The following is a 57671-nucleotide window of genomic DNA, read 5'->3' as shown; positions in this document are numbered from 1 at the left end:
TTCGGTAATGAGAGGCCAAGCTTCTCCTAATCCCGCGCCAACCGATACGAGAAATATATTCCATACGAGAGAACCGATCGTAGTGAAAATCAAAAATAAAACGAAATTCATGTTGGACATTCCAGCAGGAATGGAAATTAAGCTTCGCAATAACGGAATAACTCGGCAAAATAACACAGTCCATATGCCGTAACGGTCAAACCAATTGTCTGCTTTATGTATATCCTCTTTTGAAATTTTCAATATGTATCCCCAACGGTCAACAATTTTTTCCAACCTCTCAACATCCAGCAACAGACCGATGCCGTATAAAATGATTGCACCGACAACGGAGCCGCAAGTTGCCGCCAAAATAACTCCTGGAACTGTCAAGTTCGAATAAGTGGTCATAAAACCGCCAAAAGGAAGGACAATTTCGGACGGAATCGGTGGAAAAATGTTTTCTAGCGCAATAATTAAAAAAATCCCGAGGTAGCCATATTGCTCCATAAATTCTGTAATCCAGTTTTCCATTCAAGTTCCTCCTAATAAAGAACAAATTCTCTATATATTATACTAAAGAAATTGTCCAAAAAATAATCAAAAATAAAATCCAGCCAATTGACTGGATGTCCCTAAAGAAGTATATAAAGCTGATAAAGTGCAATTAAAACGGTGGACACAATGAAAATGTTTTTGGCTACTATTTGTTTTTTCTGTTTGTCGATGATTTTCAATTCTTTTTTATTTACTTTCGAATAATTGGCTGCAATCCATTGTTTTACTTCCCATTTGTTTTGACAAGTCGCCAAATACGTTTCTCCATTTTTTCCAGTTGCATGAATAATAAAACGGCAAGTTTTTTTTGTACTCAAATAGTATTCCCAGCCTTTTCAAAAAAAGATTTAGATTACTGTTATTTTATCAGTTTCCAACTAACTTTCAACCTTATTTTATGATTATTTTCCATTTCAAAAATTATGAAAAATGAAAGGGGATTCATTATTTTCTGTCGTGCATGAAGTTCAACAAGAACTTTCATACTAAAAGTAACATCATCTGGAGGTAGTTTTATGAATTCACTGATTATTTACGCCCATCCAAATCCAAACAGTTTTAATTACGCGATCTTGCAGACTACTGTACAAAAACTTCAGCAAAAGCAGCATGAAATTAGAATTCGGGATTTATATGAAATGAACTTTAACCCTGTCTTAAAAGAGGATTACTTTACAAAACAAAATCCAGCCGTATCCAAAGCGATACAAGAAGAGCAAATGCATTTTTCGTGGGCGAAACAATTAATTTTTATTTATCCGACATGGTGGAACGGCATGCCCGCTATTTTAAAAGGATATATCGAAAAAATATTCACGAATGGCTTCGCTTTTACGTTTACGGATGAAGGGGCAAAAGGGCTTTTGCAAAATAAAAGAGCGATTATTTTTCAAACAACATCTCATCCGGAAAAATATTTAAAGCAATATCAGTTAATTGCATCAATGGAGACAATCGTTGATGTCGGTATTTTAAATTTTTGCGGGATTGAAACAATCACTCATAAGTTTTTTTATTCAGTTCCTTATGTTGATGAAAATACGAAAAAGGCGATGCTAAAGGAAGTAGAAGATATAGTTGAAATGATTTAATTTTTTCGAAATATTCACTTTTTGATAAGGATCATGCATAATAGAAATGATGCACCAAAACTAGAAAGGGAGTGGAGTTGGTTGGTCAAAAGCTTGCAAGATACGGTGACTTTACATAATGGTGTTAAAATGCCGTGGTTTGGTTTAGGCGTATATAAAGTCAACGAAGGGGAAGAAGTAATTCAAGCTGTAAAATCAGCAATTAAAGCCGGCTACCGCAGCATAGATACGGCGGCATATTATAAAAATGAAGAGGGAGTCGGAATTGCGATAAAAGAATCGGGAATACCGAGAGAAGAACTATTTATCACAACAAAAGTTTGGAATGACGATCAAGGCTACGACTCTACATTAAAAGCATTTGATGACAGCTTAAATCGATTAGGATTAGACTATTTGGATCTATATTTAATCCACTGGCCAGTTTCAGGAAAATATAAAGAAACATGGAAGGCATTAGAACGGTTGTATAAAGACGGAAGAGTTCGGGCGATTGGAGTCTGCAACTTCCATGTTCACCATTTAGAGGATTTATTGCAAAGTGCGGAGATTAAACCGATGGTTAATCAGGTGGAATTTCATCCAAGATTAACACAGGAGGAACTTAGAAAATATTGCAAAGAGCAAAACATTCAATTTGAAGCTTGGTCCCCGCTTATGAGAGGCGGGCTTCTCGATAATGAAACTTTAGCCGAGATTGCTGAAAAATACAATAAAACGATCGCACAGGTGATTCTCCGTTGGGATCTTCAACATGAGGTCGTGACAATTCCAAAATCGACAAAAGAGCATCGAATTATTGAAAATGCTTCTATTTTCGATTTTGAACTATCTCAAGAAGATATGGAAAAAATCGATTCCCTCAATAAAAATGAGCGGATAGGTCCTGATCCTGATACTTTTTAAAAGGTAAGAAATAAGAAATCGGTAATACTACAAGCCTTTCCTATATGCTGTTCAGCAGCTTTTGAAAGGTGAAAAAATGCTTCAGCTTCAATGGAAATACATTTGTGAGCGTGATGAAGAAATATGTTTGGAAATCTTTCCGGATAAATTGATTATTTTGCGATAGTGATTTGCAAATCATTCATCATTTTGCTGGAGCCAAGCGTATGAAGACGATTTATTGCAGTATGAACAAAATTTCTAAATATTGGAGCTACGGATATTCTGTCCGCTTTTCCTGTTAAGATTGACAAAATTTGATTATTCAAAAAGCCGCTTTTGAAATAAAAGCGGCTTTAACTTTCTTGTGCAAGTTTTTGTTTTTCTCCGACAGACAATTGTTCCATATTGCCAAGCAGGCATTTACAGCTTCCATGTTTGTCATGAAAAGACAGGTTTTCCTTATTCTGATTTTGTCCAATTTTCCAGCGCTTCTCGAAAAACGCTTTTTTCCTGTGAACCGACGATACGATCGGCTTCTTTTCCGTTTACATAATGGACAAGCGTTGGAGTTGCATCAATTTTATACTCGTCCCAGCCCTCTTCAAACTCAAGAAGGTTGTATTGGTAGATATCCACATTTAATTCTTTTGCCAAAGGCATTAAGATCGGTGTTGTGTTTTTACAGTGCGGGCAGGTAGAACTGAAAAAATAGACAATGACATCTTCTTGATTATTTAATTTTGTTTCTAGCTCATCCGGAAGTATGATGTTTTGATAATTTGGATCATCCAGCAGCTTGACGGTTTCAGGATGCAGGCTCGACTTTTTGTACGGATTTCCTTCCGCTTTTTGCTTATTTTGCAAATTTGTTACAATTGCCAGTGCCGCGAACAGTACAATAATGATTCCGCCGAATATAAGCAGTTTTTTCATATAATTTGGCGAGAAGACCCCGTAATTTTAAAAATTTTGGGGAAAGTATCGCCGTTATTCACTCCTTTCGTTCCTTTGCACTAAAAAATGTAAACCGATTTTCATAAATGACGGGAATGACGGCAGCCGCAAAAAATAAATGTTTATCTTTCTAAGACCTCATGAACTTGCCGGATTGCGATTAAGTCTTAATATGGGTAAAAAAACATAATTGAAAGCTATAAATCCAAAGGTTTTGTTTGCTGGTCTATAGAATTTGCATCATTCGCCTCTTGAAAAATCTGAAAATAACGGAAACGTTATCCTTTCTGCCGTAAAATGAAAAAGCTTGTGAGGAAAATAATTGAAAAGCCAATTAAAGCCAAGAAAGGAATTGTAACGAATCCAAACCAATTAATGTAGTCGCTTGTACAAGGAACTCTTCCGCATGCGAGGCTATGTTCCCCTAAAAAAGGAATTTTTTGTATAGAATAATGGTAAATGGAAATCATGCCTCCCATAATGGACAAAGTTAAGGAATAGCTTGCAATTTTGTAATCCTTTTTTACTACAGCTATTCCAAGTATAACAACGAGCGGGTACATAAATATCCTTTGAAACCAGCACAATTTACATGGTTCGAAATGCATGATCTCAGAAAAATACAGGCTTCCTAAGGTAGAAATTAAAGAAGCGATCCAGCCTATTAACAGCAAATTGTCTTTTCTCTTATCATCCATCCAACTAACCTCTCTGTTTTCTTTCTAAAGGCATTATAATACATTTCCCCTGAATTAAAAATGATTTTGCGATGAAATCAATAAAACATCAGCTAAGAATTATTATCATTCATAAATTTTTACATATTGTTCAAACTATAAACGAAAGGAGTGAGACTATGGATAAAATTCGCGATATCATGTCTTCTAATGTCATTTCCGTTTCATCAAATCAAACTGTTCAGGAAGCTGCTCAGTTAATGAGACAGCATAATGTTGGTGCGATCCCTGTTGCAGATAATGGACAATTAAAAGGAATTATTACAGACCGTGATATTACGCTTCGCTCAACAGCTCAGGGCAAAAACGAAAGCACAACCGTTGCAGAAGTTATGTCGACAAACCCTGTATGCTGTAGTCCAGACGCGAGTCTGCAAGAAGCTGCCCAAATCATGGCACAAAATCAAATTCGCCGGTTGCCTGTAGTGGAAAATAATCAAGTTGTCGGGATGGTCGCATTAGGTGATTTAGCAACAAATAAGACTTCTGATGAAGCGGCAGGAGAAGCATTAACAAATATTTCTGAAAAAGATCTTCAATAACTCCTCTTGCAATCCCGGGATGGGAGTGCCTTGCTGAAAAAAGAGCGTCCGTTTGGCGCTCTTTTTTCCGTGCGACGGGCAGTCGTACTTTGTGTAGGGATTCTACACTGAATGAGTCGTTAAAGGCTGGAGCACGATACCTATGGTAAACACGGCTCTGAATAACCTGGAAGACTCATTTTTTTCTCGAAGGTGAAAGTCCTTCCACTGGAGTGCTGATACAACCAGTGAAGACTAATCTAGGGCATCATCGTGAGGTGGTGTCTGAAGGAGATGCGGAAAGTCGAGAGACCCGTAGTCGGTTAGGCAGACCCAAATGCATAAGCGTGAAGCACAGCGGCAGGGTAAGTTGACGACCATGCGGAAATAATGGGAAGTCCTCTACTGAGAGTAGTGGTCTCTGTTCGATAAATCAGCTGAATAGAGATGGCTTATCAAGTGATGGTGCTGGGTATGCTTATAAGGAAGGTACGATGACCCCGTGAGGTCTCCATTCTACCTTAGGGACATCCATCTATAAGGGCAATCCGAAATGATGAATGTGAATGGAGAAGTCAGACGTTCCCATAGTACGGAAGTAGTATTTGGACCAAACCAAGTATGAACGGAAGGGGAACGACCTTGTGGCTCTACATCTGTAAAGGTGTGTAATGCGAACAGGAAACGATACTGCGGTAAAAACGAACTGAATGTACACAATGAAAGGTGTGGAATATGCAATGAACCGTGCGTTAACTTTAAAATGGCATAGTATTTATGGACAAATTCTCTTTGACAGGAAATTAAAAGCAGCCTGGGATAAGGTAGAAGCGAACGGTGGGTCTGGCGGTATCGATGGTGAAACGATAGACAGCTATCGATATAACTTAGATGAGAATCTAAACTCACTTTTACAAAAGTTAAGAAGAAAAGAATATAAACCTTCCCCAGTAAGAAGACATTACATTCCAAAGAAGAACGGCAAACTTAGACCTTTAGGAATCCCTAACATTGAAGACCGAATTGTCCAACAAGCTCTAGTAGATGTGCTACAACCGAAATTCGAAAATGGCTTTTTCCATAAATGGTCATGTGGTTATAGACCAAATCTAGGCGCGAAGCGCGTCCTACAAATAATCATGGCTAATATCGAACAAGGATATAACTACATTTATGATGCAGATATCAAAGGCTTCTTCGACAATATTCCGCATAAGAACTTAATGAGAGTGTTAAACAAATACATTGCGGATGGAACGGTATTAGACATGATTTGGAAATGGTTAAAAGCTGGATACATGGAGGAAGGAAAATACCATGCAACAGCTTCAGGAACACCCCAAGGGGGTGTCATTTCTCCACTACTTGCCAATATCTATCTAAATGAGCTTGATTGGATGTGGGCTGAGCACAATTTTCGATTTGTCAGATACGCAGACGATTTCCTGGTGTTTGCTAAAACAGAGGAAGACATCAAGAAAGCTGCAGAAGTCACGAAAGAGAAACTAGCGGAACTCGGTCTTGAACTCTCATCGGAGAAAACGAAATTTGTAGATTTCAATAATGACGATTTTGACTTCATAGGGTTTACATTTGAACATTGGCGAAAACGCAAAAAGGATGGTAAACCATACTATATCGCTAAACCAAAAGATGCAACTTGGAAAGATTTTCGTCAGAAAATAAAAGCAAAGACAAGGAAAACACTCACACTCAGCAAAGAGAAATGGCTTGGGCAGGTTAATCCAATCATTCGAGGCAAGGTAAACTATTTTCTGACGATCTATGAAGCAATTAAGGCAAATGCACAATTTGGATTTAAAAGTTCTTGCTTCTTTCAAGCATTTGGAAAAGAGTTATTAGCGATAGATGGTTACATACGAAAAAGGTTAAGAGTTGCCATGATACACAGTCATCCAAATCAAAGAAAAGGACATCTTATGAAAACAAAATGGAATAATGAATTCTTTGCGAGGATAGGTTTAATACCAGCATATTGGTATTACTATCATAAAATTTATGGATTTACTTTAGAAAATTACATTCAACGTATGAAAGAAAAACAACGAAAAGAACTCGAAAGACGTAAACAAAGAGCGAAAGAAGAGGGTCAAGAGTTTTACACTCCTGACCGTGTCCGTAAAATGCAATATGCGCAAAGGTTAGCGACGTATTAATTGTAACACATTGGTAAGCCGTATGCCTTAATAGGGCACGTACGGTTTGATGAGGGGGTAGCCTTGAAAGAGGTTACCCTACTCTATGTTCAGTGGCAAAGAGCTTTGTCGCTCGGTTTGTTTTTTTCAAATGATACAAATACATAAATTTATAAATAACTCGAGAAATGGAAAGACGACCATTCGCGAAAAATATGTAAAAGCTGTTTCGAATAGTTCTAAAAATAGGGATGATCATCTCATTTCCATAAAATTTGTGATAAAATATTTCAGGAGAGAAAAAGAAGGGGAACTGGAGGGGTGTTAAGTTATGGCGAAATGGAAAGAAAATTATCAACGATGGATATCGAAAGAAGATTTAGATCAAGAGCTAAAACAGCAATTACTAGAAAAAGCAGACAATGAACTCGAATTAGAGGACTGCTTTTATAAAAGCTTAGAGTTTGGTACAGGAGGAATGCGGGGAGAAATTGGCCCAGGCACAAATCGGATGAACATTTATACAATCCGCAAGGCTTCTGAGGGATTGGCAAGATATATTGAATCTTTTGGAGAAGAAGCCAAAAGACGCGGCGTGGTAATTGCTTACGATTCCCGCCACAAATCGCCGCAATTTGCTATGGAAGCGGCAAAAACTATCGCAACGCATGGTATTCAAACTTATGTATTTGATGAATTAAGGCCAACTCCTGAATTATCTTTTGCTGTCCGTTATTTAAACGCATTTTCAGGTGTTGTAATAACGGCAAGCCATAACCCGCCGGAATATAATGGATTTAAAGTTTACGGAGAGGATGGAGGTCAGATTCCTCCAAAAATAGCTGATGAAATCATCAAAAAAGTGAATGAAGTTGAAAATGAATTAGAAGTTGCTGTTGAAAATGAAGATATTTTAAAACAAAAAGGCTTGATTAAAATCATTGGGGCGGAAATAGACGAAGCATATAATGAAAAGATCAAAACGATTTCACTGAATCCTAATTTGGCAAAAGAAGTAGATGTAAAGGTCGTTTTTACGCCGCTGCATGGTACAGCCAATAAACCGGTTCGACGAGCTCTTCAATCATTAGGCTATCAAAATGTAACCGTCGTCAAAGAGCAGGAACTACCAGATCCAAATTTTTCGACAGTGGCTTCGCCGAATCCTGAGGAGCATGCAGCGTTTGAGCTAGCGATAAGAGAAGGGAAACGCATTGATGCTGATATTTTAATCGGAACTGATCCTGATGCTGACCGTTTAGGAGTTGCTGTCAAAAATGACAAAGGCGAATACATTGTGTTAACAGGAAACCAAACGGGTGCGATTTTGCTCAACTATATCCTTTCTGAGAAAAAGAAAAAAGGATTGCTGCCTGAAAATGGCGTTGTTCTAAAAACGATTGTTACATCGGAAATAGGCCGCGCAATAGCGGAGGAATATGGACTAAAAACAATTGATACGCTTACCGGGTTTAAATTTATCGGGGAAAAAATTAAAGAATTTGAACAAACGAAACAATACAAATTTCAATTCGGTTATGAGGAAAGCTACGGATATTTAATTGGCGATTTTGTCAGAGACAAAGATGCCGTTCAAGCGGCCGTTTTAGCTGTTGAAGTATGTGCATTTTATAAGAAAAAAGGGCTCACACTTTATGACGGATTAATGGAAATTTTCAATCGATACGGGTATTACAGAGAGGAGTTAAAATCGTTAACCTTAAAAGGTAAGGACGGCGCAGAACAGATTAAGCGAATTTTAGAATCTTTCCGCCAAAATCCGCTTGTTGAAATTGCAGGTAAAACGGTTACGATTATCGAGGATTATTTAACAAGTGAACGTACATTGCTTCAATCGAACAAAAAGGAAACAATTGATTTGCCAAAATCAAATGTATTGAAATATTTCCTTGAAGACGGATCTTGGTTCTGTTTGCGGCCTTCGGGAACCGAGCCGAAAGTGAAATTTTATTTTGCTGTTCAGGCCGATTCACTGAATAATAGTGAAAAGGCATTGGAAGAATTAATAAATGCCGTAATGGAAAAAGTAAATGATATTCTGACAGTTAAAAAAGCTTAACTCCATTTCGATTGAGATCCCTTCAGTCTGTCCAATAAGTCTTAAAAATAAGAGCGAGGGAGAAAAACAAGACGTTTTTCCACCCTCGCTTTTTCGTTTACGCTCTTAAAAAAGCGGGCTAAGTCCCGAGTTTTGGCAAAGTTGATAGCCGATTATAGCAGCGGATCAATAGCCATGAAAAAAGGCTCCTGAAAAAACGGGCTTTCGGCAAAAACGATCGCCGCTTTTAGCATTGTAGCAATAACTTAAACGACTAAAACAGAAAGAAAAAGCAACCTCATTTTTCAGAAATAACTTTTCTGAAAAAAGGTTGCTTAAACTATTGAGTCACCTTTCTGGAAACTATTTCAGCGCGATTTCCGGTTCAACCTCTGTTACGTTTTCTAATGCATGGTCAATATAACGAAGTAAAGCATATAGTTTATGCTCAATAATTTGATAATCGTGTTCAAAATTATAAGCGTGTAAAAAATGCTCAATTTTTTTGGAAAGAAAATCGTCGTTTGTGCGCACCATTAAAATAATCAAATTGTCCCATTGCGAACGGTGCGTGTAATATAATGCTTTGTCGTAATCCATTTTATTCATAATAAACATCCCTCCCTAAAAGGAGTTATGTTTATTGTATGAATAAATCTGTTTTTTGTACCGTTGCAAATGTTGGACATAACAACAGCTGTTTCTTTCAAAACAAATGTATAAACGCCTCATTCAAAAAAACGAAAGACCATTAAAGGCTTTTTTCTACTTCACATTAAACAAATGCTTCAATTCGTTTTGATTTATGATTAAATCAGCGAGTGTGTACTGATCCAGCACTTGTAAATAAGCTTGCAAGGCTTGCTGGAAAACATGGCGCAGCCTGCAGGCGGATGTGATCACACATTCGCTGTTTTTTTCATTAAAACATTCGACAAGATGGAAATCTTCTTCAGTTTTTCTGACCACATCGCCAATATTTATTTCAGATGCAGGACGTGCTAAACGGAAACCGCCATTTCGTCCTCGAATCGTTTCAATATACCCGTTTTTCCCAAGCTGGTAAATGACCTTCATTAAATGGTTTTTTGAAATGCCGTACACATCCGCAATTTCTTTAATATTGGATAATTCCTCTCGGTTTTTCGTGCCAATGTAAATGAGCACACGGAGCGAATAGTCAGTATAGTTTGTAAGACGCATTGGCCTCCCTCTCTTTGTCCATACTAGCTCCATTATACACTGATGGATAATTTAGGTTCAAAAATGTGACATCTTTTCAAAAGATGTATTTAAAATATTGCTTTTAAGACGAAGATCAACTACTTTAAAGATATATATAAAATACATCTTTTTTTTAAAAAAACAAAGGAGTGCAAATTTATGTTATCCGAACGTACTATTGAAATTATAAAGTCCACCGTGCCTGTTTTAGCTAAGCAAGGAACAGAAATCACAAGTCATTTTTATAAACGAATGCTTTCCAATCATCCGGAGTTATTAAATATTTTTAATCATACAAACCAACAGAAAGGAAGACAGCAAACAGCGCTAGCAACCACACTTTATGCTGCTGCCGAGCGCATTGATCAATTGGAGACGATTTTGCCAGCTGTGAAGCAAATTGCTCATAAACACAGAAGCTTAGGGGTTAAAAAAGAACACTATCCAATTGTCGGCGAAAATTTATTAGCAGCTATGAAAGAAGTGTTAGGCGATTTAGCAACAGATGAAATTATTTCTGCGTGGGAAGAAGCTTATAACGAAATTGCAAACGTATTTATCGAATTGGAGCAACGAATGTATGCTGACGCTGAAAATATGGAAGGTGGCTGGAAAGACTTTAAGCCGTTTGTTGTTGTAGATAAAGTAAAAGAAAGCTCTGTTATTACATCGTTTTACCTAAAACCGAAAGATAATGCTGTATTGCCATCATTCCTGCCCGGACAATATGTTACCGTAAAAGTAAAAATAGACGGCCATCAATATTTGCTGAATCGTCAATACAGCTTATCAGACGCTCCTGGCAAAGAATATTTTCGAATTTCTGTTAAACGTGAGGCAGAACCGGATCAACCAAAAGGGGTCGTATCGAATTACCTGCACGATGATGTTCAAATTGGCGATGAGCTTAATATTAGCGTGCCTGCTGGCGATTTTACATTGGATGTCACGCAAAACTCGCCGGTTGTTTTCATCAGCGGCGGTGTTGGAGTAACGCCAATTATGAGCATGCTGAATACAATAGCAAAAGAAAATCCTTCTAGACCGGTTCGTTTTGTTCACTCTGCTAAAAATGAAGATGTTCATGCTTTTCGTTTGGAAGTAAAAGAGTTAATGAACAGGTTGCCAAATGGAACATCCTTTATTTGTTATACGGAGCCGTCACGTCAAGAAAGCGCCAATCATACAGGTTATATGACTAAAGACATTCTTAAGCAATTCTTATCTGAAAATGCAGATTATTTTATTTGCGGCCCTGTGACATTTATGAAAGCAGTCATTAATTATTTAAAGGAGCTGGGGGTTGCTTCCGAAAATATTCATTACGAATTTTTTGGCCCAGCTTTACAAATTGCGCAGCCTGAAGGTTCGACCATTTAATGTAGTTTTTCCAAAAAAGTTTTTAATATTTGGTGCCGTGAGAAGGCACCATTTTTTTATAAGATTGTGTATTTTTGAACAGGAATGTCTCCCTTTTTAGCTTTTCGTTTGGTGACAGGCAGTTCAAGATGTGAAATGGAAATAGTGCAATCTGACACAACGTTCAAAATGTTTTTCATCATCTCCCGTTTGTTTTCATAAATTGTTGTAAGGAAAAAGAAGGGGGATGAACAATGAACAAGGAGGATCATAAAGTTCTTCAATATGCAATTGAAGAAATAACAGAAATCGCAAAGGGGTTTGGTCTTGATTTTTATCCGATGAGATATGAAATTTGTCCAGCTGATATTATTTATACATTTGGTGCATATGGAATGCCGACTCGTTTCTCCCATTGGAGCTTTGGAAAGCAATTTTATAAAATGAAGCTCCATTATGATTTAGGTCTTAGTAAAATTTATGAACTGGTGATTAACTCAAATCCTTGTTATGCCTTTTTGCTTGATACTAATTCTCTTATTCAAAATAAACTAATTGTTGCACATGTCCTCGCGCATTGTGATTTTTTTAAAAACAATATTCGCTTTAGTAATACGAAACGGGATATGGTCGAAAGCATGGCGGCAACAGCGGAAAGAATCAAGAAATATGAACTTTTATATGGAAAAAGAGAAGTGGAAAAATTTTTAGACGCGGTTTTATCCATCCAAGAACATATTGATCCGTCTTTAGTTCGGACAAAACTTTCTTGGAGCTTGGATGATGTTGATGAGGAAGAAGAGCATAAGACATACAAAACACCGTATGATGATCTCTGGTCTTTAGGAGAAAAAAAAGAAAAAAGTGAACAGACAATCAAGAAAAAGAAAAAATTCCCTCCCAAACCGGAGAAAGACGTGCTTTTGTTTATCGAAGAGTATAGCCGGGAGCTTGAAGACTGGCAGCGTGATATTTTAACAATGATGAGAGAGGAAATGCTATACTTTTGGCCTCAGCTTGAAACAAAAATAATGAATGAAGGCTGGGCGACGTATTGGCACCAGCGGATCATGAGAGAGCTGGATTTGACCTCTGATGAAGCAATTGAATATGCTAAATTAAATGCAGGTGTCGTACAGCCGTCAAGAACGAGCATTAACCCTTATTATTTAGGTTTAAAAATATTTGAGGATATCGAAGAAAGGTATAACAATCCGACCGAGGAAATGAAAAAGCGGGGAATTCAACCCGGTTCGGGCAGGGAAAAGCTGTTTGAGGTGCGGGAAATTGAATCGGATATTTCATTTCTTCGCAACTATTTAACAAAAGATCTTGTTATGCGGGAAGACATGTACTTATTTCAAAAACAAGGCAAAGACTATAAAATTGTTGATAAAGATTGGGAAAAAGTGCGGGATCAGCTCGTAAGCATGCGGGTGAATGGCGGTTTTCCGTACATTACGGTAATGGATGGGGATTATATGAAAAACGGCGAACTATATTTAAAACATTGGTATGAAGGGATTGAACTTGATATTAAGTACCTTGAAAAGGTGCTTCCATACATTTATCAGCTTTGGGGGAGAGGTGTCCATTTAGAAACGATTATTGAGGATAAACCTGTTTTATTTAATTTTGACGGCCGGAATGTCCATCGAAAATATTTGTAATGATGGGGCAAGATTGTCTTGCCCCACGGAATTTGTTTTTAGGCTTTAGGAAAAACGGTGTCAGCATCATTTTTTAAGATGCTTCTTCTTTTGCTTCCACAGGGGAAGCTTTTTTCTTTTTTAAATTTCCGGCAAAAATAACGCCTGCAACAAGAATAATCGTTAATCCCCATTTTAGAAGCGGGTTTTCTTCAAAGAAGCCTTTTAGAAATTTTTCATCTACGATCATTTTGGCTGCTGTAAAGGCAATAACGGCAGCCCCAATTGTCACGATAATTGGGAACCGTTCAATCCATTTGATGATGAGCGTGCTGCCCCACACAACGATTGGAATGGAAATTAACAATCCGATTATGACTAAAAGGAACGATCCGTGCGCGGCACCGGCAACCGCTAAAACATTATCAAGCCCCATTAAAGCGTCTGCTACAATGATCGTTTTCATAGCGGACCAAAAGCTATTCCCGGTATCGACGTTATGCTCTTTTTTATCGATGAGAAGTTTATAGGCAATCCAAAGGAGAAGAACTCCGCCGACTAATAGCAGTCCAGGGATTTTTAAAAGCCAAACAACCGCAAGCGTCGCAATTGCCCGAATAAAAATCGCTCCAAAAGTCCCCCATATAATGACCTTTTTTTGTTGATGCTTCGGCACATTTCTAGCTGCTAAACCGATTAGAATGGCATTATCACCAGCTAAAACAAGGTCAATGATAACAATCGAAAGTAATGCTGAAAAAAACTCAGGTGAGAATAGTTCCAATATTTATCACTCCTCAAATATTTTATACTCATTTCGATGTTTTTATCCTTTGTTATGCAAGACAATATTTTTCCTGTAATTCCTTCGGAGCCATTTTGATCATTTGCTGTATGATAAAAGTAAATATAACGACATCATCCACAATTCCAATTAAGGACAGGAAATCTGGGATTGCATCGAACGGCAACAGGAAATATCCAATTATGAAAGCGATCGAGAATAGCTTTTTTTTCCTATTCACCTCCTTCGATAAGAAAAATTCAAATATAAAAGGGAAAAATGAACGAAAGTTATAAATGAACCGAATTCTTTTCCATATTTTTCTCATCGTTTTCCCCTCCACTAGGTTTATTTTTTAAAATTTGTATTGTGTCATGATCCAGACTATCGATTCCTTCTTCAAACACTAATGTTGTTTTAAAACGGTATGTTAAACTGTCTGTTGTTGCGGGAAGATGCTTTGGTAAAACAAATTCAAAAGGAATTTTTGCGCAATCAGCTGGATCGATTATGTCAGGAGCGAATAACGTAATGGAGGCGATTGATTGCTGATCAGCCTGATTGTTTATTTTCATAAGATCACATTGCAGCTGCTTAATCTTTTGAGGTATAGTGCCTCCTTTAATGTAGAGCGTGCCTGTTACTTTTTCTCCTGGCGAATACGTTTCTTTATCCAGTACGAGATCGACTGTTGCAGAGCCTATTCCGATTTTGGACATATATTTTCTAAGCAGCAACTCAAATCAACCTCCCAAAAATTGTTTTAAGATGCAAAAAGACCTTTGCCATTTTTATGGCAAAGGTCTCGCTAACAACATTCCAGTTGTTCAATAAAGCCGGTGGATAGCTCCACGAAATGACGACTTTATTGTTAAGCTACTCCCCTTTGGGAATTTTTATTCTTATTCCGTTTTTCTAATTTGATTATATTGGTCAATTTGCATTTTGTCTAGTATTTTTTTACTGAAGTAAATGTGTTTTGTAAAATGTCGGAACAAATAACAATTTTTAAAAATAATAAGGAATTTCAATAGTTCAAATGGAAAATCCGCGATATAATAAGGATAACATGATGATTTTGAGTATAGAATAGATAGGAGAATGATGTATTGAAAATGAAAAAGTATCTTCCGCTTATCATCATTGGTATTGCCATTCTTATACTAATCCCGTTTAGCATCCCGATATTGCTTGCGCTGCTTACAGCTCTTGTACTTGAAAAGCCTATCAGCATTCTCCAAAATCGATTTAAAATAAAAAGACCTTATGCAGTTTTGCTCATTTTTGTTGTTTTTTTACTCTTATTATGTATTCTAGGTTTTGGTTTGATAAACTTTATATATACAAACTTTGTGAGTTTTATAGCAAATATCCCTTTATATGTTAGAAAATTCAATCATGATTTTATTAATCCTCTTCTTGATACGTGGGAAAATTATTCCGCTTCCCTTCCAGAAGGTGTCATGACGTCTATTGAAATTTCCATTAATAATTCTGTCAATGCAGTTGACGGTCTTGTGAAGCAATTGATGGAATCGCTCATATTATTTGTTTCCGGCATTCCTGGCTTTTTCATTGAAGCGCTGATTTATTTGATTGCTCTTTATTTAATCAGTTTAGATCTGCCGAAAATATGGGCTTCGCTCGAGACCATGCTGACAGAAAAAACGAGAAATAAAATAAAATATGTTGTGAATGATCTTTACAAAGCAGGCTTCGGCTTTATTAAAGCGCAAGTTATCTTAAGTTTGCTGACATTTATACAAGCTTATATTGGGTTGGTGCTGCTTCGTGTAGATTATAGCTTGATTTTGGCAATCATTATCGTGGTTGTTGACATCCTTCCAATATTGGGAACAGGATCGGTGCTGGTTCCTTGGGCTATTTATGCATTTAGCCAGGGGCAAACCAATCTCGGAATAGGATTAGTTGTCTTATTTCTTGTGATCACTGTCGTCAGACGTGCAGTCGAACCGAAAATTATGTCGACCAACATGGGAATAAGCCCTCTTGCCGCCTTGATCAGCATGTTCATTGGACTAAAGATGCTCGGTATATTAGGTTTATTTTTAGGTCCTGTTGTTGTGATTTTGTTTGAAACATTGCGAAGAGCAAATATTATAAAGCTTAACATAAAAATTTAAAAAGGTTTTCCTTAAATTTGAGCGGAAAATTTGGATTAGAAGCAATAGGAGGATTGAAAAAAATTGCTTAGAATATGTAAATACATGATATTCTAAATATTGGAACGAATGTTGCAAAATTGGATGCGGGAGGCAAGCATTTTGTTTAAATCAAAACTTCATTTTTGGACGTTAGAAATACTTTTGATCATTTTGATCTTATATTTCAGCACAAAAATATCTTTTCTTTTTGAGCCCATTGTGATCTTTATAACTACTTTGTTTTTTCCTATAATTATTTCCGGTTTTCTTTACTTTTTGTTTGCTCCGATTATTGGCTTTCTTGAAAAGCGAAAATTTCCAAGAGTGCTGGCCATTTTGATTTTGTATATCGTGTTTATCGGAGGAATTTCGATCGCCATCGGATTGGTAGGTCCTACGATTGTTAAGCAGTTTAATGATTTAATTCGAAACATTCCTTTTTATATAACAAAAACGAGAGAAATCATTGAAAACCTCTATCAAACAAGCTGGTTCCAATGGGTATTGACGCAAGATTATTTTTCCATTGAAAAAATTGAGAGCACCATTACGCAATATGCATCGAGAATTACAAATAATATTACGAATGGCGTTCAGTCCGTTTTCAGCGTTATCACAAATATAACACTCATTATTGTCACGGTGCCGTTCATTTTATTTTATATGATCAAGGACGGACATAAGCTGCCGCACCAGGTCGTAAAGTTTTTTCCGAGCGATTTCCGCGATGAAGTTATGATTATCTTAAAGGAAACAGGCGAAACCTTATCTACCTATATTCAAGGACAAATGCTTGTTTCCATGTTTGTCGGGCTCTTTACGTTTATCGGATACTTAATTATTGATCTGCCATATGCTTTGCTGCTTGCAATAACTGTGGCAATCACCAATATTATTCCGTATTTAGGTCCGTTTATTGGAGCTGCTCCAGCCGTTATTGTCGGCTTGCTTGATTCGCCTTTTAAAGCACTTCTTGCGATTATTGTCGTGACAATTGTTCAGCAAATTGATGGGAATGTGATTTCTCCGTTTATTATTGGCAAGAAGCTTGATACACATCCGTTGACCATTATTATATTGTTGCTTGTTGCAGGAAATATCGCGGGAATTTTGGGGATGATTTTGGCTGTTCCAACATATGCTGTAACCAAAACGATTGTGATTAACTTATATAAATTAATTAAACTGAGGAAAGGGATTAAAAAGACGTAATTCAAAATATAAGCCGCTTGAAAAAGCTCAAGCGGCGTTTTTGGTTTTAAATGATGATTTAGGAGATTTACAGAGTCGGGATGACAGGATTCGAACCTGCGACCCCCAGCACCCCATGCTGGTGCTCTACCAAGCTGAGCTACATCCCGCTGGACAATCTGTATTATAAAGAAAAAATCAAACCATGACAATATGATTCAAATAAGTTTTTAAAATATAGCGCCTAGTTGGAAGCCGAGAAAGGCAAACAAAAGACCGAACGCATAGCTTGAAAGAAAATAGCACATGGACACTGTTTTTTGTTTTTCTGTTAACAGCTGTTTATTTTCAAGCTGAAACGTAGAAAAGGTGGTAAAGGCTCCTAAACATCCCGTTCCAAATAACAGTAGATATGCTTCTGAAATATTCATGCCGATCAAAAGGCCGAGCAGGAAAGATCCGCTGACATTGATAATAAATGTTGCGACAGGGAACTTCATATTGCTTTTCTTTTTAATCCAATTGGTGACGATCAAGCGGGCATTAGCTCCTAAAAAACCTCCGATTCCTACAACGATAAAGTTGAAAAGCATTACTCTTCACTCCTATTCATGACGGGCCGTTCGTGCGCTGTGCTGGGAAAGCATTTTTCGGCCAAGATGATAACCAGATGAAACAAATAAATAACCGCCTATTAAGCTTGACAATGTATACATAATGGCTGTTTCCCATTTATCGGCAATCATCAATTGAATGTTCTCAAAACTAAAAGTTGAAAATGTAGTGAATGACCCGATTAAGCCAGTACCGATCGCTGCGGCAAAATGGGGAGGAAATCCTTTTATTTTAAATACATATTCAGTCAACCATCCTAAAAGAAAACTTCCAGCCAAATTGGCTAAAAGTGTCGCTGCTGGGAAAGATCCGGTCCAAAAGCTGGAAGTCCATAGGCCGACACTGTATCGAAGGCAGGCACCTGCTATCCCGCCCAAACCGACTAATAAATAAATCATTATATTCACCTCGCAATGGTGGAAAACAACATAGTTCTTTTTAGCCAATATGATTTTCTTAATCTTCGTGAAAACTATATTTCTTTTTAGGGCATCGCCTTTGTAATTGCTTCTATAATGAACGCAATACAAGCTAAAAAGATGGTCAGTAAAGTTGAACATAACAATATGTTTCTGATGACGACAGCAGCTTTGTCGCATCTGCTGAAAGTTTGAAAAGCAAAATATACAAAGATGCCTAATAGAATCGAGGCAAACCAACTTATAAAGCCTGTTTTTGTAGCCAATTTTTGCCAATCAAACATCCAAAAATATAGAATAGCGAAATGAATTGTTACTAACAAAATTGACATTATGATCAAGGTTGATTTTAACATAGATCCCCTCCGTACATATTATACCATGGCATGGAAAAATGGGATGCTTAGGTTCCCAAAAGGATAAGCTCTTTTAAAAGAAAGTAGTTGCTTATCGAACAATTCTTTCATAGCATTCCTTTTGGTTTGGCAGCAGATAAAAAAACGGGCAGTCTCTGCTGCCCGTTATCATGAGAACGTAAATTTTTACAACTCATCAAAGCCGTTATCAATCGTGTTGACTTTTGTATATTGTCTCGATTTTTGTTCAAAGAAGTCTGATTTTCCTAAGTCCACTTCTTCGTAAGCCCGTATCCATTTCAAAGGATTTGTCCGATAGCCTTCAAAAGGACGTTCGAATCCCAGCTGATTGGCACGGAAATTCGCATAAAATTTAATATAGCTCTCCACATCTTTTAAATGCAGGCCTTCAATGTCATTGCCGATAATTACACCGGCCCATTCGATTTCCAGCTCGGCTGCTTTCAGAAATGTTTTCGAAACGAATTGTTTCAGTTCATCTGTATCATATTCAGGATATTGCTCCAGCACCGCTTTGAAAATTTTTTCAAACAAACCTACGTGTATTTGTTCATCACGGTTAATGTAGTTAATCATCGTGCTAGTGGCTACCATCTTTTGGTTTCTGGCTAAATTATAAAAGAATGCGAAACCGGAATAGAAAAATAAACCTTCCAGTATGACATCAAAGACGATCGATTTCAACAAATTCTCCACATTCGGATTTTCTGCAAATGCTTTATACCCGTTGGTGACAAATTCATTTCGCTTCCTTAAAACCGGTTCGTTCCGCCAATATTCAAATACTTCATCCTGTACGTTTTTAGGCACGATGCTTGAAAGAATATACGAATATGAATGGTTATGAATCACTTCCTGCTGAGCGAGCAAGATCATTAAGGCGTTTATGCTCGAGTCTGTAATATAATCAGCAACTTTTCCGGCATAATCGGTTTGAATGCTGTCTAATAAAGCTAAGAGGCCGATAATTTTTAAAAATGCGTCCTGTTCTCTTTCTGAAAGCTCAGGAAATTGCTTCACATCTTGAGCCATATTGATTTCAAAAGGTGTCCAAAAGTTTGCGAGCATCCGTTTATATTTTGGATATGCCCACGGGTAGGCGACATCATCCCAATTGAGCACGTTGGAACATTTTCCGTTCACTATTGCTGTTGAACGGTTTGGTGCATCAGGATCCATAATAACTCGTTTTGTTAATGTTTGCTCCATATGAATTCCTCCTTAACTTGCACATGATTCACATTCATAAATGTCGCTTGATGTCGAACGGACATAATACGTTGTTTTTAATCCGGATTTCCAAGCTGTCAAATGAAGCTCCAGCAATTCTTTCGCTTTAATCGTGTTTAGGACGTAAAAGTTGAAGGAAATGGACTGGTCAATATGTTTCTGGCGCACCGCATTTTGTTTAATGCTCCATGTTTGGTCGATCAAATAAGCGGATTTATAATACCAAGTCGTTTTCGCATTTAAGTCGGGAACGGTAACTGGAATTTTGTAGTCTTTCTTTTCCTCTGAATAAACTTTTTGGAAAATTGGATCGATGCTTGCTGTGCTTCCGGCTATAATGGAGGTCGATGCGTTCGGTGCGACCGCCATTAAATAGCTGTTGCGAATCCCAAAAGTCTGCACTTTTTCCTTTAATTCCTGCCATTTTTTTGACGTATAACCGCGGATTTCAAAATATCGCCCTGTATCCCACTCCGAGCCTTTAAAGAGAGGGTATGCGCCTTTTTCTTTTGCGAGCTCCATACTCGACTGAATGGTTAAATACGCAATTTTTTCATATAATTGGTCGACAAATTGGACTGCCTCGTCGCTTTCCCATGTAATTTCCTTTAGTGCAAATAAATGATGCATGCCAAACGTTCCAAGACCGATTGCACGGTATTTTTCATTTGTAAGCTTTGCCTGTAATACCGGAATGTTATTTAAATCGATAACGTTGTCCAGCATCCGCACTTGAATAGGGATTAAACGTTCCAGAACGTTGTCTGGGACAGCCCGTGCCAAGTTGATGGAAGAAAGGTTGCAGACGACGAAATCGCCGGGCTTTTTCACAATGACAATTTTTCCATCTTCAACATATTGTTCTTCAACAGTAGTAGCACTTTGATTTTGCGCAATCTCTGTGCATAAATTGCTGCAATAAATCATGCCGGCATGCTTGTTTGCGTTTTTTCGATTCACTTCATCCCGATAAAACATAAAAGGCGTTCCCGTTTCAAGCTGGCTGATCATAATCCGTTTCATTATTTCAATCGCAGGCACTTTTTCTTTAGATAAGGAAGGATGATTCACGCACTCAAAATATTTTTCCCGAAAGCTGCCGTTACCTTTTTCTTCATCATAATAATCTTCCAGACTGAATCCCATGACTTTGCGAACTTCGTGGGGATCGAACAAATACCAGTCCCCGCGCTTTTCAACTTGCTCCATAAATAGGTCAGGAATGCATACACCTGTAAATAAATCATGGGTGCGCAGCCGTTCATCTCCGTTATTTAATTTTGCATCTAGGAAGGCGAAAATATCTTTATGCCAAACATCCAAATAAACGGCAATTGCTCCTTTTCTTTGGCCGAGCTGGTCGACGCTCACTGCCGTATTATTTAATTGCTTCATCCAAGGAATGACACCTGATGAAACTCCTTTGAACCCCCGGATATCGCTTCCGCGGCTTCTGATTTTCCCTAAATAAACTCCAATGCCTCCGCCGCTTTTAGAAACATTGGCAATATCAGTGTTCGAATCATAAATGCCTTGAAGGCTGTCGTCTACCGTATCAATAAAGCAGCTTGAAAGCTGACCGACTGATTTTCCTGCATTAGCCAATGTCGGTGTTGCAACCGTCATATATAAATGGCTCAGTGCCCAATACGCTTCCTTTACAAGATGCAAACGTTTGGACGGATGCTCGTTGATCATTAACGTCATAGCGATGATCATAAAACGTTCCTGTGGAAGCTCAAATGTTCGTTTATAAAAATCTTTAGCTAAATACCGGTCGTAAAGGGTCCTTAATCCGATGTATGTAAACAGCTTGTCCTTCTCAGGATCAATGGCATTTCCCAGCTCCATAATTTCCTCTTTTGAATAATGCTCTAGCAAAAGAGGGCTGTAGATTCCAAGATCGGTTAATGTTTCGATTAACAAATAAAAATCGCCGTAGCCCGGTTGGTTGTAATTTCTGTTTTGGCTCGCTTCATAGTAAATTTTTTCAAGAAATACGTGTGCAGCTAAAAAAGTCCAATCCGGCTCACTTTCCGAAATGTTTGCTAAAGCTTCAATAATCAGCAGGTTTGTAAATTTTTCAAGATCATCAATCTGCTGGTATTGTAGGGTTGTCGACACTCTCTCGCTGTATTCATGAAAGGAAAGGGATGGAAACTTTTTTTCAAGCTGTCTTAGATAAAGCTCCCAATCGCTCCTGTTAAAATGATTTTGAAAAACCTCGTATAGATTTAATGCTTTCGTAATATTCATCAAACATCCTCCTTATCAAAATAAAAAACCGCTCAGGAAGCTGAGCGGATCAAACGATGATTAAAAGGGAGGCAGTTTACAAGGCGAAACTACTCCATTCAAACCATCGTTTCATCTTCCCAACCCCCGAAGAATTAGAAACGTTCGGACAAAGGCAGGTCTCCTGACTCGTGCTTCATCCTACTTTGAATCCTTCCCATACGAAACGTACAGTGGATTATTCATTTCGTAGCACTCACAGTTGCGGGGACAGTTCCGGATTCTCACCGGATTCCCTTTTAAGCTGAAAACAGCACCTTTGTCGTTAGGTTTTCAATATATAGTATTTAATTGTTTTTGATTACACAATATATAGATTTTTGATGTTATATATTCATCATAATCGTACTTGGCGAAAATTGCAATAAAAAAGTGAGGCTGATTGAAATTTTGCAACCTCACGAAACAATTAATGAAACTGAATATCAATTTTCTTTTTGTTGTTTTCGGTTTGTTTTGGAATACGGATTTCCAAAACGCCATTTTTATATGTCGCGCTCACTTCTTCTTCTTTTACATTTGCCGGCAATGCAACAGCGCGGTGAAACCGCCCGACAAACCGTTCGCGTCTATGCATTTCTTCTTCCTTTACTTCTTTGCTTCTTTGAATTGTGCCGCTGATCGTAAGAACGTTGCGATCAAGATGAATGTCAACGTCTTCCTTTTTTTCAAGGCCGGGCAAATCACACGTAACAATTACTTCATTAGCAGTTTCATGAATATCAAGCCGGGGGGTATTCATAGTCTCAAAATTTTCAAAAAAATGTGGAAAGCTTTCAGAAAAAATGCGGTTCATATTTCGTCTAAATTGATTAATCTCAGAAAAAGGATCGTAAGGAATGAGAGCCATATGATTGTTCCTCCTTTGATTTTTTTTACAGAAAATATTATTTGTGTTGGGAAGAGAAATATACATAAAGCAAAGTTTAAATTACTGTTTTTAATCTTCTACCGTATCTCGACGAAGTTTTACGTATAAACCATCCAAATATAAGACGGAATAACGCTTATGTAGAGGACGAGTGTGCCATTTCTCGATGTATTCCTTCACGACATCGGTCATACGACTGATCGTTGCAGGAGAATAAGCATTCCAAAAATTCGTTCAATAAACTTGCCAATCTCCCGCGTACTTATGCCACTTTGATACATCTTGATGACAGCTTCTCCGAGCCAGCCGGTTTATTTGAAAATACTGATTTTTCTGATTTCTTCATTTAAGAACGCAGGAACAGAAGTTACGCAGATAGTATTTTCTTACAAAAAAGAAATCACTGAATAATGCTGATATCCAGCATAAATATCTTGGGGTATAAAAAAATCAACACATACTATTTGTTGGGATACTATGTTCAATATATGAACATATGTCCTCATTTTTTAACCTTCAAGCGACCAATTGGATCTCCTTTTACGACTCAACTATTTTAGCGGATAAAGGTTGTTCAGCTTTTTGAAGATTCATCCAAATAAATAATCAAGGGGCTGTCCAGAAAGTCAAATCCCCATTGAAAACAAAAAATCATAAACACCGATATATCAACGTTTCTAAAACATTCATGGGGGCGTCCATAAGTCGTAAAAACGACTTATTAGACACCCCCTTTGTCGCCAGCTTGAAAAAGGACCTTTATATATGATTGGCCAGCTTTTTTAAATGTTCTGAAGTCTCATTGATTTGCGCAATGAAATTTGTTATATCATCAATGATTTCAGCAAAGTTTTCGAGTTCATTTTTCGTCTTTTCAGTTTGTTCTTTATTTTTGTCGAAGGCATACAAAATATTGTCGAAGAATTGGTTCATCTCTTTCATTCTTTGCGAACCATTGCCTGTAAGCTCTGTTACTTCCACAATAGATGAAGCGGTATCGTTAATTTTCGCTCTGATTTCCTCAATTAAATTGGAAACGCCAAGCACGGAATTTTTTGTTTCTTCCGCCAGCTTTCTCACTTCACTAGCAACAACAGCGAATCCTTTCCCGTATTCCCCTGCGCGCGCTGATTCAATTGCGGCATTTAAAGCCAGCAAGTTAGTTTGTTCAGCAATAGAAGTAACAATCGAGACGACATGATTAATTTTTTCAGAAGTTTGTTCAAGCGACTTTATTTTTAAAGCAATATCATCTGTCCGTTCTTTTATATTGACCATTAAATCGGAGTGAAAATTCAAGTCTTCTCTCCTTGAGCTGACCTCTGCTTCGGTTGATGCCGCTGTTTCAAAACGATCAACTGCAATTAAGGCAAATTGTTTGGATTGTTCGTTAATTTTTTGTATAGCTGAATTGGCTGATTCAATAAGATCAGCAAGACGAATGGAGGTTTGGGCGATGTTTTCATGAAGCTCCTGTTTTTCCTTTTCGATTTTTTGCCGTCTTTTTAAATACTCCTCATTATATGCTTCCAGCACAATTTGCTGTTCAAAGTTTAACATTTTTGCAATGGTGACCACCGCTTTATGATAATCTTCCTTCGATGGACACGCTTTCGCAACAACAGAAAAAATAGATTTCTGTAATTGCTGGAATGAACTCATGTACCAGATGGAATCTAATCCAATGCGGACGTGGGCCACAGCAATCCGCTTCATTCTTGTTATATCTGCATCTGTCAAGGATCCGCTAAACATAAGCAGCACATGTTTTTTCAATCTTTCCTTCTGCTTTTCGAGCGAGCTGTATTTATTAATCAAGTCAATCAAAAATGGTTCTTGATGGAGAGCGTCATAAAATGAATCAATAATATACTTTATGTTTTCTTCAATCGCATCTTTTAATATAAGAATGCAAATAAGATCATCCTTTGTCAGGTCGACCATTGCTAATTGCCTTTGATATTTTTCATCTGTCACGTCAAGTTTTACTTGGTAAAGATCCACTTGTTTTTCAAAAAGTGATGGAACTTGTTTTCTTTTTTTAAACATTTGTTGATTTCCCCTTCAAAATTCATTATTAGTGTCCATTGTATATATCGGCAGCTAAATAATAATTTTTTCGATTATTTTTAAATTTTTATTCAAATTCGTTAAATTTTATATCCGAAAATGAACAATGTTTTATAAAGGCGAAGATTTTAGGATGGTGTAAAACAACAGAAAGACTTCATATTTGCCGAAAAGCACATTCTGAGCAAATAGCCTGTAGATGATGTTGCAGCTGGCGGCATGAATCAAGAATTTTTTTATAATCGACAAATTGCGCGTGCAGACAAGACTTCCTTGATGGCGCTTTCTTTAACAAAATGATCTTCAGTTTTTTATTCCTTCTCCCAATATTTAGATACTTTAGTAAAAACATGAAACATATACCATATTTTTGTTTTTTTCTGAATATTAAATCGATTGTTTGGCAGTCTATCTCAATGTGATGATCTAACGGATATCGAAGGTTTTTATAGACTTTTATTACTGCAATTGTTTTTAGAAAGATCAGATTTTAAAAGCTTATAACAGCTGCTCGAACGAAATCAGGGAAACACGACACTTCGTGAGTGGATTTGAAAGTTGAAGAGAGGGCGATTTTCCTTTAATGGAATCAAGCTTGGAAGGAATAGAATTAACAGAAATAGAAAGAGGGATCTGAATTGGAAGGGTTCAAGAACAAAATGGGAAATATCAGGAGAGTGAATGGTCCCCTCCTGATTTATAGCTGTTTAAATTGCGGCTCTTCGTTTTGAATGTAATTTAGCCTCGCTTTTAAATGGTCAAGCACTTCCTGTTGTTGTTTTGCAAGGTTTTGGTATAACTGCTTAGCTTGTTGATCTTCTGTTTCCAGTGCGAAGCTATGTAAGTTCGCAACCGCACTTTCACAGCTTGAAATAGTTTCCATCAATTTTGTACCAACTGTCATTTGAAAAACCTCCTTATTCTCAAATAAAAGGAGACACGGGTAGTGCCTCCATAGCCATGAATATAAATTTTTTAGTTATTGTTGTTGGAAACCGCCAATTTGTTGTTGAGCAAGTGCAACTAAACGCTTTGTGATTTCTCCACCAACAGATCCATTGGCACGGGAAGTTGTGTCTGGTCCGAGATTTACACCGAATTCTGTTGCGATTTCGTATTTCATTTGTTCAAGCGCTTGTTGTGCACCAGGAACTAAAAGTTGGTTAGAGTTGTTGCTTCGGTTTTGTTGAGCCATAATTTTCAACTCCTTGTGAATTTTTTTTTGGCTGGGTTAGCTGGAGTTGCACCAGCGTGAATCAAAAGATTCACTGCCGAACTCGGCTTAACCCATCGGGATGTATGCTGTTCATTAAGTAGTATGAGTAGGATGTAAAAATCTATTCGAAATGAGAAATGGTAATTTCTGTTTTGTGTCGTTACTCTGTAAATCAGACGAGAAAGGGAACATTATACATAAATCAATAACAAATAAAGGAGTTTTCACATGCGAGCCTGTCCGTTATGCAATGGATTTCAGCAACTTCATAAGTATTGTTCCAAATGCGGAGGCATTTTATTGGATGCAGGGAAAACTACTGACTATTTAGATGACTACAGTGCTTATATGGAAATGGACTTGATGAAGCTTTTAGATGGAAAAAGAGATTCACTAAACAATCATCAATGCATACATCTTTTATATTGCAGCCAATGCCATGAAGGAGAGCATGCAATCATTCAGGAAACATAACGAAAGGGGCTTTTAAGCTTTAAGCTCTGAATTCTTTTACAGCTAAAATTTAAAAAGCCTGATGTGTTTTTCAAACATCAGGCTTACTTTCCGTTATTTTTCTCTATGTCAAAAGGCGGTTCTTCTTCCTCGAGGTCCCTTGTTTCTTCAATATTGGTCGCATTGTAACGGTAGTGAACAGATCCTCCTGAAAGACCTTCATTAATCATTCTGTCAATGTCCATAAACGATTGATCACGACCTTCATATAGCGAATCTTTTACTTCCTTATCCTTATCCATAACCGTATTACCCTCCTTATTCACTGGAATTATTCATTAGGTTGCTCAGGAAAAGGTAAAATTATAAAAAGAATGTATGATATCATGGATGATTACAAAAATTTGTGGCTTGTGCATCCGTTTTTATCAAGTTTTTTTGAAATCGATTCGATTTTTTGCTAAATGATGGAACAATTTGCTTAGATGGACAATTCCGTTTTGGAATATGTCTTTTTCATCGAACACCATCGGTTTCGAATTAACCTCATAAATAAAAATATTTCCTTTTGTATCAATTCCAGCATCAATAGAAAATTCCCCAATGAATTGAAAACATTGAGAGAGTGTGCTGCCAATTTCATGGCAAATAATTTCCAGTTTTTTTGTATCGACACGGTTTTTGACAAAGGAGAAGGGAAGGATAGTGCCTCCATGTACTACATGTGTTGTAATGTTTTTAGATGCGCGCACGCCAATTCCCGAAATAACATATTGGTTTTGACTGTAATGAACGAGAATGCGCAAGTCGTATTTCTGACTGTTAATCTGATCGGAGATGATCTCCTGCTGCATCATATACGGCTCGTTTAGAATGTGTTTTATTTCTTTCCAAATATTTTCCAATGAAAATTCATTTTTTATAGAATTTACCGTTTTGATAATGTAGTTATGTTTGGATTCGGCTGTTATTTTAATGATTCCTTTCCCTTGGCTTTGTCCAACAGGCTTTAAATAAACGGAGGGGTATTTTTCAAAAAATGTATAAAAATCTTGTTTCGATGTTACTAATTGCGATTCAGGTATGACAGGAAGAAGGTGCTTATTTTTTTGCAAACAAGTAATGACATCCCATTTATTAAAAAAATGTCTGTTGAAATAAGGGATGTTTTTTTTGTTTAAAGAGCGGAAAACGAAATCTGTTTTTTGAACTGTATCGCGAAACGGATAGCGATTATAGACAACATCTGGATATAGAAACTTTTTTTTCAACCAGCGATTTTCGTTCGGTTCATATATATAGCCGACGATCGATTTTTCTTTCATGCCAGAAGGTGTAAAAACAAAGCTTGAACTGTGCTGCTCAGCCAAATGTCTTTGTATAGCTTTAAATAACGAAATGTTTCCATAAAAAGAACCGCTTCGATCGTTATCACCAGCTAAAATTCCGACGAGCATTTCATGGGGCATCATAGATCTCCTCAGTTGAAATTGTTTTTTTCATTAAATATTCGGCATATTGGAATGGAAAGCGCAATGTTAGCCGGTCTTCTTGCTGCAAATCTTTATGCATAAAAATGGAGCGGCCAGGCTTCGAGTTCGCTTCAAATAGCCATATGTTCCCGTTATTGTCGATGCCGAAATCAAAACCGATTTCTCCGATTTCACCGTCCATTTTGCGATCAATTGCCTTGCTAATAGAAAGGGCCGCGGTGGAAAGTGAACGGTAAATGTCCTCTTTATTCAACGGCAATGATAATTCATGCAAAGATTTTATTGTTCCTCCGTTTTTTACGTGTGTTGTAGGATTTCCCTTTCCCGCCAATTTCGCAGCGATTGCACTGACAAGCCAGATTCCGTTTTCGTTCTTGTTTGTGTGCACACGGAAATCGACAGGATTTCCATTCGATTGAAGAAGAGAAATGCCTTGTTGAGCAATATATTGATCTAATGATCGCTGTGTAAAAAAACGCTGCAAAAAGCCTTCAATAGAAGAGAACAGCTTCAACTGGCCTTTTCCGTTCTCATCATAATAGCAGCAAAGAATTGATCCATTTTTCCGATTTTTCACCAGCTTAAATATTCCTAGGCCAAGGCTTCCGTTTTCAGGTTTTAAATAAATCGTTTGAAAGCGGTTAATCAGCTGTTCAATTGTTTTTATGGACGGAGCATGATATGTCTCCGGCAAGTAATGCCTTACTGTCCCATCTTTGGATAAAATATGATGGACATCCCATTTGTTGAAAAAGCCTGAGTTGAAAAGCGGAATTGAGCGCATAAATAAGTTTTTTTTCGCAGACTGAAAGTAGTCTGAGTTTTCTACCTTCCGATTTGGAAGACGATCATAGATGACATTTGGAAATGGAACGGTTATTTTTACCCATCCGGATTCATTGAATGTATAGCCTTCAATCATCTCTAAATCCCAATGAATTTGATGTATCCCAAATACAAAACAAAAAGCGCCTGTTGAACAGCCGTTGACCACTAATTTTGAAAAAAATATCGATCTGTCGCCTAATGGGCGCAAAAGGGATTTATAAAAACCTGCTGTGAAAATGCCGACAACGGGGCCTAAAAATAGCGTTTCACTATGGACTAAAGCTTTGATCCTAATATTTTTAGGTAAAAGCAGAGATTCGGCAATATCTTTTGAAATATAAATGCTTTGGCTGTCTTCGTGATGGAGAATAGAACGGCACGCTATTTTCCGTTTGCCGAAAGAGATCGATTCGATCGTTACATGGGAAAAAGAGCTAGGAAGCAAAACGGTTTGGTTTAGGTGGTCTGCCTGTTTAATTTGATAAATCATTTATTTCCACCCCGGTTTGTAGTGAGTGTTGCAAGTAGCGGGCATATCGGACAGGAGCTTCGTACAGAACTGTTTTTCTCGCAGGATCTGTTTTTAAAACGACATTTCTCCCTGGTTTAGAATTAATATCTAAAATCCATATCGTTTCATTTTGCAAATCAATGCCGATGTCCACACCAAGCTCAAATAAAGGAGCAAAATTTTTTTCAATTTTTTGCGGAAGATGGTGAGCAAGCTGTTCGATTTGGTTATAAATATGGTTCAATCGCTGCCTTGGAATATCTTTTTCCCATTGTTCAAGGGAAACGACAGAACCGCCTTTTGACAAGTTGGATACATACGTATGTTTTTGACCGATTCGAATTCCTTTTCCTTGCATAATCCATTGACCGAACTCGTTTTTTTGAAATAAAATGCGCAAGTCAAATGGACGCTGCTGTTTGTCCTTTAAAGGGAGCAATCGTTGAAGAATGTATGAGTCAACTTGTCTCTTCGCAAGAAATGGTTTTAATTGATTGAAATGTTTCAAACGGACGATCCTTTGATTCGCTCCAATGAAAAAGTATAGAAATAGCGTTTCCTTTTCTTTTTTAATTACAAGCACTCCTTTTCCTGAACTACCGTGAATTGGTTTTAAGATACATTCCTCATATGATTGCAAAAATGTATAAACTTGATCGGGATGTTGGAAATATTCTGTTTCAGGAAGATATTGATAAATGAATGGATCAGTTTTTAATGTTTTATATTGTTTCCATTTATCTGGGAATCCGTAGCCTAGAAAAGAAACATTTTGTTGTATTTTTAATTTTTGAACGGCTTTTTTGTTTTGAATGGAAGCAGCATCTTTGCCATAAAAACAGCGGTCATAAATATAATGTGGAAGCTGAAAAGTACTTCGCTCCCATTTATTAGATGTTAAATTGAATGTAAATCCCGTTAACGTACCATTTGCGAATTGTACGTCCAACGGGCGAAACATAATACATTTCATATTCAATTTTTTTGCCGCTTTTGAAATATTTTTAAAATAGGCTGCTTCATGAAAATATTTATTGACTAAAAATCCGAAAGACAAAAGAGGTTCTGCCACAAATATCCGCCTGCCTCCGTTTATCTATATTTACCCAATTATTATATGAATCGTTATGAAACATCATAACCGCTTATCAAGAAACAATAACGGATGATTGCTTTGGCAGACGGACGAATGGAAGGATTGAGAGAGTATTCAATATTTTTGGATGGCTTTGTATTGACTTCTAAAATCCATGGTTTCTGATCCTCACTTACAGCCATATCAATTCCAAATTCCCCGTATTCTCCCTCCACGTTCATTTCAACTGTTTTGGCGGCTTCCAGTGCTATTTCTGAAAGAATGCTGCAAAGATGTAAACAAGTGCTTTTGTCAAAAATGTCAGATAAGATTTTTTTTATTTTGTACAGCTCTCCGCCTTTAGCTAAATTGCTAACAAATTGATCTTTAGCGGAAAGGCGGGCGACAGAAGAGGTTATTTTCCAGCCCTGATGATTGATTTTATGGCATAGAAACCTGAAATCAAGCGGTCGATTATCCAATTTGATTGTGTCGATTGTCTGCTGAATAATATGCGGTTCTCTTTTGAGATATGGAAAGAGATGTTTATACATTTCCTGAAAGGAATGAAAAATAATTGGCTGCTCGCTTTTACCGGGATGGGTAAAGTATATTTCGAAAAGATCGTTTTTATTTTTCAAGCGAATAATTCTTCTCCCTTGACTGCCGTTAATCGGTTTAATAAATGCGTCTTGAAAATCATTTACAAACACTTGCAAATCTGATTTTTTTGTTAAAAGCATCGTTTTTGGAAGGTAGGGAAGAAGATGCTGGTTGGACGCAAAAATTTTATGAATTTCCCATTTGTTTAAGTAGCGGTGGTTAAACACCGGTATATCGTTTGCAGCTGCAAATTGCAAAAACTTCAAATATTTTTGAGAATACTCTAATTTTCTTGATCGAATCCGATTATAAATCACGTCAGGACAAGGAATGGTTTCCTTTTTCCAATTTTGATGAGATAAATGAAACCCTTTCTTCTGATTTTGCTGCAGATCAGTTAATGTTGAAATACAAAAAAATGCGCCAATTTCCTCACAGTAATTCGCCATCTCTTTACAAAAATCATCAATATTTCCAAACTGGATTTTTTCATCGTCCTGAATAGAATCAATCAATACACAAATGACCGGTCCGAGTTTGAAGGTGTTGGTGAATTTATCATACTGAAGACGAAGCGTTAAAGATTTTATAGGAAGATGAAGAGCGTTGTAAATCTCTTCACTGGCATAAAGAACGATTTTTTCGTTTCGGATGAAGGAGGCTTTTGTTTTAACTGTTTCTTGGCCGCAATGTAAGGAAAACGTTTGGATCAGTGGAAGGGTCAAAGCTTTTTGCAAAGAATCGCTTATTTCCATATAGAAACCGTTTTTTTCTTCGAGTGGAATCATTAAAATTTTTGTTTCTGCCATTTGAATTACCCCGTTTGCTTACAAATGTTAACCGATTTATAATATTAACTTAGGTAAATCATGCTATGATATCGTATGTCTGGCAGTTGATCTTGTGAATAAACAGTGAGGAAGATGCAAATGAAATTTATATTAACATCAGCTATGATGGTCGTAATTAGTGCATTTATTGGCGGTGTTACGAATTACATTGCCATTAAAATGCTTTTTCGCCCATATAGACCAATCTATTTGTTTGGAAAAAAGCTTCCCTTTACGCCAGGCCTTATTCCGAAACGCCGGGATGAGCTGGCTAGGCAGCTAGGAAAAATGGTGATCGAGCATTTAGTTACACCAGAAGGAATCAAAAAGAAAATGGAGGAGGTCTCCTTCCAGCAGAAAATACAATCATTCCTGCTTCAATCGATAGATGCTTGGCTTGCCAAACAAAAAACTTTAACGGAATTACTGGAAGAGTATGGAGTATCCAACAGCAAGGAAATGATTGCCACCCGACTTGAACGAGCGATTGAAAAAAGCATACTTCATTTTTTCAATACAGATCAAAAAGTCAGTCAGTTTTTGCCGCAAGAATGGAAGAAGAACATCGAATTGCAAATTCCTAGTCTTGCAGAATGGATTGCAATGAAAGGCGTTCAATATGTTGAAAGTGATGAAGGGAAACAAGCGCTGCAAAGAATGATCGATGACTTTCTTCAACAAAAAGGAACGTTTGGCGGCATGATTCAAATGTTTTTAGGAAACTTGAATATCGCAGATAAAATTCAATTAGAAGCAGCAAAGTTTTTTCGTCATCAAGGGACGATTGATCTGATTTATTCCATTCTTTTTAAAGAATGGAGCCGATTGCTTGATATGCCGGTTTCTGAGGTTACAAGCAGGATGGACAAAGAAAAGACAAGCTTGTCCATTGCAAAACTTATTTCGGAAAAAATACGTATCTACGAAACATTGGATAAACCAATTTCAGAGCTTATCCAGCCGTATAAACAAGCAATTATGGAAAAAATGCTGCCAGCCGTCATTTCCAGCTCTGTTCTTTATTTGCAAAACAGTGTGGAACAGATTATGAAAGCTTTCGATATCGATGAAATTGTGACGGCACAGGTAGAATCCTTCTCGGTTGAACGTCTCGAAGAAGTTGTACTGACTATTTCCAAAAGGGAATTTAAAATGATTACCTACTTAGGCGCTCTCCTTGGTGGTATAATCGGGTTCGTACAATCGATTATCATTCTGTTTATTTAATCCCATGAAAACAGGCAAACCGCCTGCTTCATGGGATTTTTTACATATTAAAAGAACAATTGGGCACTTTACAAGTAAAAGGTTCAAAAACCGTTAGGGGGATTCGGCATGAGCTTTTTAAAATTTTTTAAGAAATCGATCGATAAAAAGTCATTTGAACAGCTATTAGCAGACAAGGAAAAGCAAGATAGCAGCGAGCAACCGCAAAGCAAAGAAACGATCAAACGCAGCTTGCATGAAAACTTAAAAAAAATTAGAGAAGCATTTGGCAACAGCAGCGACATTGTTACAAGGGAAATAAGAATAGGAAGACAAGGGGAAATCCGCGTCGGGATTATTTATACGGACGGTTTGATTAACAGTGAAGCGAATCATAATTTTGTTATGGAATCGTTAATGTTTGAATTGAGAAGAAATGAAGTGGATCTGAAAGATCTGGCAGGTTTGACGCTGCTCAATTATATAAAAGAAATGGTCTTGACCGTCGGTTCGATTGAAGATGTGCATGATTTCAACGTTATCACGAATGCTGTTCTGTCTGGAAAAGTTGTTTTATTATTCGATGGATACGAACAAGGCTTTGCCGTTGAAATGAAAGGCGGAAAGGAGAGGGGAGTCCAAGAGACAACAACTGAAACAACTATTCGCGGTCCTCGGGAAGGATTTACGGAAAATTTGCGTGTCAATACTTCCCTTATTCGCAGAAAGATAAAAGACCACCGTTTATGGATTGAATCAAAAAAAGTCGGAAAAGTAACAAAAACGGAAGTCAGCATTATGTATATTAAAGGGATTGTGAGAGAAGAAGTGGTGCAGGAGGTCAGAAGCAGAATTGAACAAATTGATATTGATGGAATATTAGAGAGCGGTTATATCGAAGAGCTGATTCAAGATAACTCATACACGCCATTTCCAACTATTTATAATACGGAACGGCCTGATATCGTGGCAGGACATCTTCTCGAAGGCCGCGTAGCCATTTTAGTGGACGGCACTCCTTTCGTTTTAACTGTACCGTCAATTTTTGTGCAATTTCTGCAATCCCCTGAAGATTATTATCAACGCGCAGATATAAGTTCATTAATTCGTTTGCTCCGTTTTTTCGGTTTTTTCACTGCGCTCCTTGCACCGTCTCTTTATGTTGCTATTACAACTTTTCATCAGGAAATGCTGCCGACACAGCTTTTGATCAGTCTTGCCGCCCAAAGGGAAGGCGTTCCGTTTCCCGCATTTATTGAAGCATTTCTAATGGAAATTATGTTTGAAATTTTAAGGGAAGCAGGACTTCGAATGCCAAGAGCTATCGGACAAGCCGTTTCAATTGTTGGAACATTAGTTGTCGGGACGGCAGCAGTAGACGCGGGAATTGTTTCCGCCTCAATGGTAATTGTTGTAGCATTTACAGCTATCTCAAGTTTTTTGGTCAGCTCGTATGACCTAGCGATCACCGTGCGGATGTTACGATTTGTTTTTATGGGGCTTGCCGCATCTTTCGGTTTGTTCGGAATTATCCTTGGATTGGTGGCGCTTGTTCTTCATTTGAGCAGTCTTCGTTCATTTGGCGTCCCTTATTTAAGTCCAATGGCTCCGTTTACGCTGGCAGATCAAAAGGACGTTTTAATTCGTCTGCCCCGCCGTCTGCTTATTTTTCGACCACGACTTTTTAGTTCACAGCAAAATACGAAAAGAGAGAAATCACTTTTTCAAAACGAAAATCAACGAAAGAAGAAATAGATTACCTAAAGGGGTATTAAATGAATGTGGAACATAATCGGCATTCTTTTCGTTTCTGCATGTATTTTTATAATCGAAGCTCTGCTGCTATTAAAACATAAGCTCTGGAAGGATTTTATTGTGTTTATCATTTTTCTTTTTTTAGGAACAGGATTAAGTATTGCCAGATGCATTAATTTTCCTATTCCAAATCCGATTGAATTGCTCACATGGATCTACCAGCCGCTAAGCGAAGCAGTGAACAAAATATTTCAATAAGAGGTTGGTGAAGGTATGTTAGACAACGGGAAAATAACAGCAAATCAATATAAAATGTTAGTTTTATTATTTACGATTGGAAGTTCAATTCTCGTTGCTCCTACTGCATTAGTGAATGATGCGAAACAGGATGCTTGGATAGCAACCATTTTTACGGTCATCATCTCCATTCTTTTAGTGCTTATGTACATTAAAATATATTCAATTTTTCCAAATATGACTCTTGTAGAAATATGCGAGCTTTTGCTCGGAAAATGGATTGGAAAATTCGCGGTTGCATTATTTCTCATGTATGCTTTTATTTTATCCGGTGCATTGCTCAGGGAAATCGGCGATTTTACAACTACTCAAATGATGCCTGATACACCGATCGATGCTATCCATATTGTTTTTATGGGAGTCGTTGTTATGGCAACCCTTTTAGGATTAGAAGTGATTGGACGTTCTTCAGAAATCATTTCATTATGGCTATTCATCCTTTTAACAATCTATTTCATCGCGATTTTGCCTCAAATCAAAATAGGAAACCTGCAACCGATATTGGGAGAAGGAATGAAACCGATTTTATTTGGGTTTTATCATTTTATTAGTCTGTCGTATTTAGAATTAATCGTTTTTTTAATGATTGCTCCCTTTGTCAATCATCAAAAAGGAGCAGAAAAAGGATTTTTAGTAGGCGTTATAATTGGAGGAATCCTGCTTACATTTGTTGTCATGTTTGCCATTCTTGTTTTAGGTGTAGAAAATACAGCCAGACAAATATATCCGAGCTACGCCCTGGCAAGAAAAATTGAAATAGGAAAATTTTTTAGCCGCGTAGAGGTTATTATGGCGGGAATTTGGTTTTTATCTATTTTTTATAAGCTAACCATCAGTTTTTATGCTTTTGTTTTAGGTCTCTCTCAACTGTTTAAAATAAAAGATTATCGTCCGATTACTCTTCCTATTTCTATGATGCTGATTGTGTATGCGATCGTCTTCCATCCGAACATCGTTCACTTTTTTGAGTTTCTACATAATATTTGGCCTTTGTACTCTTTAACGATCGGGTTTCTTTTCCCTCTCATCCTGTTGGGTACAGCTCTAATGAAAAAACGTCAGCATCATGTGAGGGGAAATAGATGAATAAGCGGTTGACAAGTCTTTTATTCATATTGGCGTCCATCATGTTGCTGGCAGGCTGCTGGAATCGGAGGGAGTTAAAAGACATCGCAATCGTTTCAGCATTAGGAATAGACAAAGTAGATGATGAATTACTTGTAACGATACAAGTGATCAACCCGGGACAGGTAGCAACTGTAAAACAAGGGGGAATAACAAAAGCTCCTGTTAAAACATTACGGTCGAAAGCGCGTACATTGTCTGAGGCGATGAGAAAAGTGACAACTTTCTCGCCAAGAGCCGTTTATTCAAGTCATCTCCGCATGCTGATTATTGGAGAGGATTTAGCAAAAGAAGGAATGGGGGAAATTATTGATTATGTAGTAAGGGGGAAAGAATTTCGGACAGATTTTTATCTCTCTATCGCTAAAAACACTAGAGCTGAAAACATTTTAAAAGTACTTAGCCAGCTGGAGACAATTCCTGCACATAATTTAAGTTCTTCATTAAAGTTATCTGAAAAATCATGGGGGCCTATCGAAACAATAGAAATCAATCAATTTGTCAACGAATTAGTTTATAAAGGCATTGAACCTCATGTGATAGGTGTAGAAATAATAGGCAATCCTGAAGCTGGAGAAAAAATAGAAAATGTTGAAAAAACAAAAGCTGATGCGTATCTCAAATTTGGCAGTGTAGCTATCATGAGGAAAGATAAGTTAGTTGACTGGTTAACGGAGAAGGAAAGCAATGGTCTCCATTATGCATTAGGAAAAGTGCAAAGAGCAGTCATTAATGTGCCATGCAAAGAGAAGAAGGTGGCAATTGAAACGATCCGAACAAACAGCAAGATTCAAACAAAAGTTGACGGTCATCAGTTTAAAGGCACCGTTCAGCTGCATATAGATGGGGCGGTAGCCGAGGTTCAATGCGAACGAATGGATTTGGAGAAAATAGAAACGATAAACCTTCTGCAGAAAAAAGCTGAGGAAAAGGTTAAAAAAGATATTCTGACAGCTATTCAAGCTTCCCAGAAAAAATATGAAGTAGATATTTTTGGATTTGGAGAAGCCCTTCATCGCAGCCATCCGTCGATTTGGCATAAAGTTAAAAAAGATTGGCATTCTCATTTTAAAGACATACCGGTTCATGTGGATGTTGACGTAAAGCTAAGGAGAATCGGCACAATTAATAACTCTCCTCTTCATGAAATGAAACCGTAGCTTCCCTAATTTCCAAAAAATCCCTTAGGGTGTAAGGGAATTTTAAAACTTTTTTGACAGGCGGCCTTGTCATCCTTTATATTAGCTAAAAGGGCTCGCGGAGCGAGGAGGGATTAGGAGTGTCTAATATTTTATATAATTCCGCGTACGATTTGAAAAAAGCATTAGAACAAAGCAAGGAATATATTCAATTAAAAAAATTGTATGATGATGTCCAACACGATGAATCAGCGAAAAACATTTTCCACAACTTTCGCAGCACTCAATTAAACCTGCATGAAAAACAAGTAACCGGAAAAGAAATTACTGAAGAAGAAATTATTCATGCAGAAAAATGCGTTCAATTAGTACAGCAAAACGGCAAGATTGCTGCATTGTTGAAAGCAGAGGAAAGCATGAATATGATTTTACAGAGGATAACCAGCATTATTTTGGAGCCGCTTGATGAGCTTTATAAAACAAAGTGAATAGTAAAAGAAAAGAATATCAAATCAAGGATTTTATTGAAAAAAGTAAAATATTTGGTAGTCTAGAGTGAGATGTACTTTTTGTGCATCTCTTTTTCATTTTCAAAATTGGAGGGAACAGATCATGAACCAAAGACTCATTTTCCATTTTTTTATTAAAATAGAGGCTCGGAAATTAACTAACTGATTCCGGGTATTTTGGGGGATGAAAGCTAATTTTTGGAGGAACTTTGGAGTTTTCATAAGTCATTTTCAAAAAAATTCATGCCAAATAAACCACATGAAGTGGATTTTTAAAAAAATGTATTTTAAGATGGCTTTATAGGGACAAAAGAGCTTTAATTATTGGATCTATATTGGAAAAGTTACTCTTTTCCGCCTCCTTTGTCCACGCATCGGCATGCTGGCACATGCCGATGCAATATGTGCGAATACTCCAATGTCTTGAACTGCGCCCTCTTGAATCCTCCAAATGATAATCAATCTTTTGACGCTTGATACAACGCTCGACCCCAGTGCGCAAAGAATAGCGCTTATACCATTCTTTGCTGTCACGTTTCACTCTTGGAAAAAGACGAGGATTATCCTTTGTCGATGTATAAAAGGTGCGTCCATATGCCGAATCAGAGCACGGATTGGGACATTTCCATTTCCCAACTGCAGCTGGACACCGCCATTTACGACGATAGGTTTTCTGATTTAATCCCCAATGGATCATCTGTCGACCTATGGGGCAGATTGGAACACCATCGAGATTAATATCCATTTCTTTGTGCTGAAATTTTTTGGAACGCCTTGGGTTCAGGTCAATAATCGCTGAAACATCATAGTGCTCCAACATTTCATAAATGGCATAAGCATCCAGAGCTGAATCCAGGATGGCTTCTCCGAACTTCCAATCGGGATACCAGTGTAGAAGTTCATGGAATGTACTCACAAACAGGACGGAATCGTGTTTGCTTGCCCGGTACAACCTTGGGTAGATGGGCAGGTTATACGGACTGTCCGAGGCAGCCACCATAAAAAGATTTCGTCCGTAATAGTACTTTTCTCTTGAACTGTCCCAACCCCAATCGGCATCGGGGTCTGAGAATTGGCGGTTACAATCGCACTTCCAATTCCCTTTCTTCCGGCAGTCACAAAGGAATTTCCCGTATGGCCGGCCACCGGTTTCAACAGGAGTGCCATCAGCGAGAATACTGAGGGACTGAGTTTCCCCTAATAACCCGGCTGATGCCGATTTATTTACAAATAGGGATTGGAATAGGATTTGAAGTTGATCATGTGCCTTCGGTGTATACCGGACTTTCTTATTTTTTAAAGCACGGCGAACCAGTTTCTCAACAATTTGTGGGTTCTTGGGTTCAAGCTTTTGATTCTTTTTCCCTTTTTTCCTGGGTTTCTTCAATTTTCGCTTTTTACGGTTGGACAGGTGCGGAGTAGGACTAAGCCAAAGCCGGTTAAAAAAGTCATAAAATGTACCTACTCCAGGCACATTGCCCGGTGAAAAACCACTAAGGATCGCAAGGACATGGTTCGTTTTTAGATGAAATACCCAATGATCGACGCTGGTTACCCTTTGTTGGTGCATCAGAAGCAAGCTTCGAAGCATATCACAAGGGTTCCGTGGCTTTCTTCCCCTAGGGTTAGAGGAGTAACGATGTTTAAGCAGATCCGCTGTATCTGTTAGGTCCATTAAGGAACACCAGATAATAGGTTCAAAGTAGAAATCTTTTAAAAAGGCTTTACTAATAGAATGGTTGTCGAATTCTTCAACGACAAATTTTAGATATGATTCGTGTGAACGAATGTTGCCAAGCATACAAATTCCCCCGTATTCAGTATAAAAAATAACCTCACTTAATTGTTGAGGCGAATGTATGTTTGTCAAGAGGAAAGTTTGTTCGCATCCCTGTTTTAGGGGTGAAACGATAAAAAAGCCCTAGTCCAAAGACTAGAGCGAATGCGGAAAACTAATTTCCGAGAGACTATTTAAAGAAAAAGGAGGTGGCATATTTTATGAGCCATAGTACGCTATCCAGCTTAAAAACGGCATTGCGAGAACAATTAACGCTTTTTCAGAAACAACAAAATGACAGAACTTCTCCAATCGGCCGATTTTATATGAATAATCAAAAAAAGTTTTTGCAATATGTAAGGGAATTGGAACAGCTTTTTAATCAAGAAGATGAAGACATTTTCACAAAAGTTTTTATTGGGGCGACAGTGAAAATTGTATATTTGGAAGAAGAGGATGAAGAAACATATACAATCTGTTTTCCTGAAGAAGCTGATCCTGATCAAGGGAAAATTTCATTTTTATCTCCCATCGGTAATCAGCTGCTGCTTGAAATGAGAGGAAATTCGATTGATTTAGACATACCTGGAGGAAAAACAGCTGTTAAAATTTCTGAAATCCATTATTTAGAAAAATAAATTATGCACTAGCATTGCAGTAATTAAATCTGATGATTCAAAATACTAAGAATGTTCAATTTTTTATTGATTTCGAAACAAAAAAATCCTTTACAATGGAAGTACAGGTGGTTCCTGCCCAAATCCAATCGTAAAGGATAACCATTATGGACAAGAATACACTAATTTCATCATTTGGTAAATGGGTTTCACCCATAAATATTCAAAAACTTAGCGAACAAGTCAAAGAATTGAAACAGGACTATTACACAAAAAAGCTGACAACAGAAGCCTATATTAAACTTTTATTGGTAGCCCAGCTGCTCGAATTTAAGAGCTTAGAGGAAATGAGTGATGCACTTGTAGACGAAGATCTTCAAAAAGCACTCGGATTTGAATCGATAAGTGCCTCTCAGCTATCCCGAAAAAACAATCAGATCCACCCACTAATTCTTGCAAATTTGTTCTTGGATCTTGTTTGGAAAATTCAACGGTACCATTATCAAAACGGAAAGAATATGCCACTGAAAATCATTGATTCAAGTACACTCCCGTTGAATTTGACCCATTATAAATGGGCAAAATTCCGTAAAACAAAAGCTGGTGTAAAGCTACACTTACGGCTCGTTTTCATGGATCAAGACACCGTCTATCCTGAAAAAGCAGTGATTACGACAGCAAAAGAACATGACCGAAATCAACTCGAAGTCCTAGTGGATGATCAAGAAGCCATGTATGTGTTTGACCGCGGTTATGTGGACTATGAACGTTTTGATCGGATGACAGATGATGGCTATTTCTTCGTTTCAAGACTGAAGAAAAACGCAGTCATTCGTGAAGTCTATACATTTTCACTTCCTGATGATTGTCACGTTCTATCCGATAAAATGGTCTACATTGGTACCACACAAAATCGTACTGAAAATGTCTATCGTCTACTAGAAGTTATGGACACAAAAGGGAACTTACTTCGTTTCATCACCAACCGATTTGATTTAAAACCAGAAGAGATAAGTGATATTTACCGATCTCGCTGGGCTATTGAACTCTTTTTCAAATGGCTCAAGCAACACGTAGAAATTAAGCACTTTTATGGAATGAGTGAAACAGCTATTCAAAATCAAATTTTCTTAGCCCTGATCACGTATTGCTTACATGTTCTCATTCAATTGGAGATGAAAAGTAAGAAATCCCTACTTCGAATTACTCGTTGGTTAAAGAGAGCTCTGTGGAAACCAGCTTATGTTTGGTTGCGAAAATTTGATGGGCGAGCCAGTCCATAATCTCCCTTTTGTCGTTGTCGCTCTGGTTTAACTGTATATATTTACCAAATGGACAGTGCCACCTTTCTTTAGGCTTTGTCTTTTTGGCACAAATTCACAAAAAATAATTAACAGAAAATTCTAACTATATTTATGCAATGCTAATGTAAATTATGAAAAATGAAAGGGGAGAAATCCCCTTTCATACTCTCTTCATTTCCTCTTTCAGCGTCGAGCTGTAGGAATTTCTAATAAAATATTACTTGCGAAAACCTTGATTCATTGAGATACTAAAATGTAAGGGTTTACATCACGAGCCTCTGTATATTTCGGGGTGGTTGTCATGAAAGATGAAAAAATTGTCGGCAGTTTCCAATTAATGAAATCATTGAATAAATCTTTAATTCTTAATACAATTCGGACACACGGATCGATTTCAAGATCTGACATTGCGAAAGAAACAAAATTAACACCTCCGACAGTCACAAATATTGTAAATGAATTGTTGGAAGAAGGATTGGTAAAAGAGTGGCAGACCGGATCTTCCAGCGGGGGAAGAAAACCCATTTTGCTGAAAATCAACTCATCAAATTTTTATGTTTTCGGCATTGATATCAGCCCGAGGGAAATCCGATTTGCCATCACGGATTTAAACGCTCAAACACTTTTATATAAAACAATCACGATGAAAGAAGAGATGACGAGTTCACGTTTATTCCAAATGATTGCCAAACAGCTTTACATTATGATGGATGAAGCTTGTATAGAATTAAAAAAATTTGTAGGAATTGGCATCGGTATTCATGGCAGGATTGACGCAGATGAATGTTCAAGCGGTTTTGCTCCCCAATTGCAGCATCGAAATGTACCGTTAAAAAAAGAGCTTGAAAAAGAATTTCGTCTTCCTGTCAAAATTGAAAATGATGTTCGTGCCATGGCAATAGGCGAAAACTGGTTTGGCAGCGGGGTGGGAATTAGCAATCTTGTATGCATTAAGATCAGTCATGGGGTTGGGGCAGGTTTTATTTTAAATAAGAAGCTGTTTCATGGAACGAACGGACTAGCGGGTGAAATCGGCCATATGTTTATAGAAAGCAGCGGTTTGAAATGTTCGTGTGGGAATGACGGATGTTTAGAGGCGCTTGTTGGGTCTGAAGGGATAAAACAGCGTACATTAAACAAAATATCGCTTGGGTATAAAACGAAATTAATAGAACGGACAAACGGAATGATAGAAAATGTGAACGGACAACTGATTTATGAGGCTGCATTAGAAGGAGACCTGCTTGCTAAAGACATATTAGAGGAGACTGGCAGGTATTTAGGAATTGCCATCATGAACATTATCCATTTATTCAATCCAGAGCGGATTATTATTGGGGGCGGATTGGCAAAGGCAAAGAATTTTATTTTAACTCCGATTCAAGAAGTGGTTGAACAAAGAGCTTTGACAGAGCAAGCGAAAAAAACAGAAATTGTGTTGTCAAAGCTGGGAGATCAAGCGACGGTCATTGGTGCTGTTGCCCTAGTGCTAAATGAAATGTTTTCTGTTCAATACGAATCGGTGTCATAATGTTTCCCCTTCCTTTAGTACACAAAAGTTCTAATTTGTCTCACAAGGACATATTTTCATAATAGAATTTAACAACAAGAGAAGGGGGACAACACATGCTCTACCGCTTGCTTGCCTTAAATATCGACGGAACGCTCCTCCGTTCAAATGGACGCCTTCAGCATTCTACGAAGGATGCGATAGAATTTGTTCAAAAAAAGGATGTATATATTACTTTGGTGACGAACCGCCATTTTCAATCGGCAAAAAAAGTTGCAAAGGCGCTCAAAATAGACAGCCACTTAATTACTCATGGGGGAGCGTTCATCGGAAACCGTTTAGATGAACCTCTATATGTGAAGCGAATTTCAGAAGAAAAAACATTTAATATTGTGCAAGTGCTCGAATATTTTAATTGTAATATTCGAATCATTCATGAGCGTTTTTCGATCGGCAACCGGAAAAAAATCTCTTCAAATCTTGTAAGCAAAATGCTATTGAATTCGTCAGATCCGCTTTTTTATCCAATACAATTTGTAGAATCTCTTGCTGATGCGTTAATTGATGAGCCAGTAGCTGCCCCAAAAATTGATGTATATTTTGATACGAAGGAGGAATTGAAAGAGGCGGAAAAAACGATACTTGATTCTTTTTATGATGTAGATGTGATCAAGGTTCATGACGGAAAAATTGAAATTGTTCCAAAGGGAATATCTAAACTGAATGGCTTGCAGGTACTTGGCAATCATTTAGGCATTAAGCTGGATGAAATGGTCGCAATCGGCGACGGCCTTGACGACTTGGATATGATCCAGCAGGCAGGTTTGGGGGTTGCGATGGGGAATGCTCCGTTTGAAGTAAAACGGGCAGCAGACTGGATCACGAGGTCGAATGATGAACAAGGCGTTTCATATATGGTAAAAGAGCATTTCCGAAAACAATACCCAATTAAATTTTTAAATAAAATTAAAAACAGATAAAAAACATCCGCTTCTTAGGATGTTTTTTTCGTATTGACTGAAAAAATCCCCTTTAGTACACTATAAGGAGTTTTATTCTATTCGACAAGGTGATCACATGCGCATTCAAATCAGCGGCATAAATGATGAACGTTTTATGCGGCCTCTTCAGTTAATATCTAATTTGTTTTTTGAAGAAGCCGAAATTTTTTTAAAACCTTCTGAACATGATATCGAAGCATTATTCAATTTCGAATTCAGACAAAGTGATTTTCGGTTGGCTTGCGAGCTAAAAGCAGAAGGAAAAACGTATGAAGCTTTTTTAGAAAAAAGCTTTACCGCAACAGATGAAAAAGAACAATTCAAACAAATGAAGCAGGCGGTATTGAATGTTTATGTAACAGCTCTTCAACAGTATACGGGAATTACACAAAAATGGGGGATTTTAACAGGTGTCCGACCCACTAAGCTTTTTCATAAAAAGAAGCTTGAAGGAAGAAAAAATGAAGAAATTTATAAACAATTAAAAGAAGATTTGCTCGTATCAAATGAAAAAATTCGCATCATGGAACAAATTGTAGAAAAACAATTAACTGTTGTTCCTGATCTTTACAATTTGACAAAAGAAGTAAGCATTTATATCGGCATTCCTTTTTGCCCGACAAAATGTGCATACTGTACCTTTCCTGCCTATGCTATTGGCGGCAAGCAAGGAAAAGTTGATTCTTTTCTCGGCGGTCTGCATTATGAAATGAGAATGATCGGCGAATGGTTAAAAGAACGAGGCATCAATATTACGACCGTTTATTACGGCGGAGGGACACCGACAAGCATTACGGCAGAAGAAATGGATATGCTTTATGAAGAAATGTATACATCTTTTCCAAATGTTGATCGCATTCGGGAAATCACAGTAGAAGCCGGCAGACCGGATACAATTACAAGAGAGAAGCTGAATGTTTTAAAAAAATGGAACATAGACAGAATCAGCATTAATCCCCAATCATATATACAGGAAACATTGAAAGCAATCGGAAGACATCATACAGTTGAGGAGACGATTGAAAAATTTCATTTAGCTAGGGAAATGGGCATCAACAACATCAACATGGATTTAATTATTGGACTGCCGGGGGAAGGGTTAAAAGAATTTGAGTTCACCCTTGAGGAGACAGCCAAATTGATGCCTGAATCATTGACTGTCCACACGCTTTCCTTTAAGCGGGCATCGGAAATGACAAAAAACAAAGAAAAATATAAAGTAGCTGAACGAAGCGAAGTAGAAAAAATGATGAATAAAGCGGTTGAATGGACAAAGGCCAATCATTATGAGCCTTATTATTTGTACCGTCAAAAAAATATTTTAGGAAATTTAGAAAATGTCGGATATTCCCGGAAGGGTTATGAGAGTATATACAATATCATCATCATGGAAGAAATGCAAACGATTATCGGATTAGGCTGCGGGGCATCAAGCAAATTGATCGACCCGGTTTCCCGGGAAATCACTCATTTCGCCAATCCGAAAGATCCGAAATCGTATAACGATGGCTTTAAACATTATACAAATGAAAAAATCAAATTGCTAAACGCTCTTTATGGCGAAAATTGATAATTTTACGCTCCACATACGTATCGGGTCGTGTTGAAAGGAGGGCCCGATAGAAAACAAGAGCTTGGGAACGACAAAGATGGAGAACGATTCCCGTATTTCCCTAAAAACACTTTAGAACAAATTTTAATAATAAAAGCGATTGCGCCATTAGCCTGCAACAAACGTAGCCGGCAGACTTCAGACAAAACATACAAAAGCAAGTAGAGAAATACGAGCTCTTTCTCTACTTGCTTTTATTTTTAGGATTTCTTGGACAGCCTCTGATAAATCTGTTTCATCATGTTAGCCATAATGATTTTTAAATTAATGGGATGATATTGAAGGGGGCTCTGTGAACAAAATGGGAGATAATAAGATGTTCATCATAATTGGAATAGTCGGTCTTTTAGCTATTACTTTTTCAAATTTAGTTCTTAAACATGATGTCGTCGCGACCATTATTAGCATTGTTGTGATCGGATTTTAGTAAGCTCCAGAACCAAAATCATCCTAATTTTTGGGAGGCAGTTTTGGAAAGAAAAATGCCCCCCACAAAATGCAGGGGACTAGGAAAAAACTGATTTTAGATGCCCACTACAATTTTTCCACACGGGTAAATGGCTAAAAAGCGTCATATCCATTTAGATATTTTAAATTAGCCTCATAAAATTTGGGGAGCAGGATGAATATCGCGGGCGGCTTATGCCGCGCAGTATTTTTGTTGTGAAAGACTTCCCCTGTCATTCTTTTGTGGACTGTCAATCCTGTTAAGTTTTAGCGATGAAATAAAACAAGCCGGCCAGAAGAAGTAACTAAGCGATGCGTGGTATTTAAACATTGATGCTCCTTCAATATTTTTGAACCGATTTCTTTTGCCTCTTGTTCTGAATTTGCTTCAAACTTTTCATTTAAAAGCAGTTCTCCTTTGTTTGTAAACGCAGTTAAAAAATATGTCGGCATTTCAAACAACCTCCCTTTTTTTAAAAAATATATTTCTTTTTCCTGAAAAAAAATCCTTTCAGCTTTTTTTAAAAAATTTTTTGGCAGGGGGCCCGGGTACCGGGATGTATTTTTTCACATTAAAATGATATAATATGGAAAAGCAAACGTACGTTCCGGAAACGAGTGAAAAGAGGGAGACTATGACTCGCCGCATAACATTTATACATACGGCAGATTTGCATTTAGACAGTCCGTTCACTGGGCTTGAGCATTTGCCGGAAAGCATCTTTAAAAGAATTCAAGAAAGCACTTTTACGGCATTTGAACGTGTAATTGAACTGGCGGCAAAAGAAAAAGTCGATTTTATACTGATCGCAGGAGATTTGTATGATGACGAAGATCGCAGTTTGAAAGCCCAGTTGAGATTAAAGAAACAGTTTGAACGGCTCAATGAAGAAGGCATCCAAGTTTTTATTATTTTTGGAAATCATGATCATACAGGAGGCAATTGGGTTCATATTCAATGGCCTGAAAACGTTCATATTTTTTCCGATCGTGATGTAGAATGTATACCGTTTGTCCGCGACGGAAAGGTTTTAGCCAACATTTACGGCTACAGCTATCCGACTCGTTCGGTTACAGAAAATATTGTCTATAAATTTCAAAAAAGAAGCGAAGCGCCGCTTCATATCGGTCTTCTTCACGGCACCGCGTCAGGGACGGAAGGACATGAGCCGTATTGTCCTTTTACGATTCAAAATTTATTGGAAAAAGATTTTGATTATTGGGCTTTAGGACATATACATAAACGGCAAATTTTACATCGTTCCGACCCTCCGATTATTTATCCGGGAAATATTCAAGGCCGCCATAAAAAAGAAACGGGAGAAAAGGGAGTGTATCTTGTAGAATTAGCAGAAGGCGGGAAAAGCGCGTACCGATTTGTGCCGGTATTTGACATACTTTGGAATGAAATCAAGCTCTCTGTAAATGAAATAGCTGCTGTTGGCGAGCTATATGATCATATTCGAGCGGTAAAGGAACAGCAGAGACGAAATGGCTCGGCTCTTTTGACAATTATGCTAGATGGAGCTTCATCATTGTTTTGGGATCTTATGGATCAGGATCATTTGGATGAGCTTGCGCAAATATTGAATGAAGAGGAAGAAGGAAAGAACGAATTCGTTTGGATTGTTTCCATTCAACATCAAATCGTGCCGAGCGACGACTTTTTCTCCTCCTCTTACATTTCGAAAGATTTTGAACAAATTTTGGATCATTTTCATCAATTTGACGAAGCGATGGAGCCTTTATATAAAAATCGTTTATTTCGGCGTTTCTTTCAATCTTTCACAGAAAATGAAAAAGAAGAATTGATAAAAGAAGCGAAAACAATGATTTATTATGAGCTGTTTAAACAAGAATGGAAGCGGTCGTAAAAAAGGTGATAAGATGAAAATAAAAGAACTGCATATTTATGGCTACGGAAAATTTGCAGATAAAAAAATTTCATTTTCGGATCATGGCATACAAGTCATTTACGGTTTAAATGAAGCCGGAAAATCGACGCTGATGTCTTTTATCCATAGTATGCTGTTCGGATTTCCCGTTAAACAGCATCCGGATAAACGGTTCGAACCGAAAGCGGGCGGAAAATACGGCGGGGCATTAATCATCGAATGTGAAAATTTCGGAACAGTAAAAGTGGAGCGCGTAAAAGGGAGAGCCAGAGCGGGGGATGTAACTCTTTATTTCCAGGATGGACGGACAGGAGGGGATAAAGAGCTGGCTGAAATTTTAAAAGGAACCGACAGACCAACATATCAAGCGATTTTTTCCTTTGATTTATTCGGGCTGCAAAAAGTGTATGAGCTGAATCGTGAGAAGCTGGGAAAATATTTATTTTTAACAAGTGTATTCGGGTCTGATCAGTTATATCGTTTAGAGGAGAAACTGCAGAGAGAGCAGGAGGATTTGTTTAAACCGAACGGACGAAAACCGTTGCTGAACAGATCGTTAAATGAACTGATGGAGGACTTTGCAGAACTGCAACATGCAAAAGAACAGCAGCGCGCTTACAATTTTTTGATCAAAGAAAGGGACAGCTTAGAGAAGCAGCTGAAGGACTGCCAGAACGAGAAGGTGACGCTGAAAACAGAACGGAAAAAAGTGGAAAAACAAATAGCAGTTCTTCCCCTTTTGGAAAGACGGAAAGAATGCTTGCAGCTGCTAAAAGATTTTCCTGACGGCATTCAATTCCCGGAGGACGGGTTTGTGCGGCTGGAAAAGCTTTCGGCAAGAAGAGACGAAGTTTTAGAACAGCTGGGAAGGGTGCAGGAAAAAGAAAAGGGGATCGAGGATTCCTTATCAGCCTTGAAGATCGACGGCCTTCCAGCTGACGAGACAATGTTTGAGGAATTAAAAAGTCAATTTCCCCTCATCCAAAAACAATTAGAAGAACAAAAACTTTTCATTGTTCAACAACAAATGCTGGAAGGACAGATTCATGAGGAGCTCATCTATATATTCGGCCATCAAGATGAAAATGCTATAAAAAAAATCGACACATCTGTTCGCATGAAGGAAAAAATAAAGGATGCTGCGAAGAAATATGAACAATTATTTCAAAGAAAAAAGCTTCTCGATGAACAATATGAGCGTGCCCAATATTCGCTGGAAGAATGTGAGCGCCGCATAAAAGAATACGAATCTTTTCTGCTTGATCCATCTGAAAGGGAAAGATTAATAGAGGAGCAGTCAGCCATAGAACAAGAAATGGCGCAAACGGCCGACAAACATTATTTAAAAGAGCAGATTGCCCAGTTAAAAGCAAAAATCAATGAAAGAGAAAAAAAGAATCGGGAAAAATTAAAAAAATGGAAAATTCTCACTGTATCTTTGCTATCTGTTTTTGCGTTTGCCATTGTTCTTTCGTTTGTTTATAAGAATTGGCTGTTTTTAACAGCGTTTCTTCCTTTCATCATTGTTTTCTTTTTCTTCCGTCCACAGGATGATGAGCTGTTAAAGCATTTACAAAATGAGCATGGACAGCTTGTGAAAAAACTTGATAAACAAAATGATTCCCGAATCTTGGAAAGAACGTTGCGTTTGAAGCATATTAAGGAAATATTATGGAAGGATCAGCAAGTCCGCCAAAAAATTGAGATCGAAAAGATGAATTATAAAGGTAAAGAACAAGCTTATGAACGGATTCTTTCGTTATATGATGAATGGGAACATGAAAAGTATCAATTGCAACATTTAATTTTCCCGTTTTATGAACATTTTCATCTTCCGAAAGAAGCCGAAGGATCACAATTGCTTGAGCAGTTTGAACGCATCGCAAGCTGTCAAAAGCTGATAAGAGAAAAAAGAATGTTAGAGGAAAAAGTTCGTTTGTATGAAGAAAACTTAAATCAGTTTAGAAAAAAGTTTGAGCCTTTGTGTGAATATTATAACATTCGTGCCGACTCAATTGAGAAACGCTATTCAGAACTGAGAAGAATAATGGAAGAAAATATAAAGAAACGATCGCAAAAAGAGGCATTGATGAAGCAGCTAAAAGAGGTTCAAGAGGAAAAAACAAAATTTCGTTTGACCTTTCAAAGCATTGAAAGAGAATTAGAGAAGCTGTTTCAGTCAGCCGGAGCAGCAAGCGAGGAAGAATATAGAAAAATAGGAATGCTCAAAAAAGAGAAAGAAAAAATCGAAACCGAATTAAACTGGATTGAAGGGCAGCTGCGAACGAAAGGATTATTGACATCAAGCGATATGAACGATTATCAAAATGAGAGGGCTTTGAAAGAGCGAGAAACATTTCTTGAGGAAAAAGAAGAAGAACTCGAAAAAATGGAGGATTCTATCCGGAAGAAATTAGCGGAAACAGAAATAGAGATTAGAAAAATAGAACTATCAGGTCTATATTCTGAGTTGAAATATTCGTTTGAAATGAAGCGTTCTGCAGCAAAAAAGCTTGCGAAAAAATGGGCGGCAATGGCAGTGGCAAGAGAGATGCTGAAACATACGACGAATTATGTTCGAAATGAAAAAATGCCGAAGTTGTTGCATAAAATGGAATATTTTTTCCGAATAGCAACGTCTGGGGAATACGAAAACATTTATCTGGCGGAGGGTTCGCCTTCTTTCTCAGTGAAAAGGAAAGACGGGCTTGTTTTTACGGCTGAAGAACTGAGTCAAGGAACAGCTGAACAACTGTACACGGCGATCCGTTTTGCGCTGGCAGAAAGCATGCAAAAAAGAATTCATCTTCCATTAATGATCGATGACAGCTTTGTGAATTTTGATCATTTGCGCATAAAAAATATTGTGAGTATCATGAGACAGCTGTCGGATCATCATCAAATGCTGCTGTTTACTTGCCATCAGCATATATTATCTTACTTTCAAGACGAAGAAATCATTTACTTATAAAATATATTTGTTAGACCGTCGCACATTTGGTTCGTATGCTATACTATAAGTTACGAGGCGGAAAGTGGAAGGAGAATACGATGGCTAAAGGAATTATTCATTACAATGTTGGGGAGCAGGTAGATCTTTTTTTGCTGATAAAATCAGTAACAAAAGGTATTGCAAGCAATGGAAAACCTTTTTTAACGTTAATTTTGCAAGACCGTTCCGGGGAAATTGAAGCAAAACTATGGGATGTGAGCAAAGAAGATGAAGAAAATTATCTGCCTCAACAGATTGTTAAAATATTTGGCGATATCCATCATTACAGGGGAAGAAATCAACTGAAAATCCGCAACATCCGATTGGCAGAGCCGCATGAAAATTTAAATGTACAGGATTTTGTAGAAAGAGCGCCATTATCTCAAGAAGAAATGGTTGAAAAAATTACGAAATACATATTTGAAATGAAAAATCCAAACATTCAACGGATAACAAGATTCTTGATGAACAAGCATCAAAGCGCTTTTCTCTTATATCCGGCGGCGACGAAAAACCATCATGAATATGTATCAGGCCTTGCCTATCATGTTGTTTCCATGCTTGATCTTGCCAAAGCGATTGCTGACTTTTATCCGAGTTTAGACAAGGATTTATTATATGCTGGGGTCATACTTCATGATCTTGGCAAAGTAATTGAACTGTCGGGCCCCATTTCCACTTCTTACACAGTTGAAGGGAATTTGCTTGGACATATTTCCATCATGGTAAACGAAATTGGAGAAGCTGCGAAGGAACTTGGGATTTCCGGCGAAGAGGTCGTCATTTTGCAGCATATGGTATTGAGCCATCACGGGAAACCGGAATGGGGAAGTCCGAAAATGCCGATGGTTAAGGAAGCGGAAATTCTCCATCATATTGATAATATCGATGCAAAAATGAACATGCTGGACCGGGCGCTTGAACGAGTCAAGCCGGGAGAATTTACGGAACGGATTTTCGCTCTGGACAATCGCTCATTCTATAAACCGTCATTTCATCGATAGAGAATCATAATATAGAGCCCCTTGCATAAAATGAAATAAAAAAGCTTGTCTATGCAAGGAGGAGATGGAATGACGTTTCTGCCGTGGTGGGTATATTTATGTATTGTTGGAATTATTTTTAGTGCATATATGGCATATAAAACAGCTAAAAAAGACAAAGAAATAGAAGAAATTTTTATTGAGCGGGAAGGAAATGTATATATCGAAAGAATGAAAAAAGAAAAAGAAAAGCGAGCGAAAGAAAAGATGACATCTGCAAATTAGAAACTAAATTGTGTCAGCTTTTCTACTATGCTTTCAATTTCCTCTATCCGACCAGCGGGAGCGCGACGATTTTCGGAAAAACATCATCAAACAGTCAAAAGACATCAGACAAAACGTGAGCTGCTTTAATCCGGATAAAAAGATCCATTGTCAACCCGGCAAAGCTGGTGCAGGTTGATAAAAAACATTTATATACGCTCACATGTTTTGAATGCTAAAAAGGGGGGACGAAGCTTTGCTTTTAGTCCCCCTTTCTTCTATATGCCATATGTTAATTTTGGGTTTCAAACAAATCTTTTAGATCTTTGTCGTTTACTTTTACATCTGCGTTTTTAATTGCTTTGTCAATAGCTTCCTGCATCAATGACGGATCAGATATTTTCTGTTTTTTGACATCTTCTTTCAGGCTGTCTTTCATTTCTTCGAATGGTTTTACCGTCTGAGTAATTTTAATAATGTGGTAACCGTATTCTGTTTTAACAGGATCGCTGATTTCTCCTTCTTTTAATTTAAATGCCACATTTTCAAATTCTTTCACCATCTGGCCTTTGCCAAACCATCCAAGATCTCCGCCGTTGGAGGCAGATCCGTCGATCGAATATTCTTTTGCCAAATCCTCAAATTTTTCGCCTTTATTAAGTTTTTCTTTTACTTCTTTCGCTGTTTTTTCATCTTCCACTAAAATGTGGCTGGCGCGTACTTTTCCTTTCAATGAATCATAATATTCTTTTAAATCTTTATCTGTAATTTTAATATTCGCTTCTGTTGCCTTCTTGCGTAGCAAGTCGACCTTCACGATTTGTCTCAAAACCTTGTCTCCGTATTGCTGAGCAATTAAATCGTACTGGGAGCCGTACTGCTGTTTCATTTTTTCGAGCTCTTCATCAATTTCTTTGTCGGAGACTTTAAATTTTTCGCTTAATACTTTTTCATGCACAAGTTCTTGTAAAACATCTTTACCAAAACGGTTTTTCAATGCTTCATAAAATTCGTCCTTCGTAATATCTCCGGCTTTTGTTTCAACGACCGCATCATTTGCACCGTTTGAACACGCATTCAAAGCGAATAAGCTGGCCGTTGCGATAACCGCTAATGCAAATTTTTTCATACTTTACAACTCCTACCTTTTTTTGTCTATCTAAAACAAATATACTCACATTTTGACATGAAACTATATGATTTGCAACTGTTTGTCCAAGTAATGGAAAAATCGTTTCGAATTTGGGTTAAGAAAATTCCAGTAAGAAGGACAAATGCCTATGCGAAAAAAAGAACAGTGCATACGATAACGTAAAGACACAAAAAGGGGGTGTCGTGATGAGTGGAGGATATGTTGGAGGCTTTGCGTTAATCGTTGTATTGTTCATCTTACTAATTATTGTTGGTGCTGCTTGGATCTATTAATGGTTTCAAAAAAGTCGGCAGAAGAGGTTTTCTGCCGGCTTTTTTAATGAAGTAAAAAAACTTTTAAGTAAAGGAAATTTCTATGTATGATGAAATTAGTAAAATGGTAATTAAGACATTAATGGTGCGGAATACGTTTGACTGTTTTTCTTCAGGGAGTTCACGAATGGAACAAAGAGCAGTTGTCAGTTTGTTTATATAAAATAGAATGAAGACGGCAAAAATGATAAAATATAATAGCATTTGAAATCCCCCCTTCCATTCATACCTATTACAATATCAAAATAATGACAAAAAAGATAGGGTTATGGGAAATTTTTGGGGAGTTTTCAGCCCCCATTATGAACCGAAGAAAGATGTGATGGAATGAAAGATTTAGAAAGAAGACTGGAAACTCTAGAATATTATATGTCTTTGTTTATGAAAATGATGAATATTGAAATGTATCCTTTCTACAAGCTCGTGATGGAAAAAGGGCTTATGAAGGAGGAAATAGAAGAGGTTTTTCGCATATGCGATGAATTAGCAAAGGAGCATAAGGAGCAAAAAGCGCAAGGATTTGTATATTTTGAAAATCTCCTTACGCTTTTTGCCGGACAGCTGACGCCAAAGCTGGATGTCAATGAAACGATCGATGCCCTTTATTTACAAGGGCTGTATACTGAATTAATGAAAGACTTAAAACGAACTATTGATTCACTGTAGTTTTTAAATAAGAATGTTCCTCCACATCTTTCTTTTTCTTGATTTTTCCGTCTTCAATGACAAAGTCATTTTCGATATTATTGAATGAGCGTTCAAAAATTGTCATGAAATCGTCTCCGTAAATGTTTCGGATAATTGCTGTAATTTCGATCATTTCAGGAAATTTTCCGTATAGATTTTGCAGCGGAAGCGCGCCTTTCAGAACGGTGTTTTTGGATGAATCATAATCTTCAAGAAGCTTAAGCAGCACTTCCTCTCCTTTTTCTGTTAATTGTATGTAAGTATTTCTTTTATCATTTTCTTTTTTGGAAAATTTTAAATAACCGCGTTCTTCTAACTTTTTCGAAAAGTTGAATGCCGTCGATACGTGCATGACCCCAAATTTTGCGATTTCTGAGATCGAGGCTCCTTTTAAATGATAGGCGATCCATAATATATGATGTTCATTGATGTTTAAATCATATGGTTTAATCCAGCGCTGCCAATCCTTTTCAATGGATTTCCAAAGCGCTTTACTTAGCTGAGCGACACGCTGGCTGAACAGAAGTGCATCTTTTATCGTATAGCTGTCGAGCGATCTCTTCAATTTTTCCACCTACTTTGTATAATACTAACATTTTTAATATCTTCTATTATGCCAATAAAATAAAGATTTATAAAGATGTAATTTACGAAATTTTTAAATAAATAGTGAAACACTAAAAATAGTACACATAGAAGCGGTAATAAATTTTGCGAAGAATGATGAGAACGATCAAGATTTTCTATACTGTAACAATTTGTCATGATTATAAATTATAGCAAAAAAGAATTGACACCCTGCCAATTCTTTGACATGCTTAATATTTTTAATTGTAAAAGGATTCCACAAACTTGAAGCGTCAGTTTCTTTCTTTTTTGATTTGATCTTCTAGCTTTGTTAATTTATCTTTAATTTCTTTTACATGCAGCTCCAAATTTTTTTTATTCGGATCAATTTCCATCTGCCATGCTTGAATGGACCGATTGACATCAGCAGCGACTTCTTTAGCAATTTGCAAGCCTTCTTTCGCTGATTGTGCGATTTGCTTTTTTAACGATTTCCCATCAGATTTCAAGTCTCCAAATATGTTTTCAAGCTTATGCAAATTGTATCTTGTCTTTTTTAAAACATTGCCGTTTCTCGCTTGAGCCGTAATCAGTGCAGCTGCTCCAGCAACAACACCGCCGACGAAAAATCCATATAGAAAAGATTTTCCTCTTGACATTTTTACCACTCCTATAGTTCCTTGTTTTCAAAATCCGTCAATAAAAACATAGCCTTAGTTGAAGATGCATAAACTAAAAGTAAGGGAGGGAAATTATGGCGGGTGTTATTTTTTTATTTTTTATCATTAGCATGTTGTTTCTTGTAGGAGCTTTTTATAATTTGAAGTTAGCCAATTCTGCGAGTTCATATCCTCCAAAACATCTTCTGAAAAAGAGGGCGTCAGTTTTAGCGATTGGCGGATTAACGTCACTTTTAATAGCTTTTCTTCTTTATTATATACAATAATAAAACCCGATCATAGATCGGGTCAATCTGTTTTATTTATTTTCTGATAGAACGTTAGAACGTTTAAGAATGCTTTCAACAATGGGATAAATAATCACCATTGCAATTGTATTGATAACTGTTGCCGGCAATACAACCGCAAGGAACAATGCAGTAAATCCGGCGCCTCCTGGGAGACCTACAAGTAAGAGCGCTGCTAAAAGAAACACTGTGCCGGAAATTAATGTTCCTATGACTGTTAAAATTCCTGCCCTTGCTATTGCTTGTTTGAGTGGTTTTAAGGCTAGAAATAGAAAATATATTAAAAATGCCGTCAAAATTTTATCAATAATATTCGGAACGAGTCCGCCGGGAAAACTGGTTGTCAATCCGGATAATATGCCAGTTGCAATGCCCAGCAGACCGGCGTTTGTCACCCCAGGAAACAGGAAAATTCCTAAAAACATCATCAACAGCATCATATCCGGCTTCATCCCGTTAAATATGGGCGGCACAATCGCATGAAGAGCAACGCCGATGGCGACAAATAAAGATAAAATGACTAATTCTTTCGTTCTCATCTCTAAACTCTCCTCTTCTGTTCTCATCTTTAATAAACTTTCCACTATTATAGCGTATGATCGTTAAAGTTAGGATAGGCTTTTAATGTTTTTTTCTGAATTCTTTCATAAACTGGGCGAGCTTTTCACATGCTTCAATCGTTACCGCATTATAAATGGATGCACGGCAGCCACCGACAGAACGATGACCGGATAGACCTATTAATCGATTTTCTTTTGCCTCTTGAACAAACGCCTTTGTCAATTCATCAGATGGCAGCGTAAATGTTACGTTCATGAATGAACGGCTTTCTTTTTCTGCATGTCCTTTGTAAAAGCCATCGCTTTCGTCTATAGCGTTATATAATATTTGAGCTTTTTGTTTGTTTCTACGTTCAATTTCAGCTACTCCGCCTTGTTCTTTTACCCATTCCAACACTAGAGAAAGCATGTAAATGGCAAAGGTCGGTGGAGTGTTATATAAAGAGTTTTTGCTTGCATGTGTTTGATAGCTCAAAATAGTTGGTACATTTTTATTTGCTTTTTCAATTAGATCTTTTTTAATGATGACAACAGTGACTCCGGAAGGTCCTAGATTTTTTTGCGCCCCTGCGTAAATGAGATCGAACTGTTCGATATTGAGCTCTCTGCTCAAAATATCGCTGGACATATCCGCAATCAGCGGTGCATTCGTGCTTGGGAACTCATGCCACTCTGTCCCAAAAATTGTGTTGTTTGACGTAATATGCAAATACGCAGCATTTTGGAGCGAATTTGCCTCGAATTGTTTTGGGATGTGTGTGTAATTTGACTCTTTGCTTGATGCCAACACAT

The 57671-nt window shown here is 37.5% G+C and carries 58 protein-coding genes, 1 tRNA gene, 1 pseudogene and 1 riboswitch (2 of these 61 cut by a window edge); of the genes and pseudogenes, 27 read left to right on the top strand and 33 right to left on the bottom strand.

What is annotated here, in order from left to right; all coding sequences use genetic code 11:
• Both NSQ44_RS14570 and NSQ44_RS14565 read right to left on the bottom strand, forming a co-directional pair.
• Nucleotides 1-513, bottom strand: partial view of a DedA family protein gene (locus tag NSQ44_RS14570; protein WP_094244593.1) — the 5' portion only. The gene continues 105 nt to the left of window position 1, outside the view; only the first 513 of its 618 coding nucleotides appear in the window; the start codon lies at nucleotides 511-513; its stop codon lies off the left edge, out of view.
• Between the two features lie 101 nt (nucleotides 514-614).
• Nucleotides 615-854 (bottom strand): hypothetical protein, encoded by a 240-nt coding sequence (locus NSQ44_RS14565; protein ID WP_094244594.1) that lies wholly within the window; start codon nucleotides 852-854, stop codon nucleotides 615-617.
• A gap of 198 nt (nucleotides 855-1052) precedes the next feature.
• On the opposite strand from NSQ44_RS14565, the gene NSQ44_RS14560 reads away from it, so the two are divergent.
• Together NSQ44_RS14560 and NSQ44_RS14555 are read left to right on the top strand one after the other, a co-directional pair.
• Complete coding sequence (locus tag NSQ44_RS14560) at nucleotides 1053-1628, top strand: NAD(P)H-dependent oxidoreductase (RefSeq protein WP_340857416.1); 576 nt, start codon at nucleotides 1053-1055, stop codon at nucleotides 1626-1628.
• Between the two features lie 81 nt (nucleotides 1629-1709).
• Nucleotides 1710-2534 carry an aldo/keto reductase gene (locus NSQ44_RS14555; protein ID WP_094244595.1) on the top strand — a complete coding sequence of 275 codons (825 nt, stop codon included), beginning with the start codon at nucleotides 1710-1712 and terminating at the stop codon, nucleotides 2532-2534.
• Nucleotides 2535-2975: 441 nt separating this feature from the next.
• On the opposite strand, the gene NSQ44_RS14550 is transcribed toward NSQ44_RS14555, so the two are convergent.
• Complete coding sequence (locus NSQ44_RS14550; RefSeq protein ID WP_094244596.1) at nucleotides 2976-3449, bottom strand: thioredoxin family protein; 474 nt, start codon at nucleotides 3447-3449, stop codon at nucleotides 2976-2978.
• Between the two features lie 299 nt (nucleotides 3450-3748).
• Nucleotides 3749-4168, bottom strand: coding sequence for a disulfide oxidoreductase (locus NSQ44_RS14545; protein WP_063387257.1), 420 nt, complete (start codon nucleotides 4166-4168; stop codon nucleotides 3749-3751).
• A 158-nt stretch (nucleotides 4169-4326) separates the two neighbouring features.
• Between NSQ44_RS14545 and NSQ44_RS14540 the strand changes: the two genes are divergently transcribed.
• From NSQ44_RS14540 to NSQ44_RS14530, 3 genes are all read left to right on the top strand, one after another.
• Entirely contained in the window at nucleotides 4327-4749 is a 423-nt protein-coding gene (locus NSQ44_RS14540) for a CBS domain-containing protein (protein WP_063387258.1), read from the top strand.
• 698 nt (nucleotides 4750-5447) lie between these two features.
• The gene (gene ltrA / locus NSQ44_RS14535) at nucleotides 5448-6905 is read left to right on the top strand and encodes a group II intron reverse transcriptase/maturase (protein ID WP_232515578.1); all 1458 of its coding nucleotides are present in this window, start codon (nucleotides 5448-5450) and stop codon (nucleotides 6903-6905) included.
• Nucleotides 6906-7215: 310 nt separating this feature from the next.
• On the top strand, nucleotides 7216-8964 hold the full coding sequence (locus NSQ44_RS14530; protein WP_340857415.1) for a phospho-sugar mutase: 1749 nt from the start codon (nucleotides 7216-7218) through the stop codon (nucleotides 8962-8964).
• A gap of 342 nt (nucleotides 8965-9306) precedes the next feature.
• Here the strand turns inward: NSQ44_RS14530 and NSQ44_RS14525 are convergent, their stop codons facing one another.
• Complete coding sequence (locus NSQ44_RS14525; protein WP_063387261.1) at nucleotides 9307-9552, bottom strand: YhdB family protein; 246 nt, start codon at nucleotides 9550-9552, stop codon at nucleotides 9307-9309.
• 156 nt (nucleotides 9553-9708) lie between these two features.
• Entirely contained in the window at nucleotides 9709-10146 is a 438-nt protein-coding gene (locus tag NSQ44_RS14520; RefSeq protein WP_063387262.1) for an Rrf2 family transcriptional regulator, read from the bottom strand.
• A gap of 180 nt (nucleotides 10147-10326) precedes the next feature.
• On the opposite strand from NSQ44_RS14520, the gene hmpA reads away from it, so the two are divergent.
• On the top strand, nucleotides 10327-11547 hold the full coding sequence (gene hmpA, locus NSQ44_RS14515; RefSeq protein WP_340857414.1) for an NO-inducible flavohemoprotein: 1221 nt from the start codon (nucleotides 10327-10329) through the stop codon (nucleotides 11545-11547).
• A 233-nt stretch (nucleotides 11548-11780) separates the two neighbouring features.
• On the top strand, nucleotides 11781-13196 hold the full coding sequence (locus tag NSQ44_RS14510; protein ID WP_144597072.1) for a SpoVR family protein: 1416 nt from the start codon (nucleotides 11781-11783) through the stop codon (nucleotides 13194-13196).
• A gap of 73 nt (nucleotides 13197-13269) precedes the next feature.
• Here the strand turns inward: NSQ44_RS14510 and NSQ44_RS14505 are convergent, their stop codons facing one another.
• From NSQ44_RS14505 to NSQ44_RS14495, 3 genes are read right to left on the bottom strand one after another with little or no spacing between them, the layout of a single operon-like run.
• Complete coding sequence (locus NSQ44_RS14505; RefSeq protein WP_340857413.1) at nucleotides 13270-13959, bottom strand: TerC family protein; 690 nt, start codon at nucleotides 13957-13959, stop codon at nucleotides 13270-13272.
• Nucleotides 13960-14011: 52 nt separating this feature from the next.
• On the bottom strand, nucleotides 14012-14287 hold the full coding sequence (locus NSQ44_RS14500) for a YkvA family protein (RefSeq protein ID WP_063387266.1): 276 nt from the start codon (nucleotides 14285-14287) through the stop codon (nucleotides 14012-14014).
• Nucleotides 14250-14696 (bottom strand): sporulation protein, encoded by a 447-nt coding sequence (locus NSQ44_RS14495; RefSeq protein ID WP_340857412.1) that lies wholly within the window; start codon nucleotides 14694-14696, stop codon nucleotides 14250-14252. Before NSQ44_RS14495 ends, NSQ44_RS14500 begins: the two co-directional genes overlap by 38 nt.
• Nucleotides 14697-15074: 378 nt before the next feature.
• Between NSQ44_RS14495 and ytvI the strand changes: the two genes are divergently transcribed.
• Nucleotides 15075-16103: a sporulation integral membrane protein YtvI gene (gene ytvI / locus NSQ44_RS14490; RefSeq protein WP_340858277.1), complete on the top strand. Its 1029-nt coding sequence runs from the start codon at nucleotides 15075-15077 to the stop codon at nucleotides 16101-16103.
• Nucleotides 16104-16244: 141 nt separating this feature from the next.
• Nucleotides 16245-17336: an AI-2E family transporter gene (locus NSQ44_RS14485; protein ID WP_340857411.1), complete on the top strand. Its 1092-nt coding sequence runs from the start codon at nucleotides 16245-16247 to the stop codon at nucleotides 17334-17336.
• Between the two features lie 75 nt (nucleotides 17337-17411).
• Here the strand turns inward: NSQ44_RS14485 and NSQ44_RS14480 are convergent.
• The 11 genes and pseudogenes from NSQ44_RS14480 to NSQ44_RS14430 form a co-directional block, all read right to left on the bottom strand.
• Nucleotides 17412-17485 (bottom strand) — tRNA-Pro (locus NSQ44_RS14480).
• A 60-nt stretch (nucleotides 17486-17545) separates the two neighbouring features.
• Nucleotides 17546-17908 (bottom strand): fluoride efflux transporter CrcB, encoded by a 363-nt coding sequence (gene crcB / locus NSQ44_RS14475; RefSeq protein WP_340857410.1) that lies wholly within the window; start codon nucleotides 17906-17908, stop codon nucleotides 17546-17548.
• Between the two features lie 12 nt (nucleotides 17909-17920).
• Complete coding sequence (crcB, locus tag NSQ44_RS14470; RefSeq protein WP_340857409.1) at nucleotides 17921-18328, bottom strand: fluoride efflux transporter CrcB; 408 nt, start codon at nucleotides 18326-18328, stop codon at nucleotides 17921-17923.
• Between the two features lie 86 nt (nucleotides 18329-18414).
• Entirely contained in the window at nucleotides 18415-18705 is a 291-nt protein-coding gene (locus NSQ44_RS14465; protein ID WP_340734150.1) for a hypothetical protein, read from the bottom strand.
• 186 nt (nucleotides 18706-18891) lie between these two features.
• Nucleotides 18892-19935, bottom strand: a complete 1044-nt coding sequence (locus NSQ44_RS14460) for a ribonucleotide-diphosphate reductase subunit beta (protein WP_094244603.1) — start codon at nucleotides 19933-19935, stop codon at nucleotides 18892-18894.
• Between the two features lie 12 nt (nucleotides 19936-19947).
• Entirely contained in the window at nucleotides 19948-22212 is a 2265-nt protein-coding gene (locus NSQ44_RS14455; RefSeq protein ID WP_340857407.1) for a ribonucleoside-diphosphate reductase subunit alpha, read from the bottom strand.
• Nucleotides 22213-22348: 136 nt separating this feature from the next.
• A riboswitch (cobalamin riboswitch) is annotated at nucleotides 22349-22527 on the bottom strand.
• Between the two features lie 133 nt (nucleotides 22528-22660).
• Nucleotides 22661-23101 carry an Hsp20/alpha crystallin family protein gene (locus NSQ44_RS14450; protein WP_340857405.1) on the bottom strand — a complete coding sequence of 147 codons (441 nt, stop codon included), beginning with the start codon at nucleotides 23099-23101 and terminating at the stop codon, nucleotides 22661-22663.
• 96 nt (nucleotides 23102-23197) lie between these two features.
• Nucleotides 23198-23433 (bottom strand): annotated as a pseudogene (locus NSQ44_RS14445) (transposase); the annotation flags it as partial.
• Nucleotides 23434-23881: 448 nt separating this feature from the next.
• Nucleotides 23882-25171 carry a globin-coupled sensor protein gene (locus tag NSQ44_RS14440; protein ID WP_340857404.1) on the bottom strand — a complete coding sequence of 430 codons (1290 nt, stop codon included), beginning with the start codon at nucleotides 25169-25171 and terminating at the stop codon, nucleotides 23882-23884.
• Between the two features lie 718 nt (nucleotides 25172-25889).
• Entirely contained in the window at nucleotides 25890-26096 is a 207-nt protein-coding gene (locus tag NSQ44_RS14435) for a DUF1657 domain-containing protein (RefSeq protein ID WP_063387284.1), read from the bottom strand.
• A gap of 75 nt (nucleotides 26097-26171) precedes the next feature.
• Nucleotides 26172-26387 carry an alpha/beta-type small acid-soluble spore protein gene (locus tag NSQ44_RS14430; RefSeq protein ID WP_063387285.1) on the bottom strand — a complete coding sequence of 72 codons (216 nt, stop codon included), beginning with the start codon at nucleotides 26385-26387 and terminating at the stop codon, nucleotides 26172-26174.
• Between the two features lie 321 nt (nucleotides 26388-26708).
• Between NSQ44_RS14430 and NSQ44_RS14425 the strand changes: the two genes are divergently transcribed.
• A complete protein-coding gene (locus NSQ44_RS14425; protein ID WP_445659508.1) occupies nucleotides 26709-26882 on the top strand; it encodes a hypothetical protein in 174 nt (57 codons plus the stop codon).
• 83 nt (nucleotides 26883-26965) lie between these two features.
• Here NSQ44_RS14425 and NSQ44_RS14420 read toward each other — a convergent pair whose 3' ends face one another.
• The 5 genes from NSQ44_RS14420 to NSQ44_RS14400 all read right to left on the bottom strand — a co-directional run bounded on the left by NSQ44_RS14420 (nucleotide 26966) and on the right by NSQ44_RS14400 (nucleotide 32180).
• A complete protein-coding gene (locus NSQ44_RS14420; protein ID WP_340857402.1) occupies nucleotides 26966-27163 on the bottom strand; it encodes a hypothetical protein in 198 nt (65 codons plus the stop codon).
• 126 nt (nucleotides 27164-27289) lie between these two features.
• Nucleotides 27290-28330: a YheC/YheD family endospore coat-associated protein gene (locus NSQ44_RS14415; RefSeq protein ID WP_340857401.1), complete on the bottom strand. Its 1041-nt coding sequence runs from the start codon at nucleotides 28328-28330 to the stop codon at nucleotides 27290-27292.
• Nucleotides 28320-29672 (bottom strand): YheC/YheD family endospore coat-associated protein, encoded by a 1353-nt coding sequence (locus NSQ44_RS14410; protein ID WP_340857400.1) that lies wholly within the window; start codon nucleotides 29670-29672, stop codon nucleotides 28320-28322. Before NSQ44_RS14410 ends, NSQ44_RS14415 begins: the two co-directional genes overlap by 11 nt.
• On the bottom strand, nucleotides 29656-30765 hold the full coding sequence (locus tag NSQ44_RS14405) for a YheC/YheD family endospore coat-associated protein (RefSeq protein ID WP_094244613.1): 1110 nt from the start codon (nucleotides 30763-30765) through the stop codon (nucleotides 29656-29658). Before NSQ44_RS14405 ends, NSQ44_RS14410 begins: the two co-directional genes overlap by 17 nt.
• A 53-nt stretch (nucleotides 30766-30818) precedes the next feature.
• Nucleotides 30819-32180, bottom strand: coding sequence for a YheC/YheD family endospore coat-associated protein (locus tag NSQ44_RS14400; RefSeq protein WP_340857399.1), 1362 nt, complete (start codon nucleotides 32178-32180; stop codon nucleotides 30819-30821).
• Between the two features lie 120 nt (nucleotides 32181-32300).
• On the opposite strand from NSQ44_RS14400, the gene NSQ44_RS14395 reads away from it, so the two are divergent.
• The 6 genes from NSQ44_RS14395 to NSQ44_RS14370 all read left to right on the top strand — a co-directional run bounded on the left by NSQ44_RS14395 (nucleotide 32301) and on the right by NSQ44_RS14370 (nucleotide 38211).
• Nucleotides 32301-33428 (top strand): DUF445 domain-containing protein, encoded by a 1128-nt coding sequence (locus NSQ44_RS14395; RefSeq protein WP_340857398.1) that lies wholly within the window; start codon nucleotides 32301-32303, stop codon nucleotides 33426-33428.
• Nucleotides 33429-33536: 108 nt separating this feature from the next.
• A complete protein-coding gene (locus NSQ44_RS14390) occupies nucleotides 33537-35162 on the top strand; it encodes a spore germination protein (RefSeq protein ID WP_340857397.1) in 1626 nt (541 codons plus the stop codon).
• 24 nt (nucleotides 35163-35186) lie between these two features.
• Entirely contained in the window at nucleotides 35187-35420 is a 234-nt protein-coding gene (locus tag NSQ44_RS14385) for a hypothetical protein (protein WP_066248956.1), read from the top strand.
• A 15-nt stretch (nucleotides 35421-35435) separates the two neighbouring features.
• On the top strand, nucleotides 35436-36545 hold the full coding sequence (locus tag NSQ44_RS14380; RefSeq protein ID WP_340857396.1) for a GerAB/ArcD/ProY family transporter: 1110 nt from the start codon (nucleotides 35436-35438) through the stop codon (nucleotides 36543-36545).
• Nucleotides 36542-37744 carry a Ger(x)C family spore germination protein gene (locus tag NSQ44_RS14375; protein ID WP_340857395.1) on the top strand — a complete coding sequence of 401 codons (1203 nt, stop codon included), beginning with the start codon at nucleotides 36542-36544 and terminating at the stop codon, nucleotides 37742-37744. The genes NSQ44_RS14380 and NSQ44_RS14375 overlap by 4 nt, the downstream gene beginning before the upstream one ends.
• Nucleotides 37745-37863: 119 nt before the next feature.
• Complete coding sequence (locus tag NSQ44_RS14370) at nucleotides 37864-38211, top strand: YlbF family regulator (RefSeq protein WP_340857394.1); 348 nt, start codon at nucleotides 37864-37866, stop codon at nucleotides 38209-38211.
• A gap of 319 nt (nucleotides 38212-38530) precedes the next feature.
• Here NSQ44_RS14370 and NSQ44_RS14365 read toward each other — a convergent pair whose 3' ends face one another.
• Complete coding sequence (locus NSQ44_RS14365; RefSeq protein WP_094244664.1) at nucleotides 38531-40033, bottom strand: transposase; 1503 nt, start codon at nucleotides 40031-40033, stop codon at nucleotides 38531-38533.
• Nucleotides 40034-40230: 197 nt separating this feature from the next.
• Between NSQ44_RS14365 and NSQ44_RS14360 the strand changes: the two genes are divergently transcribed.
• From NSQ44_RS14360 to NSQ44_RS14340, 5 genes are all read left to right on the top strand, one after another.
• Nucleotides 40231-40647: a GreA/GreB family elongation factor gene (locus tag NSQ44_RS14360; protein WP_063387297.1), complete on the top strand. Its 417-nt coding sequence runs from the start codon at nucleotides 40231-40233 to the stop codon at nucleotides 40645-40647.
• Nucleotides 40648-40793: 146 nt separating this feature from the next.
• Complete coding sequence (locus NSQ44_RS14355) at nucleotides 40794-41909, top strand: IS4 family transposase (protein WP_340857393.1); 1116 nt, start codon at nucleotides 40794-40796, stop codon at nucleotides 41907-41909.
• 322 nt (nucleotides 41910-42231) lie between these two features.
• Complete coding sequence (locus NSQ44_RS14350; RefSeq protein ID WP_144597094.1) at nucleotides 42232-43461, top strand: ROK family transcriptional regulator; 1230 nt, start codon at nucleotides 42232-42234, stop codon at nucleotides 43459-43461.
• 95 nt (nucleotides 43462-43556) lie between these two features.
• On the top strand, nucleotides 43557-44420 hold the full coding sequence (locus NSQ44_RS14345; RefSeq protein ID WP_063387299.1) for a Cof-type HAD-IIB family hydrolase: 864 nt from the start codon (nucleotides 43557-43559) through the stop codon (nucleotides 44418-44420).
• 97 nt (nucleotides 44421-44517) lie between these two features.
• Nucleotides 44518-46011 (top strand): coproporphyrinogen III oxidase, encoded by a 1494-nt coding sequence (locus tag NSQ44_RS14340; protein WP_130158840.1) that lies wholly within the window; start codon nucleotides 44518-44520, stop codon nucleotides 46009-46011.
• A 756-nt stretch (nucleotides 46012-46767) separates the two neighbouring features.
• Here the strand turns inward: NSQ44_RS14340 and NSQ44_RS14335 are convergent.
• Nucleotides 46768-46953, bottom strand: a complete 186-nt coding sequence (locus tag NSQ44_RS14335; protein ID WP_340857392.1) for a YhzD family protein — start codon at nucleotides 46951-46953, stop codon at nucleotides 46768-46770.
• 182 nt (nucleotides 46954-47135) lie between these two features.
• Here NSQ44_RS14335 and NSQ44_RS14330 point away from each other — a divergent pair, with 182 nt between their 5' ends.
• The 4 genes from NSQ44_RS14330 to NSQ44_RS14315 all read left to right on the top strand — a co-directional run bounded on the left by NSQ44_RS14330 (nucleotide 47136) and on the right by NSQ44_RS14315 (nucleotide 52655).
• Nucleotides 47136-48374, top strand: a complete 1239-nt coding sequence (locus tag NSQ44_RS14330) for a metallophosphoesterase family protein (RefSeq protein ID WP_327856399.1) — start codon at nucleotides 47136-47138, stop codon at nucleotides 48372-48374.
• 13 nt (nucleotides 48375-48387) lie between these two features.
• Nucleotides 48388-51366: an ATP-binding protein gene (locus NSQ44_RS14325; RefSeq protein ID WP_340857390.1), complete on the top strand. Its 2979-nt coding sequence runs from the start codon at nucleotides 48388-48390 to the stop codon at nucleotides 51364-51366.
• A gap of 80 nt (nucleotides 51367-51446) precedes the next feature.
• A complete protein-coding gene (gene yhaM, locus NSQ44_RS14320; protein WP_066248928.1) occupies nucleotides 51447-52391 on the top strand; it encodes a 3'-5' exoribonuclease YhaM in 945 nt (314 codons plus the stop codon).
• Nucleotides 52392-52460: 69 nt separating this feature from the next.
• The gene (locus NSQ44_RS14315) at nucleotides 52461-52655 is read left to right on the top strand and encodes a sporulation YhaL family protein (protein ID WP_063387307.1); all 195 of its coding nucleotides are present in this window, start codon (nucleotides 52461-52463) and stop codon (nucleotides 52653-52655) included.
• Between the two features lie 271 nt (nucleotides 52656-52926).
• Here NSQ44_RS14315 and NSQ44_RS14310 read toward each other — a convergent pair whose 3' ends face one another.
• Entirely contained in the window at nucleotides 52927-53763 is an 837-nt protein-coding gene (locus tag NSQ44_RS14310) for a peptidylprolyl isomerase (protein WP_066248925.1), read from the bottom strand.
• A 209-nt stretch (nucleotides 53764-53972) separates the two neighbouring features.
• On the opposite strand from NSQ44_RS14310, the gene NSQ44_RS14305 reads away from it, so the two are divergent.
• Entirely contained in the window at nucleotides 53973-54059 is an 87-nt protein-coding gene (locus NSQ44_RS14305; RefSeq protein WP_340858276.1) for a YjcZ family sporulation protein, read from the top strand.
• Nucleotides 54060-54122: 63 nt separating this feature from the next.
• Here the strand turns inward: NSQ44_RS14305 and NSQ44_RS14300 are convergent, their stop codons facing one another.
• Nucleotides 54123-54302 (bottom strand): hypothetical protein, encoded by a 180-nt coding sequence (locus tag NSQ44_RS14300; protein ID WP_066248923.1) that lies wholly within the window; start codon nucleotides 54300-54302, stop codon nucleotides 54123-54125.
• A 123-nt stretch (nucleotides 54303-54425) separates the two neighbouring features.
• On the opposite strand from NSQ44_RS14300, the gene NSQ44_RS14295 reads away from it, so the two are divergent.
• The gene (locus NSQ44_RS14295; protein ID WP_063387310.1) at nucleotides 54426-54764 is read left to right on the top strand and encodes a DUF1878 family protein; all 339 of its coding nucleotides are present in this window, start codon (nucleotides 54426-54428) and stop codon (nucleotides 54762-54764) included.
• Here the strand turns inward: NSQ44_RS14295 and NSQ44_RS14290 are convergent.
• The 4 genes from NSQ44_RS14290 to serC form a co-directional block, all read right to left on the bottom strand.
• Nucleotides 54748-55350 carry an HTH-type transcriptional regulator Hpr gene (locus NSQ44_RS14290; protein ID WP_340857389.1) on the bottom strand — a complete coding sequence of 201 codons (603 nt, stop codon included), beginning with the start codon at nucleotides 55348-55350 and terminating at the stop codon, nucleotides 54748-54750. The genes NSQ44_RS14295 and NSQ44_RS14290 overlap by 17 nt on opposite strands.
• A 295-nt stretch (nucleotides 55351-55645) precedes the next feature.
• Nucleotides 55646-56011: a hypothetical protein gene (locus tag NSQ44_RS14285; protein ID WP_340857388.1), complete on the bottom strand. Its 366-nt coding sequence runs from the start codon at nucleotides 56009-56011 to the stop codon at nucleotides 55646-55648.
• Nucleotides 56012-56330: 319 nt separating this feature from the next.
• The gene (locus NSQ44_RS14280; protein WP_094244629.1) at nucleotides 56331-56858 is read right to left on the bottom strand and encodes a tryptophan transporter; all 528 of its coding nucleotides are present in this window, start codon (nucleotides 56856-56858) and stop codon (nucleotides 56331-56333) included.
• Nucleotides 56859-56940: 82 nt separating this feature from the next.
• On the bottom strand, nucleotides 56941-57671 hold the 3' portion of the coding sequence (gene serC / locus NSQ44_RS14275; RefSeq protein WP_340788203.1) for a 3-phosphoserine/phosphohydroxythreonine transaminase. 349 nt of this gene lie beyond the right edge of the window; 731 of the gene's 1080 nt are visible here — the last part of the coding sequence; the start codon falls outside the window, past its right edge; it ends in the stop codon at nucleotides 56941-56943.

The sequence above is a fragment of the Aeribacillus sp. FSL M8-0254 genome, from assembly GCF_038008845.1.
GTDB lineage: Bacteria > Bacillota > Bacilli > Bacillales > Aeribacillaceae > Aeribacillus > Aeribacillus composti.
This window is presented reverse-complemented; position numbering and strand designations above follow the sequence as displayed.

Excerpts from the sequence above, each read along its gene's own strand:
- NSQ44_RS14330 (WP_327856399.1), top strand. The coding sequence starts at position 47,136 with ATGACTCGCCGCATAACATTTATACATACGGCAGATTTGCATTTAGAC.
- NSQ44_RS14335 (WP_340857392.1), bottom strand. The coding sequence starts at position 46,953 with ATGCCGACATATTTTTTAACTGCGTTTACAAACAAAGGAGAACTGCTT.
- NSQ44_RS14545 (WP_063387257.1), bottom strand. The coding sequence starts at position 4,168 with ATGGATGATAAGAGAAAAGACAATTTGCTGTTAATAGGCTGGATCGCT.
- NSQ44_RS14435 (WP_063387284.1), bottom strand. The coding sequence starts at position 26,096 with ATGACAGTTGGTACAAAATTGATGGAAACTATTTCAAGCTGTGAAAGT.
- NSQ44_RS14450 (WP_340857405.1), bottom strand. The coding sequence starts at position 23,101 with ATGGCTCTCATTCCTTACGATCCTTTTTCTGAGATTAATCAATTTAGA.
- hmpA (WP_340857414.1), top strand. The coding sequence starts at position 10,327 with ATGTTATCCGAACGTACTATTGAAATTATAAAGTCCACCGTGCCTGTT.
- NSQ44_RS14395 (WP_340857398.1), top strand. The coding sequence starts at position 32,301 with ATGAAATTTATATTAACATCAGCTATGATGGTCGTAATTAGTGCATTT.
- NSQ44_RS14285 (WP_340857388.1), bottom strand. The coding sequence starts at position 56,011 with ATGTCAAGAGGAAAATCTTTTCTATATGGATTTTTCGTCGGCGGTGTT.
- NSQ44_RS14350 (WP_144597094.1), top strand. The coding sequence starts at position 42,232 with ATGAAAGATGAAAAAATTGTCGGCAGTTTCCAATTAATGAAATCATTG.
- NSQ44_RS14550 (WP_094244596.1), bottom strand. The coding sequence starts at position 3,449 with ATGAAAAAACTGCTTATATTCGGCGGAATCATTATTGTACTGTTCGCG.
- NSQ44_RS14415 (WP_340857401.1), bottom strand. The coding sequence starts at position 28,330 with ATGCCCCATGAAATGCTCGTCGGAATTTTAGCTGGTGATAACGATCGA.
- NSQ44_RS14500 (WP_063387266.1), bottom strand. The coding sequence starts at position 14,287 with ATGAGAAAAATATGGAAAAGAATTCGGTTCATTTATAACTTTCGTTCA.
- yhaM (WP_066248928.1), top strand. The coding sequence starts at position 51,447 with ATGGCTAAAGGAATTATTCATTACAATGTTGGGGAGCAGGTAGATCTT.
- NSQ44_RS14305 (WP_340858276.1), top strand. The coding sequence starts at position 53,973 with ATGAGTGGAGGATATGTTGGAGGCTTTGCGTTAATCGTTGTATTGTTC.
- NSQ44_RS14410 (WP_340857400.1), bottom strand. The coding sequence starts at position 29,672 with ATGATTTATCAAATTAAACAGGCAGACCACCTAAACCAAACCGTTTTG.
- NSQ44_RS14510 (WP_144597072.1), top strand. The coding sequence starts at position 11,781 with ATGAACAAGGAGGATCATAAAGTTCTTCAATATGCAATTGAAGAAATA.
- NSQ44_RS14440 (WP_340857404.1), bottom strand. The coding sequence starts at position 25,171 with ATGTTTAAAAAAAGAAAACAAGTTCCATCACTTTTTGAAAAACAAGTG.
- NSQ44_RS14355 (WP_340857393.1), top strand. The coding sequence starts at position 40,794 with ATGGACAAGAATACACTAATTTCATCATTTGGTAAATGGGTTTCACCC.
- NSQ44_RS14340 (WP_130158840.1), top strand. The coding sequence starts at position 44,518 with ATGCGCATTCAAATCAGCGGCATAAATGATGAACGTTTTATGCGGCCT.
- NSQ44_RS14345 (WP_063387299.1), top strand. The coding sequence starts at position 43,557 with ATGCTCTACCGCTTGCTTGCCTTAAATATCGACGGAACGCTCCTCCGT.
- NSQ44_RS14465 (WP_340734150.1), bottom strand. The coding sequence starts at position 18,705 with ATGTTAAAATCAACCTTGATCATAATGTCAATTTTGTTAGTAACAATT.
- NSQ44_RS14460 (WP_094244603.1), bottom strand. The coding sequence starts at position 19,935 with ATGGAGCAAACATTAACAAAACGAGTTATTATGGATCCTGATGCACCA.
- NSQ44_RS14530 (WP_340857415.1), top strand. The coding sequence starts at position 7,216 with ATGGCGAAATGGAAAGAAAATTATCAACGATGGATATCGAAAGAAGAT.
- NSQ44_RS14280 (WP_094244629.1), bottom strand. The coding sequence starts at position 56,858 with ATGAGAACGAAAGAATTAGTCATTTTATCTTTATTTGTCGCCATCGGC.
- crcB (WP_340857409.1), bottom strand. The coding sequence starts at position 18,328 with ATGATTTATTTATTAGTCGGTTTGGGCGGGATAGCAGGTGCCTGCCTT.
- NSQ44_RS14310 (WP_066248925.1), bottom strand. The coding sequence starts at position 53,763 with ATGAAAAAATTTGCATTAGCGGTTATCGCAACGGCCAGCTTATTCGCT.
- NSQ44_RS14520 (WP_063387262.1), bottom strand. The coding sequence starts at position 10,146 with ATGCGTCTTACAAACTATACTGACTATTCGCTCCGTGTGCTCATTTAC.
- NSQ44_RS14325 (WP_340857390.1), top strand. The coding sequence starts at position 48,388 with ATGAAAATAAAAGAACTGCATATTTATGGCTACGGAAAATTTGCAGAT.
- NSQ44_RS14400 (WP_340857399.1), bottom strand. The coding sequence starts at position 32,180 with ATGGCAGAAACAAAAATTTTAATGATTCCACTCGAAGAAAAAAACGGT.
- NSQ44_RS14560 (WP_340857416.1), top strand. The coding sequence starts at position 1,053 with ATGAATTCACTGATTATTTACGCCCATCCAAATCCAAACAGTTTTAAT.
- NSQ44_RS14455 (WP_340857407.1), bottom strand. The coding sequence starts at position 22,212 with ATGAATATTACGAAAGCATTAAATCTATACGAGGTTTTTCAAAATCAT.
- ltrA (WP_232515578.1), top strand. The coding sequence starts at position 5,448 with ATGAAAGGTGTGGAATATGCAATGAACCGTGCGTTAACTTTAAAATGG.
- NSQ44_RS14380 (WP_340857396.1), top strand. The coding sequence starts at position 35,436 with ATGTTAGACAACGGGAAAATAACAGCAAATCAATATAAAATGTTAGTT.
- NSQ44_RS14390 (WP_340857397.1), top strand. The coding sequence starts at position 33,537 with ATGAGCTTTTTAAAATTTTTTAAGAAATCGATCGATAAAAAGTCATTT.
- NSQ44_RS14365 (WP_094244664.1), bottom strand. The coding sequence starts at position 40,033 with ATGCTTGGCAACATTCGTTCACACGAATCATATCTAAAATTTGTCGTT.
- NSQ44_RS14295 (WP_063387310.1), top strand. The coding sequence starts at position 54,426 with ATGAAAGATTTAGAAAGAAGACTGGAAACTCTAGAATATTATATGTCT.
- NSQ44_RS14420 (WP_340857402.1), bottom strand. The coding sequence starts at position 27,163 with ATGGATAAGGATAAGGAAGTAAAAGATTCGCTATATGAAGGTCGTGAT.
- NSQ44_RS14315 (WP_063387307.1), top strand. The coding sequence starts at position 52,461 with ATGACGTTTCTGCCGTGGTGGGTATATTTATGTATTGTTGGAATTATT.
- NSQ44_RS14540 (WP_063387258.1), top strand. The coding sequence starts at position 4,327 with ATGGATAAAATTCGCGATATCATGTCTTCTAATGTCATTTCCGTTTCA.
- NSQ44_RS14385 (WP_066248956.1), top strand. The coding sequence starts at position 35,187 with ATGTGGAACATAATCGGCATTCTTTTCGTTTCTGCATGTATTTTTATA.
- NSQ44_RS14360 (WP_063387297.1), top strand. The coding sequence starts at position 40,231 with ATGAGCCATAGTACGCTATCCAGCTTAAAAACGGCATTGCGAGAACAA.
- ytvI (WP_340858277.1), top strand. The coding sequence starts at position 15,075 with ATGAAAAAGTATCTTCCGCTTATCATCATTGGTATTGCCATTCTTATA.
- NSQ44_RS14300 (WP_066248923.1), bottom strand. The coding sequence starts at position 54,302 with ATGCTATTATATTTTATCATTTTTGCCGTCTTCATTCTATTTTATATA.
- NSQ44_RS14375 (WP_340857395.1), top strand. The coding sequence starts at position 36,542 with ATGAATAAGCGGTTGACAAGTCTTTTATTCATATTGGCGTCCATCATG.
- NSQ44_RS14430 (WP_063387285.1), bottom strand. The coding sequence starts at position 26,387 with ATGGCTCAACAAAACCGAAGCAACAACTCTAACCAACTTTTAGTTCCT.
- crcB (WP_340857410.1), bottom strand. The coding sequence starts at position 17,908 with ATGCTTTTCAACTTTATCGTTGTAGGAATCGGAGGTTTTTTAGGAGCT.
- NSQ44_RS14525 (WP_063387261.1), bottom strand. The coding sequence starts at position 9,552 with ATGAATAAAATGGATTACGACAAAGCATTATATTACACGCACCGTTCG.